Raw genomic sequence first — 57,671 nt, 5'->3', positions numbered from 1 at the left:
TCACCTACAATTCAAGCCAGCTGGCTAACTTACTGGGTACCATGGGCGGTCTGAATTTTGCGATTCCGCTTTATCTGCAGACCCTGACCGGCCAGAATGTCGCTGCCGGAACCTATACCGTCACGCTTAATGTGATGGTTGACTATTCTATTTGCACTGGCCTGGGTATTGCTGGCCTGTGTCTGTCGGGATCACAGCAAACCGGCTCGGCGATTGAGCCGATGACCGTTACTCTTAATGTGACCAACGACTGCATTGCCATAGTGGCACCTAATATCAGTTTTGGCAGTGCCCCGCTGGTCACCCTGTTCGCGCCGGTTAGCCAAAGCATAGTTATCAATTGTACTAAAGACAGTACTTACAGTGTCGGTTTGAGCAATGGCAATCATGCTGTGAATAATACACGTAATATGGCTAATGGCTCAGCCATGCTGAGTTACGAGTTATATAAATCTACGTCCATTAACCGTTGGGGCAGCGTGGGCAGCGAACGCTGGTCCAGCGTATTATCGAGCGCTATCAGCAGTGACGGCACATTTAGAACCTATCAATACGTGGCGAAAATACTGCCTGATCAGGCTACGCCGCCTGTTGGAAATTACAGTGATAATATTGTGGTGGATCTGACATATTAATTATCATGGAATGCCTTGGTGACACTGGGTGACATATGATTTAGTAAGCTTGTTTTTCAGCCATGTAGGAAAATATTTCAGGAGTGTAATGATAATTTAGCCTCAATTCCTGGCCTTCAGCAATATCGGTTAAAGAGAAAAGCCCGAAAATATCTATTTTTTTATTTTTTACCGTTTTTCCAGAGAAAGTTGCTACCTCTACATTGTAACCCTCTGGCTGCTGAGCTCGAGGAACGCCATTATCATCAAATAAAAATAGTGAATTTATTTTGGATGTTATTCCATCGCCTTCAAGAAAAAAAGACGATTTATCATTATTAACGGTCATGGCGATTCTGAAATCGCCATCATGATGGATATGGTTATCATAATCTTTACGATTGATTAGCATACCGGAATGAATACCAATGCAGCTACCTTCAGGTATTCTGCTAGCCGCGAAAACGCCCCACTGGCCAATCAGCACCGCTTCAGATGTTGGCACATCGGCTGACTTTATTCTCCGGCAGTCAAGTTGTTGATACAGTGTTTTTCTCGCCGCAGGGGTGGTGTGCTTATTGAGAAAAGTCTCGATTACGTGGCTAGCGTAACACCGGTCGGAATCAGATTTCGTTGATATTGGGGACTTTAATGAAATGTGAATCGGGTTGTTGTCCATTTTCCTTAGTTGGGTAAATTACATCATTTTCAGGGAAATAGTTCCTATTCCTTTCTTTCCATAATGTCGATATTCTGCTGCGATACTGACCATTAACCGGGCCGTTAATCAGCCAGGTACTGTAAAGATGGCGGGCAGCGCGGTTCAGCTGTATATCGGCTTCGGGGGAAGGTTCGAGTAACTTTATGACGCTTAATGACGTCGCATTCTTGTCGGGAGGCAGGCGTCGTACATCAGTGGTTATCTTTAGATATTGCTTAAGCCGCTGCTGGTCACTGACCGTTACCAGAGTATTTAAGGTGGTGTCTTTTGCTGCGAGAAATTTTCGATGTAGCATCCACGGCGAATTGCTAGCGGCGGTAATACTGTCTAGCGTCTGTTTATAGTTCGCCAAATAACTACCCCATTTAGGCTGACACTCGGGACAACATTGGTTCATTTGCTGAACCCGTTGTCTCAGGTCGGCAGGATACTCGCTCGTTAGGTCATGTAGGCTCTCGGTAATTATTGATAGCGGACTACTGCCGGTTAAAGGCTGGATGTTCACTTTTATGCTCCTGTCAAATAGAGGTGTGAGTAAGCATAATCAGCGGCATTAAAATCGCTGTTCAACAGTCATCATTCAAACCCCATACAGTGTATCGGGTCAAGAAACATCTTGGCGAGTAATTCGTGACAGGTGTCACATAAGTTGAGATATGATTATCCTGTTAACTACAAGTCTGAAAATTATTGCGTACATTTGATCTCTTGAGCCGCCTGGTTGGTGGCGTTATCAGGGCAGAGGTAGCGATAATGGTAAGGATTGATGCTGCAATACAACATGACCAGGAATCAGCAACAGATACCCGTCAACGTATTAAGGCCATTGTTGGGGCATCTTCGGGTAACCTGGTCGAATGGTTTGATTTCTACATCTATTCGTTTTGTTCCATCTATTTCGCGCATATTTTCTTTCCGGCAGGCAATACCACCACGCAGTTGCTGCAAACCGCCGGCGTGTTTGCAGCGGGTTTTTTAATGCGTCCTATCGGCGGTTGGCTTTTCGGCAGGATCGCCGACAAACACGGCCGCAAAACATCGATGTTGATTTCTGTGGTGATGATGTGTTGTGGTTCGCTGGTCATCGCCTGCCTGCCCGGCTATGACAGTATCGGTAATTTGGCGCCTTTGCTGCTGCTGGTTGCCCGACTGTTCCAGGGGCTGTCCGTCGGCGGCGAATATGGAACCAGCGCCACCTATATGAGTGAGGTGGCAGTAAAGCATCGGCGCGGGTTTTACGCCTCTTTTCAGTATGTAACGCTTATTGGCGGTCAACTGCTGGCGCTGTTGGTGGTGGTCATTCTGCAGCAAATCATGACTGAAGGTGATTTGCGTGCCTGGGGCTGGCGAATCCCGTTTTTCCTCGGCGCAGTGTTGGCCATTGTAGCCCTGTGGCTTAGAAAATCGCTTAATGAAACCACTGATGCCAAGACACGCAGCCACAAAGATGCCGGCTCACTTAAAGGTCTCTGGAAGAATCGACGGGCTTTTGTCATGGTGCTGGGGTTTACCGCCGGCGGATCGTTATGCTTTTACACCTTTACCACTTATATGCAGAAGTACCTGGTCAATACGGCCGGCATGCATGCCAAAACCGCCAGTCTGGTCATGACCGCCGCGTTGTTCCTGTTTATGCTGATGCAGCCGATTATCGGCGGTCTTTCGGATCGTATCGGCCGTCGTAATTCGATGATTATTTTCGGCGCATTGACGACCTTTCTGACGATCCCCATCCTGCTGACGCTGAAAAGTGTGACAAACCCCTATGTAGCCTTCGCTTTGGTATTTGCCGCTTTGCTGATGGTCAGTTTCTATACTTCTATCAGCGGTTTGCTCAAGGCTGAAATGTTCCCGGTACAGGTTCGCGCTCTGGGGGTAGGTCTGTCTTATGCGGTGGCTAATGCGGTGTTTGGCGGCAGCGCCGAATACGTGGCGCTGTCGCTCAAGTCCATCGATCTGGAAAATGTGTTTTTCTGGTATGTCACGATTATGGGGCTGCTGGCGCTTATCGTATCGCTTAGCCTGCACCGTAAAGGAAAGGAGATACAGCTTTAATGATGAAGTGCCGGGCCTATAACTGGCCGGCACTGGTCGGACACTCATTCCTGCAACCTGCCATCCGAGCAGTCCTGCTCTGGAATACTACAGAATGCGACTGATAAGTCTGTCTATACGTATCCGTCGCAACCGGCGGATGAGTTTGCGTACCTTTACCGGATAGTCGGCAATGCTTTCCAACTGAGTGAAATGAGTCACCACAGTGGTATGGGTGCGAATAAGCGACAATTCCTTTGCACGCTGTGAGGACATGACTCTGTTGGGATCATGGATCAGCAGCGCATTTTCCAAATCGAGTCGCCAGGCGCGCGGATTCAGGTTATTGCCGGTCAGCAATTGCCATTTTTCATCCACCCACATCCCTTTGAGATGATAGCTGTTTTCTCCATCTTTCCAGAGTCTGACCACCAGCTGGCCATTGTCCACATAGCGCTGTAGCCGGCTGAGGAAGCGGCGCAGGTTGATTTCATAAAGATAGGGCAGAGCGCCGATGATTTTGAACGGCTCGGTAGGGGGGATAAAAAAATCATTGGCGGTCTTGTCGCCAACGATGATTTCTACCTGCTTACCCTGTCGCAGGAGGGAAATGATATTCCGCACCAGCAGGGCCGGCATATTAAAATAGGGTGTACACAGTGTTAATCTGGCATCGGTACAGCACATCAGGTGATGAATGGTCTTGTTTAACGGACTCTGCTTGCCCAGTCCGACCAATGGCGTAATCGCCAGTTCATTTTCTGAGGCGTTATCACTGCAGGCATAGTTCGCATCACGTAACGACTGGCGAAACAGCCGGGTATCGTTCTTTATTTCCAGGCTTTTCGGCCGGTCCGGGTTATCGAGGCGATTTACCGCCGGCGCGGTCAATATCTGCCGGCGGATATAATCCAGCATACAGTCCGCCAACGGGGAATTGTGCACCAGTTGGTAGCGATCGTAGCGGTATCTGTCTGACTGATGCAGGTAAACGTCATTCAGGCTGGCCCCGCTGTAAATGACGGTGTCATCGATGATAAAGCCTTTCAGATGCAGCACGCCAAGGGCTTCCCGGGTGTTAACCGGAACGCCGTAAATCGGCACCGACACCCCGGGGTGTGACTGGGCCATGCGGCAATACCAGTCGGCATTGGTATTGGTGGCAGCACTGCCGATACGGCCGCGCTGGGCTCGGTGCCAGTCGACCAGAATGCAGACTTCGAGTTCAGGATGCTTTTGCCGGGCTGCAAAGACCGCCGAGAGGACCGCTTTTCCGCCATCGTCCTGCTCCAGATAAAGCGCCACCAGATAGATTCGGCGTTTGGCCTTGCTGATAGCATCAAGCAGCGCTGTGCGGAAATCATCAGGGCTGTAGAGCGTTTGAAAATCTTCTACCGTCTGAGGGATTTTGGGCAGTTGTGCAAGGTGTTGTTGGTGTTTGGTACGTCTAAAATTTGACAACATCACAGTGCGTATCTTCTCTTGTCATTGTAGGGTGGAATGACCCTCTGCAATACCAATGCGCGGGATTTTCATAATAACATTACTTTTATCGGATACCGCAACCTTTAGACGCCGTTTTACACAGACTTAATAATAGCGGCAGCCATCACCCATTTACCGGGGTATCCAGTAATAGCGATAACGCCACGATACCATCCTCAAGCCTGACATCCACTTCAAACCCCAGTTTTTGCGCCAGCACGATCATGCCGCGGTTATGAGGCATGGTGATGGCGGTTAACTGCTTCAGGCCATGTTCACGTGCATAAGCGATTATTTTTTCCAGCAGCATGCGACCAAGACCGAGATTCTTCAGATCAGACCTGACAAGAACCGCAAATTCGGCATCGGTATTGTCAGGATCTGCGATAGCGCGGGTCACGCCAATGATTTCCTGATTGGCGGCTCCATTGCGCCTGACGGCAACAAAGGCCATTTCCCGATCGTAGTCGATTTGGGTCATGTAAGCCAAATCTTCATGGGTAAATTCATTAATCTCACTAAAATAACGGTAATAGAGATCTTCCCGGGTGACCTGGTTGATAAACTGTCGCAACAGCGGTTCGTCTTCAGGGAGGATCGGGCGAAACAGGCAGCTATCGCCATTTTTCAATAACACCGTGGACTCAAGCTGGTGGGGATAAGGGCGTATGGCCAGTCGGCCTTCACCATCACCCTGACAGGGTGCCAACTGCAGGCTCACATCCAGCACTGTCATATCACTGCCCGAGGCCAGCAGCGGATTAATATCCAGCTCGGTAATCTGGGGGCAGTCCAGCAGCAGGTCGGAAATCTGCACCAGCAGGCGGCTCAAGGCCGTAACGTCCAGAGGATAGAGCGGACGATGGTCGCGGATTGCGCCTTTGCCAAGCCCCTGACGCACCATATTCTGAGCCAGCGCCATATTTAGCGGCGGTAGCGCAACCGCCATCGCGCCCACCTGTCGCCAGTCGCCATCACCTTCGCCCAGCAGGATAAGGGGACCGAATACCGGGTCCTGCTCAACCCTTACCCGCAGTTCCTGCGTGCCGGTACGATGGGCCATCTGCTGCACCAGAATACCCTGGACTCGCGCCTGCGGATAAGTCTGGGACACCCTTTCGATGATGGCTTTGGCCGCCTGCTCCACTTCCCGGGCGCTTCGCAGTGACAACATTACCCCCTGGACATCTGATTTATGAGCAATATCAGGGGAACGTAATTTTAACGCCACCGGATAGCCGATCCGCTCAGCGATTTCCACCGCTTCAGATGCGTCAGCCGCTATCCATGTGGGCATGATATGCAGTCCATAGGCCTCCAGGATCGGCTGGACTTCATGGGTTTCCAGACGTGTTAGCTGCTGTTCAAGCGCCTGGCTTATCAGGTGGTGGGCCGGCGCGCTGTCTAGCGTCAGTCCGGGCGGCAGCGCCGGGGTCTCCATCAACTGCTGCTGGTTGCGACGGTATTCGGCCATGTGCATAAAAGCGGTCACCGCCCCTTCCGGGGTGCGGTAGGTTGGGATCCCGGCTTCGGTGAAATGACGGCGGGCTTCCTGGGAAGAAAATTCACCGCTCCAGTTGGTCAGCAGGGTCAAATGGCGACCGCGGGGATGGGCGTTTATGACCTCAATCACCTGCTGGGCGGTCTGGCTGGCCGGCGCAGCTGCGCTGGGAGCATGAATAATCAGCATAACGTCGATGTCGTTGCTATCCAGCAGCGCCGATAAAGCGGCCCGGTAGCGGGCCGGGGTGGCATCGTCGGCCAGATCCAGAGGATTAGCGACCAACAGGCTATCTGGAAGCTGAGCCGCAAGCGCCTTACGGCTTTCGCTGCCGAGTTCAGCCAGCTTGCCGTGCCGGCTCAGTAGTTCATCCAGCGCCAGCGCGGCAGGTGCAATGCCGTTGCTGATGATCATCAGACGCTCCCCGAGCAGTGGCCGCATATGGCTCAGGGTTTCGACCGCCGAGAACAGCTCATGGGTATCCCTGACGCGCAACAGCCCGGCCCGCTGAATAGCGGCGTCATAAGCGGCATCCCTCCCCTGGGGGTAGTTAAGCAAACGTTGAGCCTGCAGACTGCGGCCGCTCTTGATGACCAGAATCGGCTTGTTGCGCGCAGCCCCTCTGGCGGCGGAAAGAAATCGCCGGGCATCGCTCAGGTGTTCCAGATGCAGCAGGATGGCGCTGGTCTTGCCGTCGCGCGCCAGGAAATCAAGCATATCGTCGACATCGATATCAATGCTGTCGCCCAAGGCGATAAACCAGGAAAAACCGATTTTCCGCTGCTGCGCCCAGTCAAGGATGGTATTGGATACAGCGGCGGACTGAGATATAAACGCCAGTTTGCCTTTATAGATAGGCACCGGCGAGAAGCTGGCATTCAGTCCTTGCCACGGCGCTAGCAGCCCAAGGCTGTTAGGGCCCAGCAGCCGCATGCCAAAGCGTGACGCCAGTGCTTTAAGCTCATTAAACTGCGATGCCGGCGAAGAAAGAACAATCACCGCCCGGCACCCCCGTTCTCCCAGGTCCTGCATTAACTGCAGGTTGCGATCGGCATGGGTGCAGATAATCGCCAGGCAGGGTATCAGCGGCAGGGAAGCGACATCCGGATAACAAAGTACGCCACAGACGGCCGGGTATTTCGGCGTCACCGGCAGTACCGGCCCTCGGTATCCACCATCAAGCAGATTACGCATCATCAGATACCCGGCCCGGCCGGCCCGGTCTGACGCGCCCAATACAGCAATGGATTTGGGTTTAAGCAGTGCTTCCAATCCCCGCAGACTCATGGTTATTCCCTTTGCTTGTCGCACACCTGTTAAGTGTATGCCTATATTGACTGCACTGTTGTGATAAGACTGGGGAATTACGGCTGCTGATGATGAGGTTTACCGGCCAGATAGCGATGGCGGAACAGCGTGAAATGGGAAGCCAGGCCATGGGCTGCAGCATGATCTCCCGCTTGGGCCAGTAGGGCGGTAGCCACTTCGGCGGTACAGTGATGGCCTTCACCATGCGATTCCCGCAATCGATAATCGGACAGGGTAGACAAATTAAGCGACAGAACCGGGAAACGGTCGAGATAGGGGCTTTTACGAAACATTTTACCCGCCTCAGGCCAGGTGCCGTCCAGCATGATAAACAGGGGCGGTAGGCCATCGGGGATCACCTGGTTTAGCACTGGGCGTCCTTCGGGCACCGCATGAGCGGGAAACACCACGTAGGGTTGACGACAAGGGCTGGTAATAGCGGTAAGCAGTTCCGGATTTGGTTCGGTACGCGACCACAGAAAAGCCTGCGTTTCCGGCAGGATATCGGCGATTAAACGACCGGTGTTACTGGGCTTGAGGGGCTCGGCATCGAACATGACCAGGCAGAATCGACTTGCGGCCCGCTGGGGTATGATGGTCGAGCACAGGCAGCGCAGGGCCGGCAGCAGGCAGCGTTCGCAGCGCACCACGCGACAACCGCGGGCGCGAAAAGGTCGCGTTGCGCGGGCGAGGCGCAATTCGCGCAAGGCAAGAACAGCATTATGCGTCATGAAAAACCCGGCACAAAAAGCTGAGTTTACTGGAGTGCGGCGGGGCAGGGTAACGATTTTTTTACCTGCTGCCCTTGCTGCGCAAAAACGTTGACGCCAGCGCAGAGCGTGAGGCCGCCTGCAGGGTTGACTTTAGCCCCTGAGACCTTCGTCAAGCCACTCCTCAAACGGAGCTTTAGGCATAGCGCCACTCAGTTGGTCGACACTCTGACCGTTTTTGAACAGCATAATGGTAGGGATACTACGGATGTGAAACCTGGCGCTTAGCTGCGGCTCGGCTTCAGTATTGATTTTGATGAAACGAACCTGGCCGGCCCGTTCTGCAGCCACTGCATCAAATACCGGCGCAAATCCCACGCAGGGGCCGCACCAGGGTGCCCAAAAATCGATAACCACCGGTAAGTCATCGGCTAACAGTTTATCCAACGAGCCTGCATCGGCATGCACTACTTTGCCTGCCAGCAGAGGTTGGCCACACCGACCACAGCGGGCGGCTTCATTTACTCGCTCGTCAGGAAGGCGATTTTTCGTCAGGCAAGAGGCGCACACCGTGTTCATATTCAGTTCTCCACAACCCGCTATTAAGTTGGCCGATAGTATATGGATGTCCATCAGCGCTGTTAAGCCTAGCAAAAGTGAAGTATGGTTAAACTTCCACCGACTGACAAAATGATTTGTCCGATGGTTTCAATAGTTGCTGGCTTTTACCGTAGCCCGGTAGCTAAACGTAGGGATATCAGGTAATCTTCGCGCCCAGCACAAGGGTGGAGAGAAAAATGAGCGATTCTTTAAAAGGTAAAGGCGGCAAGGTCCGCGTCATGTATGTGCGTAAGGATGAGGAGGAAGCGCCGCGCCGTTCTTCCCGTTCAGACGCGCAGCCTGGGCGTGACAGCGGCGGCAGAAGAGGTGAAAATCCGCGTCGTGGCGAAGGACGTCCTGCGCGTAATGAACGCCCTGGCATTGATGACAGGAAGCATTCAGCTCCTCGCCGGGATAAGCCGGCCGAACTGTCAGACTCACCCTGGAAAACGTCCTGGCAGAGCCCTGATAAGCCCGCTGTGCCAGATCATGGCGGTATCAGCGGCCAAAGTCAGATCGATCCCGAGCAGTTGCGCCGCCAGCGCGCCGAAGAAACGCGCGTATACGGTGAAAATGCCTGTAAAGCCCTTTTCAAGAACCGTCCCGACTCGATTGTCCGTGCCTGGTTTGTTCAGTCCGTGACCCCGCGCTTCCGTGATGCTTTGCGTTTTATGGCTGCCAATCGCAAAGCCTATCATGTGGTGGATGACGAGGAACTGGCTAAGGCTTCCGGTACTGATCACCATGGCGGCGTATGCTTTTTAATTAAAAAACGCCTAGGCCTGGATGCCATCGGTTATCTGGATAAATCCCTTGATAAAGATTGCGTGTTGGCGCTGGAAGATGTCTCCAATCCGCACAATCTGGGGGCCATTCTCCGGTCAAGCGCTCATTTTGGCGTCAATGGCGTGATGGTCAATGACGCAGCGGTGCTTGAATCCGGCGCGGCAGTGCGTACCGCAGAAGGCGGCGCTGAACACATCACTGCGATTCAGAGCGACGATTTTCTCAATGATTTGAGCCGATTCAGCGATGCAGGTTACACCATCGTTACCACCTCAAGCCACAAAGGCACGCCGCTGGCATCAGTAATCATGCCGCGCAAAATGGTGCTGGTGCTGGGGCAGGAGCGAGAAGGGTTATCGGATGAAATTCAGCGCCGCGCCGATGTGGCCATTTCGATTGGCGGTACCGGTAAAGTTGAAAGTCTGAATGTTTCCGTCGCCGCAGGCATACTGCTGGCTGAATGGTGGCGCCAGAATCAATAACGCCGCTTGCCGTGGCCACTCATTACGGGGGGTCTTCATTATGGCACCCGGCCAGGGTTCACAGCGATATGGCGCCAGGGCCAGGAGATTAACCCTTTGGCTCTTCTTCAACAATCAAATCGTCCAGTTTGGTCAGCAGCTTGCGGGTCAGGGTCTCAAGCTGCTGCTTTTCGGCAACATCGAGGGTCGACCACAGCGACTGCAGGCATTGATGCTGAGGCGGTAACAGATTGTTCAAGAACGCCAGGCCCGTCTCGGTCAGATGAAGATACAGGCAGCGACGGTCGCTTTCACTTTCTTTGCGTTCAATCCAGCCGCGTCTTTCCAGTTCATCCGCGATCCTCGTGGCGTTGGTTCTGGATGAACCCAGCGCCGAACTCAGTTCTGAAGGCTGAATACTGTGACTGGCCTGCGATTCCAGCGTGACCAAGGCCATAAACAGCGTTTCATTGATGCCCTGGGCCTTAAGCATCCGGTTCCTGTTTTCCAGCAATTTTCCCTGCATATGCATGCAAAGACGAGTTAACAGAATTTCCTGATAGGGGAAATCGGGTCTTTGCGCAGCACGCAGTGCAAGCATCTGCTCAATCGGTGTGAACGAACTTTCCATTTTTACTTAATACCTCATAGTTACAGTGGGTATAATAACCCATGTAATTACTCAAGTAAATATTGTCTGTATGAAAAGTTTAGCCTGCTATTGAAGTTGCGGCAGAAGAAATTTGGCTTTTTCAATGCGTTCTCATCAGGTCAGCATTAATTTGACTATCAGACCGTAGACCAGCGCGCCGGCCAAGGTAGAGATAACGATGCTGCGGGTGCGCCAAAAGGACAGTATCAGTGACAGCAGTCCGGCCAAGGTTGGCCAGAATTTATGTGGATGCTGCATGATTTCAGGCACGCTCGACACCACCAGCAGCGCACAGATTGACGCGACGCCGATACAGTCTAGTACTTGGGCAAGCGGGCCATTGCCACGGCTCTGGCTTACCGTGGTTTTCACCCTATGCAGCGGAAAGTAGCGGAAGAAATAATTGGCTAAGCCAACCACCAGACAGCTGATCAATACCGTCGAGCTCATGAATTATTCCTTGTGTCGTTGGCCGGCGCCCAAGCCTGCTGCCAAACAGCCACAGCCAATTCCGCTGATAATCGCCATTGGAATAGAAACCAGTATCAGGCCGCCAAGGGCGCCCAGTAACGAAGCGGTCAGCACGGGGATCTGCTGGCGCTGAAAGGCAGCCAGCAGCAGGCTGAGGAACAGCGCCGGCAGCATAAACGAGAGTGCTGCTTCGACAGCCGGGTAATCATCCAGCAATCCATTACCGGATATAGCGCCGACAATTGTGCCGATTACCCATGACAACCAGGAGACAGCCGCTACGCCTATCATCCAGTTTTCCGACCATTGCCGATTATCGGCAATCAATCTGGCGATAGCGGTTGAAAAAACTTCATCGGTCAGCCCGAACGCCCACACCGCGGTTTTACGGCGCGTCAGCCCAACCGGAATACGGTGGCGAAGAGCCGGGCCATACAGCAGGTGCCGGACATCCATCGCCATGACGGTCAGTGCCGCCACCCATAGCGACAGGCCGGCGCTTAATAAAGTGGTAATGACGAACTGGCTGGCGCCGGCATAGATAATGGCCGAGATGAAGATCGCTTCCAGTGGGCTGAAGCCAAGTTTTACGGCATTCAGGCCGAAGGCAAAGGCCACCGGCAGATAACTTATGACAATTGGCAGACCATCATAAAGACCTTGGGCAAAGGTGGCCTGCCTTTGCTCTGACGCCTTAGGCGCGGGTAACGGCTGATTATCCATATTCGCTGCCTCACTCCCTTACTGACAAACACCGGCTGCAGGCGGGTTTTCCGCCAGAGGAAACCTATTGCTTGGTTGATATTTCTTCTGATCCGGTCCGGCTTTCCCACTTCTGACCATACAGCCAGTGGCAGAGGTTAGCCAATGAGAGTATACCTCCGGCCAGACAGACTCCATTCCAGCCTGCGGCCTGGAAAGCAGACGCTGAAATCAGTGAACCCAGCGCACCACCGAGAAAATAGCTGGTCATATATCCGGCAGTGAGCCTATTTCGGGCTTCCGGCATTCGGCGGTAAATGACGCTCTGATTAGTAATATGCAGCCCCTGAACCGCCAAATCGAGGGCGATAATGCCCGCGACCAAGGCGATGACCTGATATTGGCCATACCATATGGCTATCCAGGACAGCAGCAGCAACACCAGACCGTAGCGGGTAGTTATCATTGCCTTTCCGCGATCGGCCAGTTGGCCGGCCCGCGATGCCGCCAGCGCGCCGGCAGCGCCTACCAGCCCGAACAGTCCGATATGCGCTTCAGAATAATGATAGGGCGGTGCCGCCAGCAGGAAAGCCATTGACGTCCAGAGATTGCTGAAAACGGCAAAAGACAGACAGCCCTGGACCGCTCGGGTGCGCAGTACTGGCTGAGAAAGGTAAATACTGAAAATGGATCTGAGCAACTGGCCGTAGTTCAAATCAGAATATTGCTTGTAGCGCGGCAGCGCTCGCCAGAGAATCAGCGCCATCAGGATCATCGCCCCACTGGCAAACCAGTATACCGTGCGCCACCCGCCAATCGACGCCAGGGCGCCCGCCACGGTGCGGGCCAGCAATATGCCCAGCAACAGGCCACTCATGATCATTCCAACCACTTTGCCCCTTTTGGCCGGATCTGCAAGGGTCGCCGCCAGTGGGACGAGAATTTGCGCCACTACTGAAAAAAGGCCGGTCAGCGCGGTGCCGAGGATCATCAGCCACAAGTTGGGCGCTGCGGCGGTAACCAGCATGCCCAGCGCCGCCAGCAGCGTCATTATGACTATCATGCTGCGGCGTTCAAACTTGTCACCGAGCGGGACGAGAAACATCAGCCCGCATGCGTAGCCTAATTGAGCGGCGGTAACGATAAATCCCGCCTGGTTTACCGACAACTGATAGTTGCGCGCGATGGCATCGAGCAGGGGTTGGGCATAGTAGTTGCTGGCAACGGACAGGCCGGTCGCGATAGCCATGATGATGATAAGCGCCGGGCTGAGGCTTGGATGATCAGTGTTTTTTTTCATAATGACATCATAAAGGCATTGAGTTGGTATTATTCCCTATTCTCATAAAAAAAACGAGGGGCTCAGCCCCTCGCATGATTACCGGTACGGTAGTATAACCCGGCTACCGTTGTTATTTTGCCGCTGCAGCAGCCGTGCTGACCCAGCCGTCGAACAGCGCCTGGTGAGCTTTTATCCAGCCGTTGGCGTGGCGTTCGATATCCGCTTCAGAACCTTCGCCGTCATGCATACGCTTGTTCTGCGCATTGATGTCGCTTATCGGCAGCTTCATGACAGAGAACAGCTTGGCCGCCGCCGGATTTTCTTCAGCCCACTTTTTGTTGGCGGCAATGTGCATATTGTTGACTGGGAAACCGTAGTCAGCTCCATTAGGCAGCTTGGTGCTGATGCCTTTCTGTTCACCTGGCAGAGATGAGAAAGGAACCTGCAGCCAGACCACATCTCGCCCCGGGACCATAACATCGCTGACCCAATAAGGCGTCCAGGTGTAATACAGGATCGGTTTGCCTTCTTTGAAGCGGGTAATGGTATCGGCAATGATCGCTGCGTAATTGCCCTGGTTGTGTTCAACAGTTTTACTTAATCCATAGGCTTCAACCTGATGGTTAATCACGGCTTCACAGCCCCAGCCCGGTGTACAGCCGGTCAGGTCAGCCTTGCCGTCGCCGTTGGCGTCAAAAAGTTTGGCAATCTTGGGATCTTTAAGCTGATCGATGGTTTTGATGTGGTATTGCTCAGCGGTTTTCTTGTCGATCAGATAGCCCTGGGCAGCACCCTCGACGTAATTACCCTGGCGATAAAACTTTGCATCACCGCCGGCGGCTTTGTACTGGTCCGCATGCAGCGGGCTCCAGTTAACCGCAAGGAAAGTGGCATCGCCAGAGGCAATTGAGGTGTAGGCGACGTTATAGTCTACTTCACGGATAGGCTGTACATCGTAGCCCAGTTTTTCCAGTGCCTTGCTCACCAGCAGCGTCTGGAAGGTTTCTTCTGCGATGGTGCTCTGCAGCGGCTGGACTGAGATACCTTTACCGGGTAAATCGGCGGCCCATGAAGCATTGACGGCAAGAGTTGCAGTGAGCGCTAACGCTCCTAGTCCGGTCTTTCGCATAGGTTTTCCTTATTAATGTGAATAATTTTGATCTGATGAGTCAGCCTGCGGGCTTAATAAATAACAGGCGGCATAGCGCCGCCTGCAGTCAGGCTTTTTTGCAAAAAGGTCGAGTAAACAGGCCAATCGGTCCGGTGGCGTACCAGCGACGGACTCCTCGCGTACGGCTGTCTCGTCCCAGCGATTGAGTTAAACGATCGAGGATGATGGCCAGAATGACAATTCCTACACCGCCTACCGTCGCCAATCCCATGTCCAGTCGTCCGATCCCGCGCAGTACCATCTGGCCCAAGCCACCTACGGCAATCATGGAGGCGATGACCACCATCGAAAGCGCCAGCATCAGTGTTTGGTTAATCCCGGCCATAATGGTCGGCATCGCCAGGGGAAGCTGTACCTTGAACAGTAATTGGCTGGGGCTTGAGCCAAAGGACTCGGCCGCCTCAATCAGATCTTCCGGGACTTGCTTAATACCTAAAATCGTCAGACGTACCACGGGTGGCAGTGCAAAGATAATGGTGACCACCACGCCAGGCACATTACCAATACCGAACAGCATGACAATAGGAACCAGGTAGACAAACGCCGGCGTGGTCTGCATGGCATCGAGCATCGGGCGTATTATTTTGGCTGCACGCTCACTGCGCGCCAGCCAGATGCCCAAAGGCAGGCCGATAAGCACACAGAACAGCAGGGCGGTAAGCACCAGCGCCAGCGTCACCATCGCCTGGGACCAGGCGCCGATGGCACCGATAATCACCAGCGAGATAAGTGTTGCGATGCCCATGCCCAGCCCGGCCATTTGCCAGGCCAGCAGAGCAAACACCAGGATAGCCACAGGTGCCGGCATACCCAGCAGCAAATGCTGAAAGCCACTGAGGATAAAGTCTACCGGCACCCTGATCCCTTGGAACAGTGGACGGAAATGCTCCACAACCCAGTCAATGCCGTGAGTGACCCAGGTATCTAGAGGGATCCAGGTTTTATGGAAAGGGTCCAGCAGGTTAAAATGTTCCGGTGCTGCAGCCGGCGCACCGCTGAGCCAGTCAGCGCTTTGCTGGGCAGCATGATTGCCCGCCGCATCTGCCCCTGATGAGGCTGCGTTGCCCCACGCATCAGTGCTCTGACTTGCTCCGCCGTCGGCGGGCGCAGCGGCAGCGCTGCTGCCCCAAGGATCGGTTGCCGGGACGCTCTGGCCGGCGGCATTATCTGTAGCTTGCGGTGCGGCCGCATTTGCCCATGGATCAGTCGCTGTTTTACTCATTGTTCGCCCCTTCTTTATCTAATGCCTGAAGCAACATGCCTTTGGAAATAATGCCGATATATTGATTATCTTCACCGACCACCGGTACGGCACAGGGTGCCTGGGCTACGGTTGAGATAAGTTCACTCAAAGGAGTATCGGCAGGCACCGGAGACGGACTTTCAAGCAGGGCGCTTTCCAGTGTCTGGTTAGCCACCAGGGCAGCTTTCAGGGAATCGGTCGAAACGACGCCGATAAATTTTTGTCCGCGTTCGAGGACGTAAGCAAAATCGCGGTCTTCATCCTGCAGCAGCTTGAGCGCTGAGCGGGGACCGAAACCGGGCGTTTTACGGATAAGTGTTACCGGCCGACGACGGGCAATATCCTTGGCGCTGAACACGTGGCTGATATCTACGCCGCGAAAGAAGGTTCGAACATAGTCATTTGCCGGGTTGTTGAGGATTTCTTCCGGGGTACCGACCTGTACCACGACGCCGCCCTGCATAATGGCAATGCGATCGCCGATACGCATCGCTTCATCCAGATCATGGGAAATAAAGACAATGGTCCGCTGGTGGCGAGACTGCAGCTTTACCAGTTCATCCTGCATTTCGGTACGAATCAGGGGATCGAGGGCTGAAAAAGCTTCATCCATCAGCAGGATGTCGGGGTCATTGGCCAGGGCTCGCGCCAGGCCTACTCGCTGGCGCATACCGCCGGAAAGCTCATCCGGCCAGGACAGGGCAAATTTGTCCAGGCCTACCTGGGCCAGCGCTTCCATTGCCTTGGCATTACGCTCCTCCTGATCTGCGCCGGCCAGCATCATGCCAAAGGCGGTGTTGTCTAATACATTAAGATGAGGCATCAGTGCAAATGATTGAAATACCATACTGATTTTTTTGCGACGGACATCGCGCAGGGCGCTGTCGGATATTTTTGCGATATCTTCGCCATCAATCAGCACTTCGCCGCGGGTGGGTTCTATCAGACGATTGAGAAGGCGTACCATGGTGGATTTACCGGAACCCGATAATCCCATGATGACAAATATCTCGCCTTCTTCAATGGCCAGACTGGCGTCTTTGACTCCGACCGTCAGACCGGTTTTTTCAAATATTTTTTCTTTACTTTGACCTGACTCAAGGAGTTTAAAGGCGCGCTCGGGATGCTCGCCGAATATCTTATACAGATTTTTGACTTCTAGTTTAACTGCCATGAAATTATCGTTTTCCTGTGTGGTTTTTACTATATAAAAAGGTCCTGACCAAAATTAAAACGCGTTATACCCTACCATACTGAGCATTTGAGACAACCCCTGAAGGGCCAGATGGGGGAATTATCAACGGCGCCCAGTAGCAGTGTTTGAAGGCATTCTTCCCATGAGGACAACGATTTGGCGGAATATTGACTTAACCAAATTTTTCCTGAATTTTTGCTTATGCATCATGAAAAGAGACAAAATTTAACCACGGTAAAGCAGGTTACAGGCCACATTTCTGACGCTGACACTGCTTTGATGCAGGTAAATGCTATGGTCGTTTTACAGATTTGTTTCAGCATTAATTCAGTAGAAAAGGAAATAATGAATGTTCATTTTTTATTTTCATTGGAAAATCACAACCGCCAATAAAAGATATGTTATGCATCTATTTTAATCAGCTTGAACACTTATTTTATTTTAAGGCGTTGCTAACATATTCCGGCCTCGAAATATATCCACAACGCGTTTAACTATATCAAAATGCCCAATCCTCGTCTTCGGTATTGACCGCCCGCCCCATAACATATGAGGAGCCGGAACCAGAGAAGAAGTCATGATTTTCATCTGCGTTGGGCGATAGTGCCGACAGTATAGCGGGGTTGACCTCGGTCATCGAAGCCGGGAACAATGCCTCAAAACCAAGATTCATCAGCGCCTTATTGGCATTGTAATGCAAGAATGCCTGGACATCCGCAGTCCAGCCAACACCATCATAAAGCTCAGCGCTGTATTGCAATTCGTTTTCATAAAGGTCCTGCAACAGATCATAGGTAAAGAGCTTGAGCTGCTCTCGACGCTCGGGAGACGCTCTTTCCATGGCTCGCTGGAATTTATAGCCAATATAGTAACCATGCACCGCTTCATCACGAATAATCAAACGGATAAGGTCTGCTGTATTGGTGAGTTTTCCGCGGCTTGAATAATACATAGGCAGATAGAAACCCGAGTAAAACAGGAATGATTCTAGAAATACACTGGCGACTTTTTTCGTTAGCGGACAATCGTCCCGATAATGGCTGAGGATGATATTGGCTTTATTTTGCAATGGGCTGTTTTGCTCACTCCAGCGATAAGCCGCGTCTACTTCAGCCATAGGGCAGAGGGTAGAGAATATCGAGCTGTATGAGCGAGCGTGAACCGCTTCCATAAAGCTGATATTAGAAAAAACGGCTTCTTCATGGGGCGTCACAGCATCGGCCATTAAGGCGGGGGCACCGACGGTATTTTGTACCGTATCCAATAATGTCAGGCCGGTAAATACCCTTATCGTCAACTGCTGTTCTTCCGCGGATAATGTTGTCCAGGATGGCACATCGTTGGAAAGCGGCAATTTCTCCGGTAGCCAAAAATTGGAGGTCAATCGGTTCCAGACCTCCAGATCTTTTTCGTCTTCGATACGGTTCCAGTTTATCGCCTGCACGGCGGCGGGCGTCAGTCGTTGTGAGGTCATAAATTCTCCGGATCTCAAAGTGCGCAGGACACGCAACCAGCCACTTCAGTACCTTCCAGTGCCAACTGGCGAATACGGATGTAATAAAGGGTCTTGATACCTTTTTTCCAGGCATAAATCTGGGCTTTATTAATATCCCGCGTAGTCGCTGTATCGCGGAAAAACAGCGTCAATGACAGCCCCTGATCAACATGGCGAGTCGCGGCAGCATAGGTATCGATGATTTTTTCCGGCCCGATATCGTAGGCATCCTGGTAGTACTGCATATTTTCATTGTTCATATATGGGGCCGGATAATAGACCCGGCCGGTCTTACCTTCTTTGCGGATCTCAATTCGCGAAACAATCGGATGTATGCTTGAGGTCGAATGATTGATATAGGATATTGACCCGGTCGGCGGGACCGCCTGCAAATTCTGGTTATAAAGGCCATGACGCATCACTGATTGCCGCAGAGCAACCCAGTCTTCCTGGCTGGGCAGAGTGATGCCGGCATTGGCGAACAATTCTGTTGCACGGGCGGTTTCGGGTTCCCATCGCTGTTCGATATAGGGAAGGAAGTATTCACCCGAGGCATAGCGGGAGTCAGCGAAGCCCTTGAAACTCACGCCTCGTTCGATCGATAGGCGGTTTGATGCGCGAACCGCATGATAGGCGACCGCATAAAAATAGAGATTCGTGAAATCCAGCGCTTCTCTGGAACCATAATAGATATGTTCCCGTGCCAGATAGCCATGCAGATTCATCTGACCCAGGCCGATGGCGTGGGATTCGTTATTGCCTCGTGCAATCGAGGGCACTGAAGCTATGTGGCTCATATCAGCGACGGCAGTGAGCGCCCGGATTGCGGTTTCGACCGTGGCGCCGAAATCCGGTGAGTCCATGGTCCGGGCAATATTGAGCGACCCAAGATTGCAGGAAATGTCCTTGCCGACGTGGCGATAGCTGAGATCCTCTTCATACTCGGTGGCGCTGTTGACCTGTAATATTTCGGAGCACAGATTGCTCATATTGATACGGCCGGCAATAGGATTCGCGCGGTTGACGGTATCTTCAAACACCATATAAGGATAACCAGACTCGAACTGGATTTCTGCCAGGGTTTGGAAAAATGCACGGGCATTGATGGTCGTTTTGCGGATACGGTTGTCTGCAACCATGTCATGGTACTTTTCGGTGATGCTTATTTGCGAGAAAGGCTGACGATAAATCCGTTCCACATCATACGGCGAGAACAGATACATCGGCTTATTGTCTCGCGCCAGTTCAAAGGTAATGTCCGGGATAACTACCCCTAAAGACAGGGTCTTGATACGGATTTTTTCGTCGGCGTTTTCTCGTTTGGTATCAAGAAAACGGAGGATGTCCGGATGATGAGCATGCAGATAGACTGCGCCGGCGCCCTGGCGCGCGCCTAACTGATTGGCATAAGAGAAGGCATCTTCCAGCATTTTCATTACCGGGATAACGCCGGAAGACTGGTTTTGAATACGTTTTATCGGCGCTCCGGCTTCCCTCAGGTTAGTCAACATGAAAGCTACGCCGCCGCCACGCTTGGAAAGCTGCAGCGCGGCATTAACTGACCGGCCTATGGATTCCATGTTGTCTTCAATACGCAGCAAAAAGCAGGAGACATATTCACCCCGTTGCTGTTTGCCACAGTTGAGGAAGGTAGGCGTTGCCGGCTGAAAACGGCCTGATAGCATTTCGTCGGTCAGGCGTACCGCCAGCTCGGTGTCGCCCGCGGCAAGCGTCAGCGCCACCATACAGACACGGTCCTCAAAGTGTTCAAGGTACTGCTTTTGGTCAAATGACTTCAGGGTGTAGCTGGTATAAAACTTCAACGCGCCCATGAAAGTCTGGAATCGGAATTGTGCCTGTTCGGCCCGCTGAAACAGTGAGGCGATAAAATTCTGATCATAGGCGGCAAGTACTCGTTGCTCATAATATCCTTCGTCAACCAGGTAACGCAGTTTGGCATCCAGTGAAGGAAAGTGACGACTATTGGGCTCAACATGCAGGGCAAAATAGCTGTCAACCGCCTGATGGTCCTTGTCAAATTGCACATTGCCTTCGCTGTCATACAGATTCAGCATGGCGTTAAGGGCGTGGAAATCCATCGCTTTGGTGCCTGGGTCGAGAATGCTCAGTTCTGTTGCTGCCAAAATGTGGTCACTCCCTTACGTACCTGGATAACGTCTTCGGCTGTACCCAGTAACTCGAATCGGTACAGATACGGTACCTGGCATTTGTTGGCGATAATTTCGCCGGCCAGACAGAAGGCGGTTCCAAAATTCCGATTGCCGGCACCGATGACGCCACGCAACAAGGAACGGTTAACTGGATTATTAAGAAAAAGGATTACCTGCCTAGGTACGCTACCGCGTACGTTTCCTCCGCCGTAACTTGGCGTTATCAGAATAAAGGGGCAATCCATTTCCAATGATTTTGTTGTTTCAATGGGAATACGCCGTGCATCCTGATCCAGCTTGCTGACGAAGCGGTGCGTATTCTCCGAGGAACTGGAAAAGTAAGCCAGTGCGGGCATGATGCATCCCCTATCAGGCGGTCAAAGACTGGCTTGCCAGCATGCCTATTTTGTCCGGCCTGAAACCGCTCCAGTGCTCATTGGCAGTCTGTACCACCGGTACCTGCTGGTAGCCGAGAGACCGAACATAAGCCAGTGCCTGCAAATCTTCCATCAGATCAACCAGCCGGTAATTGATCCCTTTTTTATCCATAGCACGGCAGGTAGCGTGACATTGCACACAATCAGGTTTAGTGTAAATAGTAATGATCATGATTCGTATTCACCTATAGGGTCGATAGTATCCCACTGATGCAGGTCAGGCGGGAGTAGGGTTTGGTAGCGAAACTGTTAACTCAATACTATATGTAGATTGAAAGGTTATCAACCACACAACATATAGTATTATCATTTTGCGTGAGAGGTAAAGGCAGGCTCGGCGAAAAATAAAAGCCCGCGCCTTGATGGGCGCGGGCCTGGCGGGGAATCATTTTTTGCCTGCGACCGCTGCGCTAAACAAAAAATTTACAGATGTAGCTGTTTACTCTGGGGAAGGCTAAACATGCAAATAGGTAGCGGCACTAGCGACGGCTAAGCAAAACGCCCAGCACAATGCCTACAGCAGTGGTAATTCCCAGACTCTGCCAAGGTTTTTCTACCACGTAATTCTTGGTTTGAATGGCGGTATCACGGGCATACTGTCCAAGTGAATTTCCGCTTTTAGCCCGCGAGCGTGCATCCTTAAGCACACTTTTGGCTTTGATGCGCAACGCGTCAAGCTCGTCCTTGGTGCCTTTTTCGCTGCTCTTAAGCAGTTCATCCAGTGTATCCGCCAGCAGGGAAACATCGTCTTTTACATCTCTCTGCAGGTCTTCTTTTTCCGATTTAGTAAACATGTTTTTCTCCCGTTCGGCTGTATGTCGTTTAATTGTAGACTATTATTTTCAAGCTGCCGGTAAAGGCACAAACTCATCGCATCGCTCGGCGGCTAAGATCAGACAATTGGGCGCAAATAATCAGTGTTTGCCAGCGGAATATAACCTTGCTCAGCACGGCAGGCAGCCGTATTCACACGGTGTGCCGCATGTTAGCCAGCTGCTGCTGCAACAGATTTAAAAAATGCAGTCACTGCGCCATCAGGATTTTTGGATTATTCTGAAAGCTGGCCTTGCGACTTATTTCCTGCCACGTAACTGATTACATTAGCTGTGATCACTTCGATGTCGCTGGAGAGAGGACAAATAATGTATTTAAAACCCGATGAAGTGGCCAGAGAGCTGGAAAATTCCGGATTTGAGCGGGACGTAATGACACGTCAAAGCTATGGCTACCGCAAAGGCCATCATTATGTCTATGTTAATCGGGAAGCTAAGCTGGGCAGGACCGCACTGGTAGTGCATCCCGAATTGCGTGACAAAAGCAGTTTGTTTGCCGAGCCGACCTCACCGGTGCGAACCAGTGAAAGCTATCAAGCTTTTCCTGTTCATCCCGAGGGGACCGCAGGCATCCACTATGGCATCCCGCACGGTTTCAGTTCGCGAGCCTCACTGACTCGCTACCTGCAAAAAATGTTTAATTAGCGGCGGCTTAAAGCACAACTGACCTCTTAGGATTCAGCACCGGCGAATGACATCGCCGGTGGTGCGGCCAGGATTTGGGTCAATACGTCAGTATCTCCCTATTACGGTTAACGGCCGTGTTTCAGTGTCAGGCCGCTTGGCGAGCAAAGGCCGCCGCCTGTTCAATCAGCGTCTCATCGGGGCGAACGCCGGTATATAACACAAATTGCTCCAGAGCCTGGATGGCTATCACTTCCGCGCCGGTAATGACCGGCTTGTTCAATCTTCTGGCTGCTTGTATCAGTGGCGTTTCCGAAGGCAAGGCAACCACATCAAATATCCATTTTGCCTGGCTTAGGTGCTCTAGGGTGAACGCCTGAGTTTGTTCATCCGCTCCGCCGGCCATCCCAAGCGGGGTAACGTTAATCAACAAACCCGCCTGGATACTACGGTCATCCGCCTGCCAGCGATAGCCATACTGTTCTGCCAGACGCTGTCCTGCCTGCACGTTACGCGCGATAATCACCCCGTTTTTAAAACCGGCGGTATGCAGGGCACCCACCACCGCTTTAGCCATGCCGCCGCTGCCGCGCAGTGCAAAGGAGGTGTCGCTGGCGACGCCATGTGTTGCGATAAGGCGTTCTATCGCAATAAAATCAGTATTGAAGGCTTTAAGGTGTCCATCGGTATTTACGATGGTATTTACCGATGCAATAGCCTTGGCAGAGTGATCCAATTCGTCAAGGTAAGGGATGCAGGTTTCCTTGAATGGCATTGATACCGCACAACCCCGAATGCCCAGCGCTCTGACGCCTCCGACGGCTGCAGCGATATCCGCGGTGGTGAATGCTTTATAGATATAGTTAAGACCAAGGCGCTGGTACAGATAGTTGTGAAAGCGAGTACCAAAGTTGCCCGGACGGCCTGCCAGAGACATACACAGTTGCGTGTCTTTATTGATATTCATGGTGATATTCCTTGGTTGAAACAAAAGATGAATTAGTGTCGGGGCGAGACAACCCGGTCTTCCACTTGAATGCCGGGCAGCATCTGGAACCCCGGGGGGGCGTAATAACAGCCTTGGTGCAGGTTAATGCCTGCATCCAGCAGCCATTGCGCTTCATCGCGGGTTTCCACTCCCTCTGCAATAACCGCTATTTTCATTTCTTCTGCTAATTTGAGCATGGCGCGGATAATGCGTTGTCTGGGGCGGCTAAAAGGAATGTCGGCTATCAGACCGATATCCAGCTTCACTATATCGGGCTGCATCTGGGCCAGCAGATTCAGGCCGGCGTAGCCGGCACCGAAATCATCCAGGGCGACTTGAAAGCCAAAATCGCGGTAGCTGGAGACTATGCCGCTGAGGTGACGGGTATCGACCTTTTCGGTTCCGGTAATTTCAAAGGTAAGCTGCTCTGGTGGAAATTGGCAGGCCAGCGCTGCGGCAAGCGTAGATCGCAAACCATGTTCAGGATGATAACTCGCTCCCGGCATAAAATTGATATGCAACCTCTCTTTGAGCTGCAGACGGGCGGCATCCTGGATTGCCTGAGTGCGGCATTGCTGGTCAAATGCAGGGTAGTGTTCGGCATTGACCTGGTCAAGCACGCTTTGGGCTGAAGAGCCGTCTGCCCCTCTGACCAGCGCTTCCTGAGCGTAGATTTCCCCTGATAACAGGTCGTAGACCGGCTGAAATGCCATCGTTATTGCCAAGCCAGGAACGTGGGTTTGTTCACATGTGCATCGTTCAGGGGAAGTGCTGTTCATCACGGTGCCTTTACCTGAGGTAGGGATGTATAAAAAGCATATCACATTCTCAACGGGGCAAAAGGAAGTCGGGGGGATGGATAAGTGTATTAAATAGTTGACCGTATAAACCCAGTGTTGCTCTATGGCATTACTTTAAACCGGTACTACACTCCATAATGGTGGTCAAAAGGCCGCCAGATACTGCTTTTTAGGCAAGGGGCCACGGAATTTCCGCTACGGCTTTTATGAGATCGCGTCCCCATTAGATAACTGCATTGTTAAATTGGTGCCCAGGAGATAACTCAGATGGCCAAGGGATCGTCAAAAAAAACTGAAGTGGTCATGCCCACCACGACCACCACAATGGCGAGTAAAGTCGATAATCAGGTAAAAGTCACGGTAGATGAGCACGGGGTTCGCATCGGCCATCCGAATACAGACAATGAGATTGTTAAAAGCCTGGACGCCAATCGAAAAACCCGGGTCCGAGAAGGGATGCCGGTACCGCTGGGGTCTACCTGGGATGGTCTGGGCGTCAATTTTGCCATCTTTTCGGCTCATGCCACTAAAGTTGAGCTTTGCCTGTTCAACGAAGAGGGCGAAGAGTATGACCGTATCGAGTTGCCCGAGTATACCGATGAGGTATGGCACGGCTATCTTCCGGATGCCCGACCTGGGCTGCTGTATGGATACCGGGTGCATGGGCCTCATGATCCCGAACAGGGACATCGGTTTAACCCATCCAAACTGCTGTTGGACCCCTATGCCAAGCAAATCTGGGGTGAATTGACCTGGGATGATTCACTGTTTGCCTATGACTTCAATGCAGAAGATAAAGATCTCAGTATGGACCAGCGCGACAGTGCGCCGTTTATGCCCAAATGTCGGGTTATAGACCCCGCCTTTTCATGGCCGGTGAACGGTAAGCCATCTATTCCCTGGGAAAAAACACTGATATATGAAACTCATGTTCGTGGCTATACCATGCGTCACCCTGCGGTACCCGAGCATATGCGTGGTACTTTCTCGGGGATGAGCGTTCCGCAGATTGTCGATTATATCAAATCCCTGGGCGTGACTGCGATCGAGCTTATGCCGGTCCATGTCTTCGCCGATGATCGTCATTTGCAGGAGAAGGGTCTGCATAATTTCTGGGGCTACAACACGCTGGGTTTTTTTGCTCCCCATCCTCAGTATATGGCCACCTCGACGGTTAATGAATTCAAGCAGATGATTGCCACTCTGCATGCAGCCGGCATTGAAGTGATTCTTGATGTCGTCTATAACCACACTGCCGAAGGCAACGAGCTTGGCCCGACCCTGTCGCTTAAGGGTATCGATAATGCCAGCTATTATCGGCTGTTTCCTGAAGAAAAACGTTATTATATCAATGACACCGGCACGGGTAATACACTGAATCTCAGCCACCCCCGGGTGCTGCAGATGGTCACCGATTCGTTGCGCTACTGGGCGATAGAGATGCAGGTGGACGGGTTCCGCTTCGACCTGGCGACCATTCTGGGGCGCGAAAGCTACGGTTTCGATGAGGGTTGCGGATTTCTCGATACCTGTCGCCAGGATCCGATACTCAGCCAGTGCAAGCTTATCGCCGAGCCTTGGGATTGCGGGCCGGGAGGCTATCAGGTCGGTGGTTTCCCGCCGGGATGGGCGGAATGGAACGACAAATATCGAGATTCAGTACGTAAATTCTGGCGCGGCGATGAAGGTCAACTGGCGGAATTTACTACTCGCCTGGCCGGTTCGGCGGACATATTCAATCATCGGGGACGCAAGCCTCATGCGTCGGTTAACTTTATTACTGCCCATGACGGTTTTACGCTTAACGACATTGTTTCTTATGAGCATAAGCACAATGAAGCCAATGGCGAAGATAATCGAGATGGGCATAGCGATAACATTTCGGCCAATTATGGTGTTGAAGGGCCGACGGACGAGCCTGCTATCAACGAGTTGCGGCTGCGCCAGATGCGTAACATGCTGGCAACGCTGATGTTTTCCCAGGGTACGCCGATGCTGCTGGCCGGCGATGAATTTGCGCGCAGCCAGCAGGGTAATAACAATGGCTATTGCCAAGACAGTGAAATCAGTTGGGTGGACTGGCATATAGGCGAAAACGGAGAGGCGCTTATTCTGTTCACCTATCGGCTGATTGCCCTGCGTAAACGTTTTCCCATCCTTCATCGGGGCCGCTTTCTCAGCGGTCGGCTTAATGAAAAACTCAACATCAAAGATGTCACCTGGGTTCAGCCTAATGGCGAGGAAATGAATGAAGAGGCCTGGGGCGACAATGATTTGAAAAGTATCGGCATGCTGCTGGATGGGCGTTCACAGCCGACCGGATTATTGCGGGTCGGTTCATTAAGCACAGTGCTGCTGCTGTTCAGTTCCTCTCATGAAGATGTGCTATTTACGCTGCCTGACGTTGCTCATGGATTTGGCTGGCGCCATATCTTTGATACCTACCAGCCCGATGATATCAATGAACAAAGCTTTGAATTTGGCCATGAATATAGCTGTCCATCCAGGACGGTAGTGCTGTTTGAACTGGTCAATGCCAAATCAAACAAGCAGTAAATTGGCGAATAGCAGGTTTGGGTATACTAGCCTGGGAAATGCCCAGGCGCCCCTTGCTCCGCCGTTACGGGCTGAGCAATGTTTTAACGGGGCCGGTAAAGTGGGGTAAATGGGGGCAGAGTAAACCAGGCTTTTGGTTCACTCTGCCGCCAACTTAGCCAGTTATGCTCTGATCTTAGCCAGCAATTCTCTGACTGAAGCTGTCCTGATTATCCAGGAATTCTTGCTGGAAGATACACATCCGCATGGTATTGCGATATTTACCATTAATAAAGAATTCTTGCAGCAGCACCCCTTCGGTCTTGAATCCAAGCTTGCTATAGATATGAATTGCTTTTTCATTCTCTTCATCGACAATGAGATAAAGCTTATGCAGGTTAAGGACCATAAAGCCATATTTCATTGCCAGCAGCGCAGCATGGGTAGCATAGCCAAAACCCTGATGTTCAGGCGCGATGATTATGCCGAACTCGGCACGCAGGTGCAGAGGCATGATTTCCACTAGCTCGACCATACCGACGCTGACACCTTCCTTGTCGATAATAAATCGACGCTCGGTAAGATCATGAATATGCTTATCATAAAGATCTGCCAGCTCGACAAAGGCCTCATAAGGCTCCTCGAACCAATAGCGCATCATTGTTTCATTATTATTTAATTGATGGACGAAACGCAGATCTTCCCTTTCTAACGGGCGTAAACGAATATTCATGCTATTTGAGTCAGTAATTTCGGAGGGCATAATATGTGCTTAATGTGATTGGGATAATGGTTAAAAATAGAATTTGCGGATTAATGTCCGGCAGTGCGTGAAAGCAGGTTCATTATCAGTACGCCGGCGACAATAAGAATCATACCAAGAATGGCGTAGTAATCTAATTTCTGGCCAAAGAAGAATAAGCCAGACAGGGCAACGAACACTATGCCTAGTCCCGCCCAAGAGGCATAAGCAACGCCTAAAGGAATGCTCTTAAGTACCAGAGATAGCAGGAAAAAAGAAACCAAGTAACCGACGACAACCATTAAGGAAGGAACCAGTTTGGTAAAGCCTTCAGATGCTTTTAAGGAGGAGGTGGCTATCACTTCTGAAATGATCGCGATCAGTAAAAAAAAGTACGGCATAAAGCCTCATAGGCAATGAATTGGGTTAGATGATAGCACAGTCAATGGCAGAATAAAGCGTGTTGTGATGGATATTTGTTCTATTTATCTTAAAGGCTTATTTACACAACAATGACGTATCTGGTTTTAATATACCCTCAGTTATTATGTAATTTTAATTACATACGCTTTTATGTCGAGACCAGCCTTACAGATAAATATCGGAATAGGGCGCTTGCTTTGGGGGCCAAGTGTCCCGACAGGTTGAAACAGCCAGTCCCTGCTGCCGCGAGATAAGCCGGTACGGCAGCAGTGCCGTGGTCAAGACGCAAAACATCGGTTTAACAGCGGGCTGTCGGGCCGGCTTCCTGTATTAGGTAACGTGCGATGTAGAGTACAGGGAGTTAAAACTCTCTTACCTGCTATTTAACCTGCCAGATCAAAAAAACATCGCAATAATGCTGCTAATTTATCAGTCTTTACGACTGCCGCTTATCTGGCGGCCGAATTATTGGCAGGCCTGCCGGTTATCCGCGGGTCGATTGCAAAGGGAACTGTGTTGATGTATATGCGATTTTCCTCCCCCGATGAAAACGCCTTATCTACCCGGGTAGCGTTGATGGCATTATTGCTGTGTTGCTCGCCACTGGCGCTGGCGGCTGACGATGTTTCAGCCCAGGCTGCCGGCAATCCAGATAACGCTGCCAGTCGGTATACCCTGTCCAGCCAGCCTTTTTACCTGGACGCAACCGGTCCCGGTGTGGGCGGAACATTACTCCCCTCAACCCGTCTGCAGGTGTTAAGTCCCCAGGATAGCCGGCTGCAGGCTAGCTTACAGGGCTGGCAGCAGGAAGGCGCCGAAGGCGTGATGTATGCCGCCGCCGGTAAACGCATTATTAGCGCTACGCTTGGGGACGCGGCCAAACGGCAGCTTCGCCATAGCGATACCGATGCAGTGATCACTGCCGGTCAGAAATGGCATGAAGTGACTTTAACCATCTGGCTTGATAAAACGGCACTGACCGATCGGTTGCCGGCGCTTTGGCAGCAGGCCGGCAAGTTGTACGAGGCCAACTGTGGCGGGTGCCATAGCCTGCCTGCGCCGAAGAACTTCAGTGCTAATCAGTGGCCAGCGGTAATGCGCAGCATGACGCCTCGCACCTCGCTGGATAAAGAACAGATTCGATTGCTGACCCAGTATGTGCAAAAACACGCCGGCGATATGTCGGCCGCGGCTAAACCATAACGTCATCAAAATGCAGGGGTATAACAGGCCGATGGACAATAGTACCTTATCGGGAAAGCTGAGCCGGCGGCGCTTTCTTAGCGCCAGTGGTGCCATTGCTGCAGCATTCTTTACCGCCGGTTTGTGGCCGAAAAGTGCTCTGGCTGAGGCGATAGCCAAAGCGCTGCCTGAATTCACCGCTCTGCGGGCGGCCAGGGAGGGGGTACTCAGTGCCGCTCATTGGGGGGCTTTTGAGGCGACGATCACTGATGGCCGCCTGATACGAGTAAAACCCATACAGGACGATCCCGCCGCTAACGAGCTGGTACAAATGGTGCCAGAGCAGGTCCATGCCGCAAACCGGATTCGTTGTCCAATGGCCCGTAAAAGCTGGCTTGAGGGCGGTCCAGGCAGTCATACTGAACTGCGTGGCCAAGACCAGTGGGTCAGGTTGAGCTGGGATAAGGCCATCAGCCTGGTGGGTGATGAAATCCTTCGCATCCAGCGTCAGCACGGCCCGCAAGCGATCTATGCCGGGTCTTACGGCTGGAAAAGCGTCGGTTTGTTGCATAATTGTCAGGCCCTGCTTAAACGCCTGATGAACCTGGCCGGTGGGTTTCTGGGTTACACCGGCGACTATTCCACCGGCGCGGCGCAGATCATCATGCCCCATGTGGTCGGCTCGATTGAAGTTTATGAGCAGCAGACCACCTGGCCCAATGTGATCGAACACAGCCAGTTGGTCGTGCTTTGGGGTTGCAACCCGCTGGTGACACTGCGTAACAGCTGGAATGTGCCTGACCATGTCGGCGCCGGCGGTTTTATGGCGCTGAAAAAGAAGGGTACCCGGATCATCTGTATTGATCCGGTCAAGAATGAGAGCGCTCGTCAACTGGATGCGGAATGGATCGCCCCCAGACCTTATACTGACTGCGCGCTGATGATGGGGCTGGCCCACACTCTGTTGGTTGAGAAACGCCATGACATTGATTTTATCCGCGATTACACCGTCGGTTTTGAGCCATTTAGCGCTTATCTGGTCGGCGAACAGGATGGCCAAGCCAAAGATGCCGATTGGGCGGCCGATCTCTGCGGTATCAGCGCGGCCGCCATCCGCCAACTGGCCCGAGATATGGCCTCGCAGCGCACCATGATCATGGCCGGCTGGGGTATTCAGCGCCAGCATCATGGTGAGCAGCAGCACTGGATGCTGGTCACCCTGGCGGCGATGCTTGGGCAGATAGGCTTGCCCGGCGGCGGATTCGGATTCAGCTATCATTATTCATCTGGGGGGAGCCCACGCGCTACAGGCGGCGTGCTGTCCGGGATGACGGCCGGCAAGGCTCCCAAGGGGGCCCCTACGCCGATACCGGTGGCGCGCATTGCCGATTGCCTGGCCAATCCGGGCAAAACCATAGCCCATAACGGCCGGACACTGACTTATCCAGATGTCAAAATGGTCTATGTGGCCGGCGGCAATACCTTGCAGCAACATCAGGATATCAATAACCTTATCAAGGCCTGGCAACGGCCGGAAACCATCGTCGTTAATGAACCCTACTGGACCGCCACTGCCCGCTATGCCGATATCGTACTGCCTGCTACCACGTCTTATGAGCGCAACGATCTTGAGATGGGCGGCGACTACTCTGGGCGTTATATCTTTCCGATGCACCAGTGTGTGGCCCCTCAGCATGAGGCGCGCGATGACTTTGCCATTTTTAGCGCGCTGGCGGCCCATATCGGTCATGAGCAGGCGTTTACCGAGGGTAAAACCGAGCTGGAATGGCTTGAGGCCATGTACGAGGCTATGCGGCGTCAGGCTGCCATTGCCGACGTTGCATTGCCGCCGTTTCCACTGTTCTGGTCGTCAAATAATTACGTCCGTTTTCCGCTGGCTGAGACCGACCAGCAGTGGGTACGCTTTGCCGACTATCGGGAGGATCCCTTAATGAATCCGCTGGGCACGCCCTCTGGCAAAATAGAAATCACCTCCGAGACGATAGCGGCGATGGGGTATGATGATAGTCCGGCCCACCCGACCTGGATGACGCCACACGAATGGTATCGGGGACCTGAAGCCGAACGTTTCCCGCTTTCCCTGTCTAGTGGCCATCCGGTCAATCGTTTGCATTCTCAGTTGGACAATACTTCACTGCGGGATAACTATGCGGTCGCCGGGCGAGAAGCGGTACTGATAAACCGACAGGATGCCGCTCTGCGTGGCATCCGTCCGGGGGATCTGGTTCGGGTGTGGAACGATCGCGGGCAAGTGCTGGTCGGGGCAGTGGTCGGCGACGACATCCGGCCAGGTGTTATCCGTATTAACGAGGGGGCCTGGTATGGTGCCCTTGATGCGGCGGTCCCCGGTTCGCTCTGCATTAACGGTAGCGTCAACTGCCTGACATTTGATATCGGCTCTTCCCAACTGGCCCAGGGCAGCTGTGGGCAGATGGCGCAGGTGCAGATGGAAAAATACCGTGGCGAAACGCCGGAGAATACCGCACATCGCTCGCCGGTGGATGATCAGCGGCTATAACGCCTTCAGCCTTCAGGGCGAATTGCTTTTTCGGTTAACGCCGTTTGGCAGTTGGACCTGCCGATAGGCCTCACGGGGTATAATCTCAAGTTATCCCCCTCGGCTAAACAAGCATTCGCCAGGGCCGGGGTTTAGTGAAATAGTCATCGTCAGGCTTAACCTGATATGAGACCACCCCTGATGATGATTCCTCAACCTTATCTGTTGTTTCTTGGCGATGTCACTGATCCGCTGGCGGCCAAAACGGCTCGTGGTATCCACGCCTGGCGTCCGGCATTCTGTGTCGGTCAGCTTCGGCTGCCGGGCTGCACCGTTTCACTTGGCCTTGAGGATCTTACTATCGCTGCCGCCCGCGGCAGAGGCGTCAATACTTTGGTATTGGGCACGGCCAACGCAGGGGGATTGCTTCCCAGCCACTGGCTCGATACGGTACGCGAGGCTATTGGGGCCGGGATGAATATCGCCAACGGTCTGCATCAGCGTCTGGTGGATATACCCGGTCTGGTGGAACTGGCCGAGACACATCAAGTCCAGTTATTCGATGTGCGGCATAGGCGTCCGGCACTTGAGGTGGGAAGCGGCAAAGCGCGCAGCGGCAAGCGTGTACTGACGGTCGGCACCGACTGTTCTGTAGGAAAAATGTATACGTCGCTAGCGCTGGAAGCGGCTTTGCGCCAGCGAGGCCTCAAGGCCGATTTTCGCGCCACCGGACAAACCGGCGTGCTGGTGGCGGGCAAAGGCATCGCTATTGATGCGGTGATTGCTGATTTCATTGCCGGTGCGGCTGAAGCCATTTCTCCGGCCAATGATGCCGATCACTGGGATATTATCGAAGGCCAGGGATCTTTATTTCACCCTTCCTATGCCGGTGTCAGCATGGGTTTGATTCATGGGGCGCAGCCGCACTGGCTGGTGATGTGTCATGAAATCGGCCGTGCCCACATGCGTCACCTTCCTCATCAACCGATGGTATCGCTGCAAGACTGCGTAGAGGCGAATTTGCGCGCCGCTGCGGTGACCAGTCCCGATGTAAGGCTTGCTGGGTTTGCCATCAACACCTCGAGCGTCAGTGAACAGGAGGCAGTAGACTATTGTCAGGAGATTGCGGCGCAATTTGGCGTGCCGGCCACCGATCCGGTCCGGTTCGGCATTGATGATATCGCCGCCTTATTGCAGGAAAGGGGCTAGTCATGAGACGGTTACAGATTGAGATTGTTGAATTGCCGCTGGCTCGCCCGTTTGTGATTTCTCGGGGGGCCCGCCTTGCCGTGACAGTGGTTAGGGTCGCTATTGAGCAGGATGGCCTCTGCGGATGGGGTGAATGCACGCCGACCGCCCGCTATCAGGAATATCCGGACAGTGTTTGTGAACAACTGGAAGCCATGCGTAGCGAGATAGAAGCGGGCATCGACAGCCAGGGGCTGCGCCTGAAAATGCCGCCCGGTTCGGCCAGAAATGCGCTGGATTGCGCGTTGCTGCGCCTGGACGCGGCCAGGACAGGCCGGAGCCTGTGGCAGGTAGCCGGATGTCGGCCACCCGTCGCAGGAGGCATAGTCACGGCTGAAACCCTCAGTCTGGGATCGGTTGCCATGATGTCTGCCGCCGCTGCTGATGCCGTATCACGCGGCGCTACGCTGTTGAAGATAAAGCTAGACCGGGATCTGATTCTGGAAAAAGTGTCGGCGATCCGCGCTTGCGCGCCCCAGGCGACGCTGATCATTGATGCCAATGAAGCTTGGGGCGGCGTCGATCTCCACAGCCTGTTTACCGCGCTGCAACCCTATAATATCGCCATGATAGAGCAGCCGCTACCGGCCGACGATGACAGCGACCTGATGCGCTGCGCCCATCCAATTCCTGTCTGCGCTGATGAAAGCTGTCATCATGCAGGCGAGATTGCCGATCTGCGCGGGCGCTACGAAATGATTAACATCAAACTTGATAAATGCGGCGGCCTTACCGAGGCGCTGGTAATGGCAGAAGAGGCCAGCAGGCAAGGACTGAGGGTGATGGTTGGCTGTATGCTGGGCTCTTCTCTGGCGATGGAAGCCGCTTTGCCGGTGGCTGTCGCTGCCGAAATTGTTGATCTGGACGGGCCCCTCTGGCTGGCCGAGGATGTCGCCCCACGCCTTGAGTACAGCGCTGGCCGGGTGTGGTTTGCATCGGCGCCCTCACCGGTCCTGTCTGGTGAAAATGCCCCCCAGCAACCCATGGTATTGAGCGATGAATGAGGATTATCAGCAGGCCCGGTTACGTTTATTGCTGCAACGTTGGCAGCAGCAGGGAACGCTGGCTATGCCACGTTATGCCACCGGGCCTGGCAACCGTTTGAGCGATGTAGCCGGTGTCAAAGTAGGTCATTCGACCCTGGCCGATGGCGATATCCAAACCGGGGTGACCGCTATCCTGCCGTCTGGGGGCAATCTGTTTACTCATCCACTGCCCTGCGGCGTGGCAGTGCTGAACGGTTTTGCCAAACCCGCCGGGCTGGTGCAGATCGCTGAGCTAGGCAGACTGCAGACGCCGATACTGCTGGGTAATACATTATCGGTTGGTACGCTGTTTACTACCCTGGCGCGTCACGCTATAGAACATAATCCTGAGCTGGGGCGCACATTGCCTACCGTCAACCCACTGGTGCTGGAGTGCAATGACGGTTGGCTCAATAATATTCAGGCCATGGCCGTCACCGAGGCCCTGGCCAGACAGGCGCTGGACCATGCCGGTCAGGATTTTGCCCGCGGCAGCGTCGGTGCCGGCAGAGGAATGAGCTGTTTCGGCCTGAAGGGGGGAATAGGCACGGCTTCCCGTTTTTGTCCGCAACTGCAGGCCACCCTCGGAGTGCTGGTGCTGGCGAATTTCGGTACGCTTTCCTCTCTGACGCTGGATGGAGTACAGGTTGGGCCGGCCATAGAGCCTCTGTTACCGGGGCTCGCGCCGCAGGTAGATGCCGGATCGGTGATTATTGTCATGGCGACGGATGCGCCGCTCGACAGCCGTCAATTGGTGCGCATCGCTAAGCGGGCCGGCGCTGGCCTTGGACGATTGGGCAGCTATTGGGGACACGGTTCAGGTGATATTGCGGCCGCGTTTTCAACCTGTCAACAGCCTGATCCGCCAGAAGATTCCCTGCTGGAATCCCTACTGGCGGCTGCGGCAGATGCTACCGAGCATGCGGTGCTGGATGCGCTGCTGACCGCCGAACCGGTCAGCGGGTTCAGGGGACACTATCGCCCCAGCCTGCGTCAGGTGCTGGATCGGCTAGCAGCGAACGTTAACCTTTGAAGCGGTAATGCCGGATCAGGCAAGCATACGCCTGTAGGCCACTACCCGGCTGCGGTTAACCGATAGCTGCAGTTGCCCGTCAGCCAAGGCCAGTGAGAAGCGCTTTTTCCACAGCCCATCCTGGGCGGTTGCCAGCCAGCGATGTCCGCCGAGGGAGGACAGTGGGGCGGTTATTTGTGCAGGACCGCATCCCATTATCAGCATGTCTTTTTTAATCGTCAGCAGACTGCGATATTCCGGCTGCAACCAGTCTCCCACAATATCGGCAATATCATTGCAGCCCGCCGCCGGCACAAAGCGACGGTGGGCATGGCCGATTTCCCCGTCAATCTTATCGCCTGCCTGGTGAAGCCGCATCGGCAGGTGAGCAGACAGGCTAATGGCATCCCCTGAGGCGGGGTCGGTATACAGCGCGGTTTCTCCACTGTCCAGCCAGTCAGCGCCGTTAGCGGTGATTTCCAGCCAGTCATTGCCCTGTTCCGAGACATACAGGCCGGGACGCAGTTCATGACCGGCCTCGGGAACCGGTTCGCCGCGCAAGGCGCACATGACAGCCAGTGCGGGGGGGAAGCTGCTGGCATCTTCGCGGTTAGCCACCAGGACCACGCCCGCCTTGCGCTCCCTGTCCAGCATGAAATAGGTTTTGTAGCCCGCATGAGACCCGCCATGGCCAACCAACGCCCGATTGCCGGGCAGGCTTTGTGCTATGCCAAGGCCGTAACCGCTGATGCGGCCATCAGCCATGCTGCGCGGCGCGCAAAGCCGGTCCAGCACCCCCGCGCCCGGGCCATTGTCGGCCAGCAATGACTGAAGCCAACGAGTAAGATGCCTGGCGCTGCCGGCGATGCTGCCGGATGCAGACAGATGCAGACCGGCGCTGGCAGTGATCCAGCGCTGCCCATCATGCCAGTAGCCGGGGACTAGCCCCGGCACGATATCGAACCAGGTTTCCGGGGCGGTCAATGACAACCCTAACGGTTGGCATATATGCTGTGAAAGCAAATCGCTAAATCGAATACCTTTGGCTTTCAATGCCTCCTCCACCAGCCGATAACCGGTATTGGAGTAGGATATTTCGCTGCCTGCCGGATAGTTCAGTCGCTCAAGCGAGGCGATAAAATCCAGGTTAGCGGCGGCACTGGTGGCGGTATAGACCGAAATGCCCAACAGCGACAGGGTTTCACGTGCGTCGGGCAGGCCGGCGGTCATATCCAATGCCTGGCCAACCGTTACCTGGCCCGGCACCCCCTTGAGGATGGGTAAATGCTGCGACAGCGGATCATCGAGGCCGATAAACCCTGCAGCCGGACCGGTTACCATGGCGGCAAACATATGTTTGGTCACCGAGGCGAAACGGACCACGCTATCGGCACTGAAAGGCTCCTGGCGTGCCAGATCGCCAAGCCCTCCAGCGGCTATTGAGCGGATCTGCTGACTGTCGAACAGCACAATGGCTCCGCCAGGTTGGCCGGGGCGATCCCAGCGGGCGGTATACGCGGCGGCCATATCGCTGGCCCGCTGCCAATCGGTTGCTGACACAGTGGCACTCATCTTGGCTCCTCCAGATTCATCGTTAACGCGTAAAGTTCCGCGGTATGAGGATGGTTGATGAGGCCGGCGCGCAGATCGGCTGAACTCAATTGCTCGACCATTTCGCCATGCTGCATCACACCAATATGCTGGCAAAGGTGGGTCACCACCGCCAGATTATGGCTGACCATGATATAGGTCAGATGGCGGCGTTGGCGTAAATCGGTCAACAGATTGAGGATTTCCGCCTGCACCGATACATCGAGCGCCGAGGTGGGCTCATCCAACAGCAGCACTTCCGGCTCGGCTATCAGCGCCCGGGCGATGGCGACACGCTGACGCTGGCCGCCTGAAAGCTGGTGGGGGAAGCGAAAGCGTACTGAACCCGGTAGCCCGACTTCCGATAATGCCTGAGCAATTCGCTGCTCGGCGCGATCAAATCCCTGCACGATAAGAGGTTCAGCCAGAATCCGGTCAATAGTCTGACGCGGATGCAGCGAACCATAGGGATCCTGGAACACCATCTGCACCTGGCGGAAAAACTGCCGATCTCGCCGTGGGCTTAACTGAGCTCCACCGAAGGTCATATCGCCTGACCAGTGCCGGTTCAACCCGGCCAGCGCGCGCAGAATAGTCGATTTGCCGGAGCCGCTCTCGCCGACAATACCAAAGCTGGCACCGCTGGCTACGCTGAAGGAGACCCCTTTTACGACCTCGGTCTGGCCAAAGGCAATACGTAAATTGTCCAAAGTTATCATGAGACTTTCCAGGCTTCATCACGCGTCATGATCGGTAAGCGATCGCGCGGATGGCGTAGCGAAGGCAGACATTCCAGCAAACCCCGGGTATAGGGATGCACCGCGTTGGCAAGGTTGCCCGCATCAAGGGTTTCGACTATCCGGCCGGCATACATCACCGCGACCCGATCGCTGAAGTGAGAAACCAACGGCAAATCATGGCTTATCAAAATCAGGCCCATGCCGCGCTGGGTCACCAGATCATTTATCAGTCGCAAGATTTCGGCCTGCACGGTGGCATCCAGGGCGCTGGTAGGCTCATCGGCAATCAGCAGCTCCGGATCAGGGGCCAACATCATGGCGATCATCACCCGCTGTCCCATGCCACCGGAAATCTCATGGGGATAGCGTCGGGCGGCCTGTTCTGGATCACGGATACGTACCTGGTTCAGCAATTCGACCGCCGCCGCCATGGCTGCTCGCTGACTGCCGCCCTTATGGGTGCGCCAGGATTCAGCGACCTGCTGACCCACCGTCATCACCGGGTTAAGCGAATATTTAGGATCCTGCAGGATAAAACCGACACGTTTCCCCCTGATACCACGCAAGGTCTTTTCACCGGCATTGCGCAGGTCGATGCCATCGAAACTCAGTTTATCCGCTTGGCAGCGCGCATTGCCTGGCAACAATTGCATCAGACTGCGTGCGGTAAGTGATTTACCTGATCCGCTTTCCCCGACGATAGCGAATTTCTCGCGGCCAACCTGAAGGGAGACACCGCGTACCGCTTCAACCGCTTCTCCCTGCTGTTGAAAGGCGATGCGCAGGTTTTCAATTTCAACCAGCATGATTACCGCTCCTTGGGGTCGAGCACGTCTCGTAGACCGTCACCGAGAAAGTTGAACGCCAGCGATGTGACAAAAATAGCGATGCAGGGCATCAGCGGCACCCACCATTCACTGAACAGGAAACGGCGGGCTGTGGCGATCATCGTCCCCCATTCTGGGGACGGCGGCTGTGCGCCCATGCCCAGGAAGCCCAGACTGGCGGCGGTGATGATAATGGCGCTCATATCAAGCGTAATGCGCACAATAAGACTGGGTACGCATAACGGCATCACGTGGCGCAGGATGATGCGCGCCGGTCCGGCGCCGGAAAGCCGGCAGGCTGCGATAAAATCGCTGTGACGAAATTGCAGGGTTTCAGCGCGGGCAAGGCGTGCATAAGGCGGCCAGGTCGTCAGGGCAATCGCCAGCACCGCACTTTCCACACCGGGTTTTAGGGCGGCGACAAACGCCAGCGCCAGCACCAGGCGGGGAAACGCCAAGAAGATATCGGTTACGCGCATCAATATCTTATCCATCCAGCCGCCGGCATAGCCGGCCAGACAACCTACCAGCAGCCCGATAGGGGCTACCAGCACCACCACCGAGATAACCATGCCAAGCGTAGTGCGCCCGCCGAACAGTATTCGGGTGAAAATATCCCGTCCTAGTTCGTCAGTACCTAGCCAATGCCGTGAAGAAGGCGTTGCCAAGCGGTTGGTTAAATCCTGCACCCCCGGATCGTAAGGGGCTATGAGCGGGGCAGCCAGGGACAGAATAAGCACTGCCAGTATAATCAGCAGGCCGCCCATGGCCATCGGATTGGTCTTCAGACCGAGCCACAAACGGTAGCGGCGGCCCCAGACTGCCTGACGGCGAGTCGCAGGCGTTTCGTCGAGCAACCAGGCTCGTGAGACAAAAAAAGTCATTTTACGCGCGGATCCCAAAGTCGATAGAGAAGGTCGGCACACATATTAAGCACCACATAGACGCAGCCCACTACCAACGTAGCGCCGATCACCGGGTTCATGTCGGCATTCATCAGCGAGGTGGTCAGGTATTGTCCGAGCCCTGGCCAGGCGAACACGTTTTCGGTTATTACCGCGCCTTCAAGCAAGCCGGCATAGGTCAGAGCGAGCACAGTAACCAACTGGACCGCAACGGTCGGGAAGGCATGGCGCCAGATAACCCTGGCGGGCGACAGCCCCTTGGCCCGGGCGGTAATAACAAATTCGCCGCTGAGCGCGTTAAGCATGAAAGTGCGCGTCATCCTGGTGATATAAGCCATGCTGAAATAAGCCAGAATCAGCACCGGCTGGACCATATGAGCCAGCGCGTCGCGCAAGGCGTCATAGTCGCCGGCCAGCAGGCAATCCACCGTCAGCAATCCCGTCACTTGGGGGATCATATCCTGATAGATCATATCCTGACGCCCGGGGCCGGGAGCGATGCCCAGCACGGCGTAGAAAATCAGCAGGCTCAGCAGTGCCAGTACAAATACCGGCAGAGAATGTCCCGCCAGGCAAATCACCCGGATAACCTGATCGGTCCATTTGCCCTGTCGGACCGCCGCCCATACCCCGAGCGGAATACCTACCAGAGCGGCGATAATGATTGCCGCTGTTGCCAGTTCCAGCGTCGCCGGGAAAAAACGGGCAATATCGGTACTGACGGCATTGGACGTCAGCACCGAGCGGCCGAGATCGCCGTGCAACAACTGGTTGAGATAGTGACCGAACTGTACCCACAAGGGCTGATCCAGCCCCATTTCCGCGCGTATCCTTTCTATCACCGCCTGTGGCGCATTATCGCCTGCAGCCGCCAGCACCGGGTCGGTAGGCATGACCCTACCGATGAAAAACGTCAGCACCGACAGGCCGAACAGCGTGAGGATCATGCTGCCTAAGGTATTCAGAAAACCTGTTAGCCGCTGCATTACGCTTTAGTGACCTTTTCATAGGGACTGTCGAGCAGTACGCTTATCGACACACCGTCGATATTTTTACGGCAGGCGGCGGTAATCGATTCCTGCATCATTTCGATGAATGGGCTGCTTTCACGGTGCTCCCGCTGGATCTGTTCATAGAGGGCGATACGCTTGGCCGCATCCGTTTCGTGCAGCGCCTGTTCGGTCAGTTGGTTGAATTTGGGGTTTGACCAAGAGCAGCGCCAGGCCAGCGTGCGGCTGCGCGCCTTTTCACTGTTATCGGTATTGACGCAGAATGCTTCGGTATTGGAATTGGGATCAAAGTAGTCCGCTCCCCATACCGTGAGCGCCAACTGCTGCTGACGAGCACGCATTTTGGTCAGTACCTGGCGGTTTTCGGCGGCGATAAGCTGCACCTTGATACCGATAGCGCCGAGTTGGGTCTGTAACGCCTGAGCAATATCGGCGAAGGGTTGCGGCGAGTAATGATCGAGGGTTATCTCAAAGCCATCCGGATAACCGGCTTCGGCCATCAATGCCTTGGCTTTGACAATGTCCTGCTGGAATGGCGTGTCGTTCAGCGCCGCCGGGAACCCTTTAGGCAGGAAGCTCTGATGTACTTCATGCGTCAGGGGAATGATGTTTTTCTGAATGCTGTCATAGTCCACTGCCCATTTGATCGCCTGCCAGACCTGAGGTTTGGACAACGGACCGATAGCGGTATTACAGGACAAATGCATGATGCGTGATACCGGTTCGCGTACCAAATGGAAATGGGTGTCTTTCTGCAGCGGACGTAATTGTTCCGTAGTCAGGTTGCGGGCGATATCCACATCTCCTTTTTGCAGCATCAGTAATTGAGAAGAAGGATCGACGATATGGCGCAGGATGATACGCTTGATTTTGCCTGCCTGGGGGTGTTGGGGATTGCTTTCGAGGATGACACTTTCACTGGCCTTCCAGGCGCGAAGGGTGAAGGGGCCCGAACCTGCACTGTGCTGCTTCAACCAGCCGTTGCCATAATCATCACCCTGCTGGTTTGCCATCACCTGCGATTTCTGCACTACGCTGCCGACCCGTGCTGACAGGCAGTAAAGCAGGAAAGTCTCGGCGGCCGGTTGGTCTGTGGTGATCACCAGGGTTTGAGCATCTTTGGCAACAATGTGCTGGGCGACATTGTCTTTAGTAAAACCAAATTGATTGATGATAAAGGCCGGACTTTTATCCAAGGCAACGACGCGCTGCAGTGAAAAAGCAGCGTCTTCAGCGGTGACCGGGCTGCCGTCAGCAAATTTGGCCGCAGGATCCAGATGGAAGGTGAAGGTTTTACTGTCGCTGCCGACGTCCCAACTGGTCGCTAATTCTCCAATGATTTCATCCGCTTTTGCCGGATTGGGGCCTACCAGCCGTTGATAGAGATTGCCGCAAATTTCATTGCCGGTGCCTTCAAAACTTTCGTGGGGATCGAGGCTGGTCATATTATCCAATTGCATCGCCATCACCAGGATGGTGGCGGGCGTAGCGGCGTAGGCTGAATTGAGGCTGAGCCACGACAGGAAAGGCACCGCGCTTACGCCGGCAATGAAATGTCTTCTGGAAACCATGACTTCTCCTATCTATATGATTTATAAGTAAATTAATCAGGTGTTGTAATGTTTATAGCTTGACATCCCCGATGGCTGGTGGTTTTAATGCTCTGCTCCATTGATGATGGAAGGCTAAAATACACGCTCCATGACAGTGCATCATCAGCACCTTTATGGGGCATGCATTGATCATGTCGATAATATTGCACCAGGATGAAACGTCATGCCCACAACCCGCTCTCTTACCCCCGATGTCATACCTGTTTTTGATGGCCATAATGATGTACTGCTGCGCTTGTGGCGCTCACATCGGGATAATCCGACCCTGGCATTCCTGGAAGGCCCCGCTGCCGGACAGATGGATTTACCGCGTATCCGGCAAGGGGGCATGGTCGGCGGTTTATTTGCGGCGTATGTTCCGTCACATTTTGATACAGCAAGAAGCGCGCCAGATTTGCTGGACTTCAACACTGTTCCGTCAACGCCCTCTCTGGAACAAGCGCGTGAGGTGACTTTTGCCATGCTGGCGATGCTGCTGCGTATAGAGCAAGCATCGGGCGGGCAGGTTAAAATCTGCCGCAGCGCGTCGGACATTCGCGATTGCATAGGCAAAGGTGTGTTGGCGGTAGTGATGCACATTGAAGGTGCAGAGGCGCTGGACCCGAATCTGGATTTACTGGAGGTGCTTTATGCCGCTGGTCTGAGGACTCTGGGGCCTTTATGGAGTCGGCCGAACATTTTTGGCCACGGTGTGCCTTTTCGCTATCCATCATCGCCGGATATCGGACCGGGGCTCACGCCTGCCGGCCTGAGACTGGTGCAAGCCTGCAATGCCAGACGCATTATGGTTGACCTGTCTCATATGGACGAAAAGGGTTTCTGGCAGACGGCTCGGATTTCAAACGCTCCGCTGGTGGCCAGTCACTCCAATGCCCATGCTCTGTGTGCTCAGTCGCGCAACCTGACCGATGATCAATTGGCGGCAATTCGGGAGCGTAATGGCTTTGTCGGCGTCAATTTCGGTACCCTGTTCCTGCGAGAGGATGGCAAAAAGGCGCCTGAAGCGACCGTCAGTGAAATGGTCAGGCATGTTGAGTACTTGTTGGAAAAGCTGGGTGAGGACGGGGTGGGTTTTGGCTCAGACTTTGACGGGACTTCCATACCGCAGGATATGAAAGATGTCGCCGGCCTGCAGTTATTGGTGGATGCCCTGCGTGGACGGGGTTACAGCCAGTCGCTGCTGGAAAAAATCTGCCATGGCAACTGGCTGCGGGTGCTTCAGGAAACCTGGGGTAGCTAATAGTCTCAGTTAACGCCCGGCCGGGTTTTGCGCGATACCTGCTCGCCGGCGTTTGCCGGCAGGCGGAGTAAATCGAGCAGCCCTATCAGTGACATCAGGGTGATAAGCACAAACGCCAGCCGATAACTGATACCCGGCAGGTGTTCCAGACCGAGTAAAGGCGTTAAATGCTCGCCCAGCCTGACGCCAATAGCGCCGATAGTGATTCCCAGCCCGATAGACAACTGGATAGCCGTGCTGAACAGGGTGTTGGCATTGGCCATTTCATCCTGGGGAATATCGGCAAAGGCCAGCGTGCTGATGCCGGTAAATTGCATGGATCGGCACAGTCCGCCGAAAAATAACACGGCCATGGTCAGCCAGTCCGGCGTAGAAGGCGTCAGGAATGCACAGGCCAGTAATGCCATTGCGCTTAGCGTGCCGTTCACCAGCAGCAGTCTCTTAAAACCGAGCAACCGGATAAGCGGTGTGGTTGCCGGCTTCATGGCGAGATTGCCGGCAAACACCGCCAGCACCAGTACCCCGGCATGCAGTGCATCCATGCCGAAACCGACCTGAAACATCAGCGGCAACAAAAACGGCACCGCGCCGATGGACATCCTGAACAGCGATCCGCCGGCCATAGTGACGTTAAAGGTCAGGATGCGCAGCGAATCCAGTCTTATCATCGGTTGACTGGCGTTCTTCAGATGACGAAGGGTGAGCAGCATCGCGACTATGCCGGGAACCAGCCAGGCGATGATCAGCAGCAGTTCTGCATGACGGCTGCCGGTCAACTCCAGCCCGTAGACCAGGCAAAGCATGGCTATGGCGCTGGCGATAAAACCATAGGCATCAAACGGCGGCCGACAGTTCAGCGGCGGATTGGGAATCAGTTTGACGGCGGCGACCATGGCGAACAGACCGAGCGGCAGATTGATAAAAAAAATCCATCGCCAGTTGGCATAGTCAGTAATGAAGCCGCCGAGCGGCGGCCCGAGTATCGGCGCCACCAGTGCCGGCCAGGTGAGGGTGGCAATGGCTTTGATCAACTGGGATTTTGGTGTGCTGCGCAATACAGCCAGGCGGCCGACCGGCACCATCATGGCACCGCCGGCGCCTTGCAAGATCCGCATCATCACAAACTGCGGCACGGTTTGAGTCAGGCCGCACAGCACCGAGGCGAGAGTGAAGATAGCCAGGGCCGCGACAAATACCTGACGTGCGCCAAAGCGTTCGGCTACCCATCCGCTAGCGGGGATCAATACCGCCAATGTGAGCAGATACGCGCTCATGCCGATATTCAGGTCAATTGCCGCTACGCCAAACGACACTGCCATCTGTGGCAAGGCGGTGGCGATTACCGTCCCGTCCAGATACTCCATAAAGAAGGCACCGGCAACCAGGAGTGCCATGCCGGACAGTCCCCGCGACGCGGGAGGCGTCGGATCCGGTACGGAGCCGGCCTCGGATGCCGCCTGGGAGTCCCGATGCTGGCTCTCGTCATCAATAGAATGCGACGCTGCTGATACCTTTGTCATCTACTGCTCTGCCGCCACGGGTAAGCCAGGAGCGGCATCACCCGAAAGATAAGTTGTTAGAAAGCATACTATACTCCCGGTTATATAGATGTCATTCTGAAATCACGGCGAGCAAGACCGGTTTAAACCGACGCGGTTTTTACCCGGCGCAAAGATTGAGTCAGCATCACCATCACCACCGCGAATATAATAATCCCTAATGCCAGCCACTCGACCAGTGTCAGACGTTCACCGGCGAACGCCATACCCAGCATGACCGCCACCACAGGATTGACATAGGCATAGCTGGTCGCCAGTGCAGGTCTGGCATATTTAAGCAGGTAGGTATAGGCGCTGAAAGCGAAAATGGATCCGAACAATACCAAATATATCAGCGCCAGCAGGCTGGCCTTATCAGGTATCCGGCTAAGCTTTTCGCCGTTCATCAGGCTGGTCATGAGCAACAAAACGCCTGCTGCTATCATTTCAACTGCTGCGGCCATCAAACCCACCGGCAGGGTCAGATAGCGGCTGAGCACAGAGCCGAACGCCCAGCTTAATGAAGCGATAATCACCAGCAGGGCACCCGTTGGATTGCCGGTCAGGTTGCCGCCGGTATTGAGCAGGATAATGCCTATCAGCCCGACCACCACTCCCAGCCACTCTATCGGTGAAGCCTGGTGGCCGAACATCCGGGCAAAGATCAGCGTGAACAGCGGGACGGTGGCCACCATCACGGCAGCTATCCCTGACGGCACCTGCATAAATTCCGCCTGAGTCACCAGTCCGTTGCCGACCGCTAGCAGTAAGGTGCCAATTAACGCGGCTGACAGAGCCTGGCGCAGCGTCGGTAGCTTATGTCCTTTTAGCAGCAGAACCGTGATCATCAGACAGCCTGCAATAGTAAATCGTACGCCGGCCATCATCAGCGGCGGCCAACTGGCTACGCCAATTTTGATGGCAAAATAAGTTGATCCCCAAATGACATATAAAGCAAACAGTGCCAGAGCAAGCCTCAGTGCTGGCGACGCAGATATTTTCATTTCACTGCCTTTTTATTCAAGTACTGTTACAGGATAATCAGAATAACCGGTTTTTATGACCATAGTCGGCGGTAATAACTGAATTTTTTCCTCAAAATGGGGGGGATTATCCATCATTACCTTTGATTCAACGGCAAGTTTTTAAAGGGCAGGCAATGGATAAATACGACAAGCAGTTGCTGGCGGCGCTCACCGAAGAGGGGCGGCTGAGCTATGCGGAACTGGCGCGGCGAGTCAACCTGTCGCCGCCGGCGGTGGCCGAGAGAGTGGCCAGGCTTGAAGGCAGGAAAATTATTACCGGCTATCATGCCCACGTTAATCTGGAGCGGCTGGGATTGCCGGTCGCGTTTATTATGGAGATGCGCCTCAACCACAACCATTGGCATAATACCCTGCGTCTGCTCAATGCGATGCCAGAAATCCTGACCTGCCACAGAGTAACCGGTGAAGCCTGCATTATGTTGCGGGGAGCAGTACCTGATATGGCCTCACTGGAAGGGTTTATCGAGCGGGTAAGCCAGCATGGAGCCACCAAGACCTCGGTGGTGCTGTCAACGCCGATTGAGCGCACCGCGCCACCGATCGATAGGGATACGTTGTTGACATGATTGACAGCCCTGCCAGAAAATGAACTGATGGTTTAACAAATTTGTGATGAGTATCACAAATAATTGACATGGCAATTCGATTTCCCTACAATGTAAAAACTGTGATGAACATCACAACTTTGATAAAGTCTTGCAAGGGGAAAAACCATGAAACTGATGAAGAAAATCAATAAGCTGATGAAAGAACTGGGTGACATCTACCTGGAAGCGGCCAAAGTCACCAAGTACTGATCGCGTCTGCTCAGTTGATTCTAGTCAGGCCTGCGCCCTGACTAGAATCAACTTATACTCTTCACCCTCGCTCATTAACCAGCCAAAAGCCCCCCATCAAGTTTTATTTCCGCTCTGTTTCGCTGCCAACCGGTAGCCTGCGGGCAATCAATGCTGACAATCTCCATCCCGTTTAGCGCCATTCAGCTCAATTCGATGATCGCGTGCTTGCCGCTGAGTATCGGCCGGCTGAGTATCTTGTAGCCATCGCTGTCAAAGCTGTGTGATACCCTGCTCAGGCCTGACGCCTGTTCCAGCGTCTCAACAGATCCCAGGTAATACCAGTTATCAACTACATGTATTTGACGCTGCTGCTCGCGCTCCTCGACCAGTCCAATCGGGCCGGAATAGGGCCAGCAGAATACCCGCATCTGCTGCAGGGCATCCATCAGACGCAACTGATGGTCCTCCGGGCTCTCCTTACCGCAGCAGGCGCCCGAACAGCGGCCCAGATGAAAACGGAAACAGGGGCGGCCATGGCTCAGGCGCTCCAGGCCCAGCAGGCTGTAGCACAGAGATTCACTGTCGCCGATGTTCAGCAATGACTGCTGGGCGGCGCGGCGACTGGAGAACAGGCCGAACAAATCCGGCGTACGGGCGAAGTCGATTTCCTTGGCCGAGACCACCGCAGGCATGCCGCCTACCACCTGGATTGAGCATAGCTGCCGATTACGCCGCAGCCGTTTGTTATGCAGCGGCTGCAGTTGCTTTATCATCTGGGCTTCCAGCAGCAGGGCGCCGATCTCGCCAGCGGTTTCATGCCAGGTAATGCGCCTGGCTTGGCGCAGCATCCTTGCCTCTTCGACAGTGCGCAGGTGGGACATCACACGACTGCGAATATTGACACTTTTGCCCACATACAGCGGCATCACCTCACTGTCGCTGTGAAAAACGTACACGCCGGGCAGGGCAGGCAAACTGGCAATATAACAACGAAGGTGTTCGGGATATTGATAAGCCTCGGCAGGGTCAAATTCCCTGCGGCTGGCTGATAAACGCTTATGCACGTATTACACTCAATGTTAACTGTTGTTTTATACAGTGTAGCAGGTTGCATTTAGCCGTTAAAGGATCAATTGAGCGATTATTGCACCGTATCTCTGACCGGCAGCGACACAAAGTCATCCATTTACCCCCCCCGCATTCTTCAAATCAATTTTGGCGTCGCGCTGAACTCACTAGCGCCGGGCCTTATCAGCTACTGATCGGCGGGTTGGCGGCAGCATCCTTGACCTGTCTAACCGCTTAATGGTCTGATTGTTTTTGCGGTCGGCGTCTTGATGTTCAGGATGTCCTCTGCAACCATAAGACTGATCTTGTGTGGATCAACATGCATCCATTAATAAATGAAGAATATATCAATCAACGGCACTGCCGGAAATAATCGCAATATTATCATTTCATGAGTTATCCTCATTAACCGGCATGCTCACCAGGATCAGCGATCCGCTTGATTCTATTACTCTATCGTCAATAGTGTTAACTTTTTCTACTATTCCGAAAAATAGGGAATAGCGTCGTTATTTTGAATATTTGTATTTGATGCTATTAGTTCAGAGAGAAAACCTCTTTTATTATAAGCAAAAGGAATGTGACTTATGCCCGTAAATTCAAAGCGTTGCCATTCAAAAGGTCATATATATTATCCTTCTCTAAGGGCTGATTGCTGGGAACACGCGCAGCCTATGCGACCAAGCAGCTCGTCCTCATTGAAGGATAATGTCTGTTATATAGCCAATTCCTCGACAAGATGTATGCTTAAATCAGATCTGAAACAGGCAGAATTAAGCAATAATAACCTTTTTACCCCATTGATAAATAAAATTTCAACATTAATGCCATCTTTATCGGAGTCTAAAGAACCAGAACTTGAAGAGATGATAATCAAGGGTTCAGATTTACTCACTAAAGCTGATAATTTAATCCAGGAACGCCGGACAATTGATAATGTCCGACGCCCCTCTGGCGCTTGCTTAAGCAGAAAACAGGCTGTAGGACTGGGTTTAGTGGCTCTGAGTATGGGGTCTATTGCATTCTTCTATAACAGGAGGCAACAGAATGATAATACATTTGGCTCCATTAGGGGCGACGTTGAGGAAAAAGTGCGGTTTTCCAGCCCCTCACGGGGATGTCAAAAAAAGATCGATATGTATATGCCTTGTACTGCCAGGGATGGTGATGACGCAATGGAGCTTGCATCTTCACCGAACGCACAGTCATTTGTGCTTCCCAAGGCCATTCCCAGCACCGAAAAAAATGTACCTGATGCTGTTAAGATCGAAAAAATAGATTTTTCTTGTATAGAAGAGCGGCACAGCCTGACTCTTGCACAGGTCTTCAGGCGGATAGGATTAACGTTGAAAAATCCGATATCAGAACTCGCAAGAGAATCTCAAGTAATTAATTACTACCATAAATTTGGTAGGTGTCCTAGCGAATCAGATATTAATAAACTTAGCCTTATCACTTCTAGAATAGATGCTGTAATTTTAATGGTTACATCATTTATACCCAATCTTAATTATACTGTAGTTTTACAGACTATGGGCGGCACCTTATTCCAGATAATTTCAGATGACATGGAGGGAAATGAGGTTAATTTAGAAATGCTGAACGATTTTAACGTTCAAATTATGTTTATGGCAAAAGCCATGACTGACTTTTCATCTAACTCTAACTGGGGGAAATCGAATGGAAGGACCCGTAATGTTTTTCAGGCAACCACCCTTGAAAAGGGTCATTTTTTTTCAGTCATTGATAACTCCCGGATTGAGTTAACATATAGCGATGGATATTTTTGGGCATTGAAGGAGGGTGGGAGATATAAAATAATATACGATGAAAATAAAATTACATGGTTGTTCTTGAAAGAAGTTCGGCCATCAAAAAAAATTAATAATATTAAATTTAATGTTGAAAATGGAATGACGGAAATACCCTCGATATCAAAAATAAAATTGCGAATAGATGAAAGTGCTTTGACGGCATTAGGCAAGATAATTCCTTTAAAATATGATGATTATCTGATCGGTTTGCCTGATGAATTTGGCATGTCAGTGCTAAAAAATGTAATTACGGATATTAAGATTCTAGCGATTAAGATAAAAGGATTTTACTATAGGGTAACTCCGGGTAGAATACCCAGGAGTTGGTTTTTGGGAAAAGAAACAGAAATTGCTCTTTATGATTATGTCTTTTATAAAAGAACAACACCTCATGCCAGGGTAAAATATCTTACCTGCCGTGACAGAAGAGCACCCGGTACTCCATGCATACATTTATCGGCTAATTTGGATGCTATACTCAAAAGCAATGAAAAGTATGCCAGGTCAATAACTGGCATAACGTCCATGAGGAAATATGGGATTCACCCTTTATACTATATTGATATTCTCAGTAATAAAGGCTACATAAAATATAATGAAGTCTACTTTGAGGCTGTGATTAATAAAGATAGCAATGGATTTCATGTTTATGGAAAAGATTCATATTGCTGTTCTGCACTACAAAAGAAACAGAAAATTGCCGAGATTCATTATAGCCCCAGTAGAGGTCTCTATTATCTCAATACGCCAGAGGAAGAACTTATTGAAACATTAGGTCTTTCGAGAGAAATTGCAGAATTACATTTTTTTTCATTAAAGAATAAGCCTTCTGGCGAGGCAGCGCTGACCTCTGATGAAATAGATACATTATATCAATATGGCAGGCTACAATATGATCTTGTTAATGAGTTTATGCGTGATGATATGCCTGAGTTATTTATAGACCCCGTTACCAGAGATGAATTGGCTTACCACGTGGATAACATCAGAAGCGCGATGTCAAAATTGACTGCTTTCAAGGGGACCGTTTATCGAGGGGCGGTGATGAAGAAAACGCGTCTAGATGGGCTTAACGTTGGGGATTATGTAAAAGATAAGGCTTTGCTTTCGACCTCAGTTGATGAAGTCCTGGCCAGAAATTACATTGGCGAAGAGGACCTGATTAATCAGGGTGTTTTTTATAAAATCCATATCAGTCGATCAGGTTTCCCAATTGGAATCTATACTTTAAAGAATTATGAAGGTGAAGTATTGATTAAAGATAACATTTCATTCAAGGTGTTAAGTATAAATGGTAATGAAATTGAACTTGAAGAATTCATTGATGTTGAGCCGCATGGTGTAAAAAGTAAAAACAGTATTTAGGGGTAAATATCAGTGATGGTCAGCCTGTATAAGAACTCATCATCTAGGCTTCGGCCGGTGTGATGAATAATGAATGACTCAAAAAGCGCATCGGGCTTTCATTTACGGCCAATGTATTAATGCGGTCATTATTCACTTATCACTTACTAATGCTGAAATTATTGTGTCAACTGCCAACCCTCCCCCCAACGGCATCAGACACTTATCCGCTGTTCGATTGGAGATCTCTGAGGTGGCCAGCCTATTTCAAGTGGCATCCGGACTGCGCCGGTGGTATTAAATATGTTTTTAAAGCGCTGGTCATCGGCTTGCTTGCCACGGCCTGCAGAGAAAGGATGACGTTTGAAGGCACTCTTTATTATGCAGAAGGCGCCGATATTGCTAACTATAAAGTATTTTAAAACATTAATTAATATGATGATTATACGCCGAGGTGCTCAGCAAAACAGTTTAGTTTTGTGTCGCTAGCCCGCCGTGATCTGACTGGGGCGGTCAATTTATAGCAAATTTTATAAGGTATATTTTACCGTAACAGTGGAAATAAGCGTAAACACGGCTACTCTTATTACCGAGTATGTAATAAAAATACGTAAATCAATCTTATCTATCCTACCCCTATACAGAGGATAATTTTTATGGCCGACTTACACGAAAACTACCTCGACTGGCTGCGCGATGCGCATGCAATGGAAGAGCAGGCTGAAACCATGCTCAAGGGCATGGCCAAACGGTTAGAACATTATCCTGTTCTCGAAGCGCGTATCAAACAGCATATTAATGAAACAATTGAGCAGCAGCGCTTGGTTGAGAGCGTGATCAAACGTTATGATTCGTCATCTTCGACCTTTAAAGATGTCGCCGGCAAAGTCGCCGCTATGGGTCAGGCGATGGGCGGTATGTTTGCCAGCGATGAAGTCGTTAAGGGCGCAATCAGCGGCTATGTTTTCGAGAATTTGGAAATCGCTTCCTATACGTCTTTGATTGCGACCGCCAAGGCGGTTGGCGATACTGAAGGCCAGCGTATTTTCGAACAGATCCTGGAACAGGAAAAGGCCATGGCAACCTGGCTTTTGGAAAACCTGCCGGATGTTACCCAGCAGTTCCTGGCGCGATCCAAAGCGCCGCACACTGATGCCAAGCGATAATGTGTTGCCTGCGTCGGTATATTAAACTTTAGCCGACTGTTTATTAATACAATCTGTTGTCCGTAATTGATTACGGGCAGCAGGCAATGCTATTTTTGTTAAAAATCCCTCTTTTCATGAATTGTTCCCATAAACGCATACCTTACTTTTACTGTAGGCAAAGGCAGGGGTGTCATGCATTATAAGTCTCGTAACTCGATATAAGTCCGGGTTTGAACACCTCTGGATAGAATATTTATACCATTATTATTAACCCAAATTCCCTATTAAAAATCACCGACATGTTGATTCCGATTCTGAGGGATTAACTGAGTGCGCTGGAGACTAAGTGTCAAATGTTCATCATGTTGATGGTAATTTCATTTATGGTCTAATAAAAAGGCCCGGACGATAGCCCGGACCTTTTTATGCACTTATGTTATTATTTTTTGCTCGCTTTGGTATTGACCTTAGCGGTAGCTAATTTTGACAATTTAATATCTGTTTCTTTTTCTTCCTGCAGAGTCGCTTCCAATAAGCTCTTGGCTTCGGTGTAGCCCAGCAGTCCTGCCAATGCACTTAGTGTACCGTAAGTAGCGATTTCATAATGCTCGACTTTCTGTGCAGCGCCAATGAGTCCTGCGTCGCATACAGGGCCTTTTTCTACAGAATCAATGATTTCCTGGCCTTCTTCTACCAAGCCTTCCATCGCCATACATTTCATTCTTTTAATTTTAACGCCTTCAGTTACTTCCACTAATTTATCCAAACGTTCAATCTGACCGTGGGTCTGTTCTAAATGTTCTTTAAATGATTCGGCCAGTTGCGGATCGGTAGCTGCCCGGGCCATTTTGGGCAGCGCTTTAGTGATTTGTTTTTCTGCGCTGTAGACATCGGATAAGGCATGGATAAAAAGATCTTCCAGAGTTTTGATATTCATCGAATTCACCATAATTATGAAAGGTATGAGTGGTATAATGTTGTGAATATTATTTACTCACAATGATAATTATAGTAGGCGATGCTATTTTCACCATGCGACCCGGCATTAATTATCTTTTTTTAGGAATAATGGTGATCTTGCCGTTCTGTTCAAGGATCGCATAGCGAATTTCATCCAGCGTTAATATTCCATCTGATTTACGGGCGCTGGTCAGCAAATCGTCGGCAGAGATCTTAGCTTTCTTCATGCGCATTGCCAGTAGTTTTCCATCATCTATCAATAATAACGGCGGACCATCAGCCGCCAGCCAGACAAAGTGAAATTTGTCTTTCAGAAACGACAGTATCAGATCCATTATGATCAGCGTCACTATGGAAATCGACGCGCCAATCAGCGAAAAATCCTCTCCTAGAATGGCCTGCTGGCACGCCTCGCTGATGATAAGCAGCAGTATGAAGTCGAAGCTGTTCATTTCGAGCAGAGTTCTTCGTCCGGAGATCCTGAATACTACAATTAGCAGCAGATAAATAAATACCGCACGCACTACCATATCCATAGTGTTAGCCCTAGGGATAAACCAGTTGGTTAAATGACAATGCCTGGTTATCCAGCGAAACCAGGGAGTTGGAAAAATAACCCATATGTTCGGGCTTGGCAGTGATGTAGAGACTGTAACGGCTGTCTTTCTGTACCACTGGCTGGGTGAGCGTTAGCACTCCATTTTGAATGGTGGCAGATTCAGGGGGGGGCTGCACTGAACTGAGGGTGTAGTTCTGCAGGAAGTCTCCACCCAAATCCACCCGGAGTACATTTTCTTTCGCCAGATTGAAATGGATAACAAAACGGGTATCGGTTGTGTTGCGTGCGAACGCTGCCGACCTGCTGACGGGGATAAAATAAGCACGGATATGTGTAGGTTAACCAACGATATGGCCATGTTTGCAATCAATATGGACGCGATAGCTGTATTAACCAGGTTACGGGCTTCATCACATAACGGATCTTCATCCGCAGCCAGGGCCGCGTTAGGATGGACGCTATTCCTACTCTGCATCGATACCGGATAAATCAGATGGTCAATATCAAAGAATTTGTTCGCCAATTCAGCCCCAAGCTAAGGCATAAAGCCTCATTGGAACCTAAAGATCCGGATTTGGCTTTATTGGTCAGCGCATTGGGCGAGCAGGAAAACATTACCCGTGTGGATGCCTGTATTACCCGCTTACGGGTCAGGGTACGCGACCTGGGTAAAGTAAATACCGGCGCCATCCAGCAGCTGGGTGCACTAGGAGTGGTGGTTATTGGCCAGGAAGTGCAGGCGATTTTCGGCAAGCAATCGGATAATCTACGCCGGGAATTGTCTGAGCGTTTTGGTTTTGAAGAGTAGCGGCCCTTTACAGGGCCATGCACAGTCATATTTTCCGCCGAGGTGCCGATTCTGATGCACCCCGGGCGTTAAACTCTGTTATCCGGCCAGCAAGGCCAGTTGTTCAAAAACTTTTTCCACTGCCAGTGCACCGGGATCTTTGTTGCCTGACAGACTATCGCTGTTCAGGTAGGACGAGCGTCCGGCATTGGCCTCGGACATACGGGCAGTCGACTCTGCGCCCTGGCGTGCCGCATCAGCCGCCGCCTTGAGGTTGCCGCCTTGATCCAACGCTTCCAGCGCCGGCTGCAGGGCGTCTATCAGCGTGCGGTCTCCCAGATCAGCACCGCCATAATGCTTCATTTGGGACAGTCCACCCAGCAGTGCCCGGGTCGTCGACTGGCCTTCACTGACCTGCTTACCAGCGGCGGTAAACAAAATCGACATCAATACGCCGCTGGAACCCCCCATGACTGTAGCGAGCTGTTCGCCAACCAGACTGAACAGATTGTCGAGCTGGTCGAGGGGCAATTGTCCCTCCTCTAGCTGTCGGGCGATTTCCTGCGCGCCGGCAGCAAAGGTGGTGCCGGTATCCCCATCGCCGACCAGTGCATCAAGTCGATTGAGCTCGGTCTCCAGATCGATAAGTGTGCGGGTAACGGTTCCCACCGCCTGCCCTACGGACTTGTTATCTGAAGGGCTAACCTGGAGGCGGTGCTTTAGCTTGTCTGCCGGCTGGGTCGGCATCGGCAGGAATGGCACCGCCGCTTGCCAACCGGCGGTTTCCACCGGCGACAGCAGCGCTGCCTGCAATTCTTCATCCAGCACCAGGGCAGAAAGAGAAAAACCTTTCATGTCTAATGCACTGATCAGCGGCGCAGGACCGATAAGATAAGCCAGCCGGGAACTCAGCGTGGAATGGGCCAGCTCTCGGGTCAACAGGCTCATTTCCAATGGCGAAACACCACCGAGATTGTTCACCAGTACCGCCAGTTCGCCCTGCTCCGGCAGGTGGGACAACAGTTTTTCCACCATGATGGCCATTATCTGGCGACTATTATCGGTATCCAGCACGGTCGAGCCGGGTTCCCCATGAATACCCAGGCCCAGCTCCACATGACCGGTTTCGATGGCGCGGCCTTCACCTTCATCCCCTGGCAGATGGCAGGCTTGCATTGCAACGCCAATGCTGGCGGTGTTGCTAATTGCCTGGCGTGCGATGTCGGTTACTTGGGACAGTGGATACCCTTGAGCCGCAGCCCAGCCGGCTATTTTATGGACGAACGCCGTGCCGGCAATACCTCGCGGCTGTTTATTGTCCGGCAAAGAAATATCATCCGATACCATCACCAACTCGACCGAATAGCCCATGGCTTTCGCTTTTTCCGCCGCCAGGCCGAAGTTCAGCCGGTCGCCGGTATAATTTTTTACAATCAGCAGGCAGCCGGGTTCTCCGGTCACCGCCACGATAGCATTCAGTACCGCATCAACGCTTGGAGACGCAAAGATATCGCCACATACCGCTGCGGTTAGCATCCCTTTACCGACAAACCCGACATGAGCGGGTTCATGCCCTGATCCGCCGCCTGAAATCACCGCTACCTGCTTTTTATCCCAGTCACTGCGCATCACTACGCGGATAAAGGCATCTACCTCAAGCCTGACCAGATTGCGAAACGGCGAACTGATGATAGTTCCTTCAATCGCATCACTGACGATACTGGCGCGGTCATTCATAAAAAATCGAGACATATCAGGCTACCTTTTTATTTAATGGAACATTTACCACAGTAAATCAGTGTAGCCCGATCTGCCATAACCTATAGTTTTACCTTCAAAGCCGCTACCTGGACCGGTAACTCGGTGCGAATCGATCGGTTGGCGGCAATACCGGTCAGAATCGACATCGCTCCATCTCGGTAATCTGCAGCACGATTGAGGGGATCCGGCGCCGGGCTACCAAACAGGTCATCAAGCATTACCTGGTCTCCGCCGCCATGACCGCCGGCCAGGAAATCCACTGCCACCCGGTAATCAGGAGCGAACAGCGGGAAGACCCGAATATCGCAGCTGTCGGTCGCACCCTCATCTTCCTTTTCGCCCCCGCCGTTCACATAAGAACGTTCAACCAGTTTCATTTCCAGGCGGCCTTTACTGCCATTAAACACCACGTTCAATCCTTCCCAGGGCTGATAAGCATTCAGGGAGTAGGTGAGAATCGCTTTGTTTCGATAGCGCACCATTACACCCATTACGTCTTCTATATTGATACCATCATCGAACACGCTTTTATCGCGATAATAGGCATCCTCATGCTCGGCCTCAAGATAAAGCGCCGTCAGGGACGGGCTTTGTTCCATATGAAGGGCAAAGGGATCGTCTTTTGCTGCAGGATGCTGCCAGGCACGGGGATAAAACTCGGTAACCCCGCGGTTTTCCGCATTGGCTCTGCCGTAAAAACGCAGATCGCCCTGAGCGTAAACTGTTACGGGTTCAGTGTTGAGCCAAAAATTCACCAGATCGAAGTGATGGGTGGATTTATGGACCAGCAATCCGCCGCTGTTACGTTTGTCTCGATGCCAGCGACGAAAATAGTCGGCCCCGTGCTGGGTATTGAGCAGCCACTCAAAATGGACGGAAAACACCTCTCCAATAGTGCCTGATGCCAGTAATTCCCGGATTTTGCTATGGTGCGGGGCATAACGGTAATTAAAGGCGATGCGCAGTTTTCTGCCGGTGCGCTTGACGGCATCAATGATCTCCTGGCACTTTTCTTCATCAATGGTCATGGGTTTTTCACTTATCACATCGCAACCCAGCTCCAGAGCTCGGATGATGTAAGCGTGGTGGGTGCGATCAATTGATGTCACGATGACCTGATCGGGCTGGGTATCGACAATCATCTTCTCGAATTCACCGGCAGGATACATCGGCACTTCCTGATGTCCTTCGGCAGCGATCAGTCGGTTGGCATACTGCATTCGAGTGTGGTTGGTATCACAAAGGGCGACGAAGCAGCACGTCTGTTTATAGTGGCTTGCCAGTGCGGTCAGGTATAACCCAGCCCGGCCTCCAGTGCCGACAATAGCGAACTTTTTCATTAAAAATTTCTCCATTTAACAAAATTGAAACAGCAATATTGACAGTCAATACAGGAGGCTTAATATCGCTGTCAGGCGTATTCCCCCTCACTTAACTACAGAGAAAATGCCGTGCCGCAACGAATGCTCGAAGTAAACACTCCGTTAATTTGGCACTGGTCGCATTTTCTCGACATCATGGCGCTGATAAAAAAGCACCGGTTCACTGGTCTTATTATTCATCAGCAAAATATCCTGGCCTTGCTGGCAAAGCCCTCTCGTTATTATCAGGGGGCGGATAAAACCAATCTCAACCATGAGCGCGAACAGGCGCTGCTTTATCTGCAGCGCGTAAGCCGTTACTGCCGCGAGCAACGATTGACCTTCTGGCTGCAGGGTGAGGCTTTTCCGGAAGACGGCACGCTGGAACATAAATTCCCGGAGTTCTCTTTTACCCAGGACGCCGCTGCCGGCGAAAATTTTCTACTCTACTTCTACCGGGATGTGGTGACTGAATCGCTGTCCCAGCTACCGCTGATAGATGGCATTATCCTCAGCCTGCAGACGCCGGTTTTTCATCAGGCGCAATGGACGGCGCCACTGAAGCTGTTTCACCGTTATCTGCGTGATCATCAGCAGAAGATGGTGCTGCGC

At 52.5% G+C, this 57,671-nt stretch carries 52 protein-coding genes (2 of these 52 cut by a window edge); 16 read left to right on the top strand and 36 right to left on the bottom strand.

The genetic code is table 11. The features are described from left to right. A protein-coding gene (locus tag EDC52_RS16915; RefSeq protein ID WP_131867015.1) for a Csu type fimbrial protein crosses the window boundary here: on the top strand, positions 1-635 show its 3' portion. The gene continues 352 nt to the left of window position 1, outside the view; 635 of the gene's 987 nt are visible here — the last part of the coding sequence; its start codon lies beyond the left edge, outside the window; the stop codon is at positions 633-635. Between the two features lie 40 nt (positions 636-675). Here the strand turns inward: EDC52_RS16915 and EDC52_RS16910 are convergent, their stop codons facing one another. Both EDC52_RS16910 and EDC52_RS16905 read right to left on the bottom strand, forming a co-directional pair. Then, entirely contained in the window at positions 676-1,119 is a 444-nt protein-coding gene (locus tag EDC52_RS16910) for an SET domain-containing protein (RefSeq protein ID WP_131867013.1), read from the bottom strand. A gap of 118 nt (positions 1,120-1,237) precedes the next feature. After that, positions 1,238-1,840, bottom strand: a complete 603-nt coding sequence (locus EDC52_RS16905; protein ID WP_131867012.1) for a hypothetical protein — start codon at positions 1,838-1,840, stop codon at positions 1,238-1,240. Positions 1,841-2,088: 248 nt separating this feature from the next. Here EDC52_RS16905 and EDC52_RS16900 point away from each other — a divergent pair, with 248 nt between their 5' ends. Beyond that, positions 2,089-3,390: an MFS family transporter gene (locus EDC52_RS16900; RefSeq protein ID WP_131867010.1), complete on the top strand. Its 1,302-nt coding sequence runs from the start codon at positions 2,089-2,091 to the stop codon at positions 3,388-3,390. Between the two features lie 87 nt (positions 3,391-3,477). Here EDC52_RS16900 and pssA read toward each other — a convergent pair whose 3' ends face one another. The 4 genes from pssA to trxC form a co-directional block, all read right to left on the bottom strand. After that, positions 3,478-4,833, bottom strand: coding sequence for a CDP-diacylglycerol--serine O-phosphatidyltransferase (gene pssA, locus EDC52_RS16895; protein ID WP_131867008.1), 1,356 nt, complete (start codon positions 4,831-4,833; stop codon positions 3,478-3,480). A gap of 145 nt (positions 4,834-4,978) precedes the next feature. Further along, positions 4,979-7,642, bottom strand: a complete 2,664-nt coding sequence (locus EDC52_RS16890; protein WP_131867006.1) for a bifunctional acetate--CoA ligase family protein/GNAT family N-acetyltransferase — start codon at positions 7,640-7,642, stop codon at positions 4,979-4,981. A 77-nt stretch (positions 7,643-7,719) separates the two neighbouring features. Next, complete coding sequence (locus EDC52_RS16885) at positions 7,720-8,394, bottom strand: tRNA-uridine aminocarboxypropyltransferase (protein WP_131867004.1); 675 nt, start codon at positions 8,392-8,394, stop codon at positions 7,720-7,722. Positions 8,395-8,526: 132 nt separating this feature from the next. Then, entirely contained in the window at positions 8,527-8,952 is a 426-nt protein-coding gene (trxC, locus tag EDC52_RS16880; protein WP_131867002.1) for a thioredoxin TrxC, read from the bottom strand. A gap of 218 nt (positions 8,953-9,170) precedes the next feature. Here trxC and EDC52_RS16875 point away from each other — a divergent pair, with 218 nt between their 5' ends. Beyond that, positions 9,171-10,241, top strand: a complete 1,071-nt coding sequence (locus tag EDC52_RS16875) for a tRNA/rRNA methyltransferase (protein ID WP_131867000.1) — start codon at positions 9,171-9,173, stop codon at positions 10,239-10,241. 88 nt (positions 10,242-10,329) lie between these two features. Here the strand turns inward: EDC52_RS16875 and mprA are convergent, their stop codons facing one another. From mprA to EDC52_RS16815, 12 genes are all read right to left on the bottom strand, one after another. Next, positions 10,330-10,851 (bottom strand): transcriptional repressor MprA, encoded by a 522-nt coding sequence (mprA, locus tag EDC52_RS16870; RefSeq protein WP_131866998.1) that lies wholly within the window; start codon positions 10,849-10,851, stop codon positions 10,330-10,332. 135 nt (positions 10,852-10,986) lie between these two features. Then, positions 10,987-11,322, bottom strand: coding sequence for an L-valine transporter subunit YgaH (ygaH, locus tag EDC52_RS16865; protein ID WP_131866996.1), 336 nt, complete (start codon positions 11,320-11,322; stop codon positions 10,987-10,989). 3 nt (positions 11,323-11,325) lie between these two features. After that, complete coding sequence (locus tag EDC52_RS16860) at positions 11,326-12,066, bottom strand: AzlC family ABC transporter permease (RefSeq protein WP_131866995.1); 741 nt, start codon at positions 12,064-12,066, stop codon at positions 11,326-11,328. Between the two features lie 64 nt (positions 12,067-12,130). Further along, entirely contained in the window at positions 12,131-13,345 is a 1,215-nt protein-coding gene (locus tag EDC52_RS16855; protein ID WP_131866993.1) for an MFS transporter, read from the bottom strand. A gap of 112 nt (positions 13,346-13,457) precedes the next feature. Further along, positions 13,458-14,456, bottom strand: a complete 999-nt coding sequence (proX, locus tag EDC52_RS16850; RefSeq protein WP_131866991.1) for a glycine betaine/L-proline ABC transporter substrate-binding protein ProX — start codon at positions 14,454-14,456, stop codon at positions 13,458-13,460. An 88-nt stretch (positions 14,457-14,544) separates the two neighbouring features. Further along, positions 14,545-15,720 carry a glycine betaine/L-proline ABC transporter permease ProW gene (proW, locus tag EDC52_RS16845; RefSeq protein ID WP_131866989.1) on the bottom strand — a complete coding sequence of 392 codons (1,176 nt, stop codon included), beginning with the start codon at positions 15,718-15,720 and terminating at the stop codon, positions 14,545-14,547. Beyond that, a complete protein-coding gene (proV, locus tag EDC52_RS16840) occupies positions 15,713-16,915 on the bottom strand; it encodes a glycine betaine/L-proline ABC transporter ATP-binding protein ProV (RefSeq protein ID WP_131866987.1) in 1,203 nt (400 codons plus the stop codon). Before proV ends, proW begins: the two co-directional genes overlap by 8 nt. A gap of 520 nt (positions 16,916-17,435) precedes the next feature. Next, positions 17,436-18,410, bottom strand: coding sequence for a class 1b ribonucleoside-diphosphate reductase subunit beta (gene nrdF, locus EDC52_RS16835; protein WP_131866985.1), 975 nt, complete (start codon positions 18,408-18,410; stop codon positions 17,436-17,438). 14 nt (positions 18,411-18,424) lie between these two features. Beyond that, entirely contained in the window at positions 18,425-20,575 is a 2,151-nt protein-coding gene (gene nrdE / locus EDC52_RS16830) for a class 1b ribonucleoside-diphosphate reductase subunit alpha (protein ID WP_131866983.1), read from the bottom strand. Then, on the bottom strand, positions 20,557-20,958 hold the full coding sequence (nrdI, locus tag EDC52_RS16825) for a class Ib ribonucleoside-diphosphate reductase assembly flavoprotein NrdI (protein WP_131866981.1): 402 nt from the start codon (positions 20,956-20,958) through the stop codon (positions 20,557-20,559). Before nrdI ends, nrdE begins: the two co-directional genes overlap by 19 nt. Positions 20,959-20,971: 13 nt before the next feature. Beyond that, positions 20,972-21,211 (bottom strand): glutaredoxin-like protein NrdH, encoded by a 240-nt coding sequence (nrdH, locus tag EDC52_RS16820; RefSeq protein WP_131866979.1) that lies wholly within the window; start codon positions 21,209-21,211, stop codon positions 20,972-20,974. 307 nt (positions 21,212-21,518) lie between these two features. Then, positions 21,519-21,833, bottom strand: a complete 315-nt coding sequence (locus tag EDC52_RS16815; protein WP_131866977.1) for a DUF883 family protein — start codon at positions 21,831-21,833, stop codon at positions 21,519-21,521. Positions 21,834-22,181: 348 nt separating this feature from the next. Between EDC52_RS16815 and EDC52_RS16810 the strand changes: the two genes are divergently transcribed. Continuing rightward, positions 22,182-22,517 carry a DUF2002 family protein gene (locus tag EDC52_RS16810; RefSeq protein WP_131866975.1) on the top strand — a complete coding sequence of 112 codons (336 nt, stop codon included), beginning with the start codon at positions 22,182-22,184 and terminating at the stop codon, positions 22,515-22,517. Between the two features lie 127 nt (positions 22,518-22,644). Here EDC52_RS16810 and EDC52_RS16805 read toward each other — a convergent pair whose 3' ends face one another. Then, entirely contained in the window at positions 22,645-23,469 is an 825-nt protein-coding gene (locus EDC52_RS16805; RefSeq protein ID WP_131867035.1) for a shikimate 5-dehydrogenase, read from the bottom strand. A 26-nt stretch (positions 23,470-23,495) separates the two neighbouring features. Further along, entirely contained in the window at positions 23,496-24,197 is a 702-nt protein-coding gene (locus EDC52_RS16800; RefSeq protein WP_131866973.1) for an EAL domain-containing protein, read from the bottom strand. Between the two features lie 507 nt (positions 24,198-24,704). Between EDC52_RS16800 and glgX the strand changes: the two genes are divergently transcribed. Then, positions 24,705-26,840 (top strand): glycogen debranching protein GlgX, encoded by a 2,136-nt coding sequence (glgX, locus tag EDC52_RS16795; protein ID WP_407924229.1) that lies wholly within the window; start codon positions 24,705-24,707, stop codon positions 26,838-26,840. Between the two features lie 175 nt (positions 26,841-27,015). Here the strand turns inward: glgX and speG are convergent, their stop codons facing one another. Both speG and EDC52_RS16785 read right to left on the bottom strand, forming a co-directional pair. Beyond that, complete coding sequence (gene speG, locus EDC52_RS16790) at positions 27,016-27,552, bottom strand: spermidine N1-acetyltransferase (protein ID WP_131866969.1); 537 nt, start codon at positions 27,550-27,552, stop codon at positions 27,016-27,018. 80 nt (positions 27,553-27,632) lie between these two features. Then, a complete protein-coding gene (locus EDC52_RS16785) occupies positions 27,633-27,962 on the bottom strand; it encodes a DMT family transporter (protein WP_131866967.1) in 330 nt (109 codons plus the stop codon). Between the two features lie 541 nt (positions 27,963-28,503). On the opposite strand from EDC52_RS16785, the gene EDC52_RS16780 reads away from it, so the two are divergent. From EDC52_RS16780 to EDC52_RS16760, 5 genes are all read left to right on the top strand, one after another. Beyond that, positions 28,504-29,187 carry a hypothetical protein gene (locus EDC52_RS16780; RefSeq protein WP_131866965.1) on the top strand — a complete coding sequence of 228 codons (684 nt, stop codon included), beginning with the start codon at positions 28,504-28,506 and terminating at the stop codon, positions 29,185-29,187. Between the two features lie 31 nt (positions 29,188-29,218). After that, positions 29,219-31,705, top strand: coding sequence for a trimethylamine-N-oxide reductase TorA (torA, locus tag EDC52_RS16775; RefSeq protein WP_131866963.1), 2,487 nt, complete (start codon positions 29,219-29,221; stop codon positions 31,703-31,705). 180 nt (positions 31,706-31,885) lie between these two features. Continuing rightward, positions 31,886-32,893, top strand: a complete 1,008-nt coding sequence (gene dgcN, locus EDC52_RS16770; RefSeq protein ID WP_131866961.1) for an N-acetyltransferase DgcN — start codon at positions 31,886-31,888, stop codon at positions 32,891-32,893. A 2-nt stretch (positions 32,894-32,895) separates the two neighbouring features. Continuing rightward, positions 32,896-33,936, top strand: a complete 1,041-nt coding sequence (gene dgcA, locus EDC52_RS16765; protein ID WP_131866959.1) for an N-acetyl-D-Glu racemase DgcA — start codon at positions 32,896-32,898, stop codon at positions 33,934-33,936. After that, positions 33,929-34,990 carry a DmpA family aminopeptidase gene (locus EDC52_RS16760; protein ID WP_131866957.1) on the top strand — a complete coding sequence of 354 codons (1,062 nt, stop codon included), beginning with the start codon at positions 33,929-33,931 and terminating at the stop codon, positions 34,988-34,990. Before dgcA ends, EDC52_RS16760 begins: the two co-directional genes overlap by 8 nt. Before the next feature lie 15 nt (positions 34,991-35,005). Here the strand turns inward: EDC52_RS16760 and EDC52_RS16755 are convergent, their stop codons facing one another. From EDC52_RS16755 to EDC52_RS16730, 6 genes are read right to left on the bottom strand one after another with little or no spacing between them, the layout of a single operon-like run. After that, complete coding sequence (locus EDC52_RS16755; RefSeq protein WP_131866955.1) at positions 35,006-36,541, bottom strand: serine hydrolase domain-containing protein; 1,536 nt, start codon at positions 36,539-36,541, stop codon at positions 35,006-35,008. Next, the gene (locus EDC52_RS16750) at positions 36,538-37,278 is read right to left on the bottom strand and encodes an ABC transporter ATP-binding protein (protein ID WP_131866953.1); all 741 of its coding nucleotides are present in this window, start codon (positions 37,276-37,278) and stop codon (positions 36,538-36,540) included. Before EDC52_RS16750 ends, EDC52_RS16755 begins: the two co-directional genes overlap by 4 nt. Beyond that, positions 37,275-38,105, bottom strand: a complete 831-nt coding sequence (locus EDC52_RS16745) for an ABC transporter ATP-binding protein (protein WP_131866951.1) — start codon at positions 38,103-38,105, stop codon at positions 37,275-37,277. The genes EDC52_RS16750 and EDC52_RS16745 overlap by 4 nt, the downstream gene beginning before the upstream one ends. A gap of 2 nt (positions 38,106-38,107) precedes the next feature. Continuing rightward, entirely contained in the window at positions 38,108-39,010 is a 903-nt protein-coding gene (locus tag EDC52_RS16740; protein ID WP_131866949.1) for an ABC transporter permease, read from the bottom strand. Beyond that, on the bottom strand, positions 39,007-40,017 hold the full coding sequence (locus EDC52_RS16735; protein WP_131866947.1) for an ABC transporter permease: 1,011 nt from the start codon (positions 40,015-40,017) through the stop codon (positions 39,007-39,009). Before EDC52_RS16735 ends, EDC52_RS16740 begins: the two co-directional genes overlap by 4 nt. Continuing rightward, a complete protein-coding gene (locus tag EDC52_RS16730; RefSeq protein ID WP_131866945.1) occupies positions 40,017-41,612 on the bottom strand; it encodes an ABC transporter substrate-binding protein in 1,596 nt (531 codons plus the stop codon). The genes EDC52_RS16735 and EDC52_RS16730 overlap by 1 nt, the downstream gene beginning before the upstream one ends. Before the next feature lie 205 nt (positions 41,613-41,817). Between EDC52_RS16730 and EDC52_RS16725 the strand changes: the two genes are divergently transcribed. Then, a complete protein-coding gene (locus EDC52_RS16725; protein ID WP_131866943.1) occupies positions 41,818-42,894 on the top strand; it encodes a dipeptidase in 1,077 nt (358 codons plus the stop codon). 5 nt (positions 42,895-42,899) lie between these two features. Here EDC52_RS16725 and EDC52_RS16720 read toward each other — a convergent pair whose 3' ends face one another. Then, positions 42,900-44,414 (bottom strand): MFS transporter, encoded by a 1,515-nt coding sequence (locus EDC52_RS16720; RefSeq protein WP_131866941.1) that lies wholly within the window; start codon positions 44,412-44,414, stop codon positions 42,900-42,902. Positions 44,415-44,536: 122 nt separating this feature from the next. Then, positions 44,537-45,436 carry a drug/metabolite exporter YedA gene (gene yedA / locus EDC52_RS16715; RefSeq protein ID WP_131866939.1) on the bottom strand — a complete coding sequence of 300 codons (900 nt, stop codon included), beginning with the start codon at positions 45,434-45,436 and terminating at the stop codon, positions 44,537-44,539. Between the two features lie 155 nt (positions 45,437-45,591). Here yedA and EDC52_RS16710 point away from each other — a divergent pair, with 155 nt between their 5' ends. After that, positions 45,592-46,044 (top strand): Lrp/AsnC family transcriptional regulator, encoded by a 453-nt coding sequence (locus EDC52_RS16710; RefSeq protein WP_131866937.1) that lies wholly within the window; start codon positions 45,592-45,594, stop codon positions 46,042-46,044. A gap of 413 nt (positions 46,045-46,457) precedes the next feature. Here the strand turns inward: EDC52_RS16710 and cho are convergent, their stop codons facing one another. Continuing rightward, entirely contained in the window at positions 46,458-47,321 is an 864-nt protein-coding gene (cho, locus tag EDC52_RS16705) for an excinuclease Cho (protein ID WP_131866935.1), read from the bottom strand. A 747-nt stretch (positions 47,322-48,068) separates the two neighbouring features. Between cho and EDC52_RS16700 the strand changes: the two genes are divergently transcribed. Further along, the gene (locus tag EDC52_RS16700; protein WP_165911744.1) at positions 48,069-50,504 is read left to right on the top strand and encodes an ADP-ribosyltransferase; all 2,436 of its coding nucleotides are present in this window, start codon (positions 48,069-48,071) and stop codon (positions 50,502-50,504) included. A 635-nt stretch (positions 50,505-51,139) separates the two neighbouring features. Continuing rightward, on the top strand, positions 51,140-51,649 hold the full coding sequence (locus EDC52_RS16695; RefSeq protein WP_131866931.1) for a ferritin-like domain-containing protein: 510 nt from the start codon (positions 51,140-51,142) through the stop codon (positions 51,647-51,649). Positions 51,650-52,070: 421 nt separating this feature from the next. Here EDC52_RS16695 and EDC52_RS16690 read toward each other — a convergent pair whose 3' ends face one another. The 3 genes from EDC52_RS16690 to EDC52_RS16680 all read right to left on the bottom strand — a co-directional run bounded on the left by EDC52_RS16690 (position 52,071) and on the right by EDC52_RS16680 (position 53,371). After that, a complete protein-coding gene (locus tag EDC52_RS16690; RefSeq protein WP_131866929.1) occupies positions 52,071-52,568 on the bottom strand; it encodes a YciE/YciF ferroxidase family protein in 498 nt (165 codons plus the stop codon). Between the two features lie 112 nt (positions 52,569-52,680). Then, on the bottom strand, positions 52,681-53,127 hold the full coding sequence (locus EDC52_RS16685; protein ID WP_131866927.1) for a DUF421 domain-containing protein: 447 nt from the start codon (positions 53,125-53,127) through the stop codon (positions 52,681-52,683). A 10-nt stretch (positions 53,128-53,137) separates the two neighbouring features. Then, entirely contained in the window at positions 53,138-53,371 is a 234-nt protein-coding gene (locus EDC52_RS16680) for a hypothetical protein (RefSeq protein WP_131866925.1), read from the bottom strand. Positions 53,372-53,643: 272 nt separating this feature from the next. Between EDC52_RS16680 and EDC52_RS16675 the strand changes: the two genes are divergently transcribed. Continuing rightward, a complete protein-coding gene (locus EDC52_RS16675) occupies positions 53,644-53,958 on the top strand; it encodes a glucose PTS transporter subunit EIIB (RefSeq protein WP_131867033.1) in 315 nt (104 codons plus the stop codon). 78 nt (positions 53,959-54,036) lie between these two features. On the opposite strand, the gene EDC52_RS16670 is transcribed toward EDC52_RS16675, so the two are convergent. Together EDC52_RS16670 and EDC52_RS16665 are read right to left on the bottom strand one after the other, a co-directional pair. Next, positions 54,037-55,689 (bottom strand): dihydroxyacetone kinase subunit DhaK, encoded by a 1,653-nt coding sequence (locus tag EDC52_RS16670; RefSeq protein ID WP_131866923.1) that lies wholly within the window; start codon positions 55,687-55,689, stop codon positions 54,037-54,039. A gap of 68 nt (positions 55,690-55,757) precedes the next feature. Beyond that, entirely contained in the window at positions 55,758-57,038 is a 1,281-nt protein-coding gene (locus tag EDC52_RS16665) for a Gfo/Idh/MocA family oxidoreductase (RefSeq protein ID WP_131866921.1), read from the bottom strand. Between the two features lie 111 nt (positions 57,039-57,149). Here EDC52_RS16665 and EDC52_RS16660 point away from each other — a divergent pair, with 111 nt between their 5' ends. Then, a protein-coding gene (locus EDC52_RS16660; RefSeq protein ID WP_165911743.1) for a hypothetical protein crosses the window boundary here: on the top strand, positions 57,150-57,671 show its 5' end (the start). The gene runs 1,059 nt beyond the window's last position; only the first 522 of its 1,581 coding nucleotides appear in the window; the start codon lies at positions 57,150-57,152; the stop codon falls past the right edge of the window.

The sequence above is a fragment of the Biostraticola tofi genome (genome assembly GCF_004343195.1).
Lineage (GTDB): Bacteria > Pseudomonadota > Gammaproteobacteria > Enterobacterales > Enterobacteriaceae > Biostraticola > Biostraticola tofi.
Note: the sequence above shows the minus strand (reverse complement) of the source record. Positions and strands in the feature narration are given on the sequence as shown.

What these genes read in the sequence shown, in the direction of transcription:
- EDC52_RS16745 (WP_131866951.1), bottom strand. Translation starts at nt 38,105, where the DNA reads ATGCTGGTTGAAATTGAAAACCTGCGCATCGCCTTTCAACAGCAGGGA.
- proV (WP_131866987.1), bottom strand. Translation starts at nt 16,915, where the DNA reads ATGGCAGTTAAACTAGAAGTCAAAAATCTGTATAAGATATTCGGCGAG.
- EDC52_RS16780 (WP_131866965.1), top strand. Translation starts at nt 28,504, where the DNA reads ATGTATATGCGATTTTCCTCCCCCGATGAAAACGCCTTATCTACCCGG.
- EDC52_RS16710 (WP_131866937.1), top strand. Translation starts at nt 45,592, where the DNA reads ATGGATAAATACGACAAGCAGTTGCTGGCGGCGCTCACCGAAGAGGGG.
- EDC52_RS16700 (WP_165911744.1), top strand. Translation starts at nt 48,069, where the DNA reads ATGCTTAAATCAGATCTGAAACAGGCAGAATTAAGCAATAATAACCTT.
- EDC52_RS16730 (WP_131866945.1), bottom strand. Translation starts at nt 41,612, where the DNA reads ATGGTTTCCAGAAGACATTTCATTGCCGGCGTAAGCGCGGTGCCTTTC.
- EDC52_RS16890 (WP_131867006.1), bottom strand. Translation starts at nt 7,642, where the DNA reads ATGAGTCTGCGGGGATTGGAAGCACTGCTTAAACCCAAATCCATTGCT.
- EDC52_RS16860 (WP_131866995.1), bottom strand. Translation starts at nt 12,066, where the DNA reads ATGGATAATCAGCCGTTACCCGCGCCTAAGGCGTCAGAGCAAAGGCAG.
- EDC52_RS16815 (WP_131866977.1), bottom strand. Translation starts at nt 21,833, where the DNA reads ATGTTTACTAAATCGGAAAAAGAAGACCTGCAGAGAGATGTAAAAGAC.
- nrdF (WP_131866985.1), bottom strand. Translation starts at nt 18,410, where the DNA reads ATGACCTCACAACGACTGACGCCCGCCGCCGTGCAGGCGATAAACTGG.
- EDC52_RS16760 (WP_131866957.1), top strand. Translation starts at nt 33,929, where the DNA reads ATGAATGAGGATTATCAGCAGGCCCGGTTACGTTTATTGCTGCAACGT.
- EDC52_RS16675 (WP_131867033.1), top strand. Translation starts at nt 53,644, where the DNA reads ATGGTCAATATCAAAGAATTTGTTCGCCAATTCAGCCCCAAGCTAAGG.
- EDC52_RS16685 (WP_131866927.1), bottom strand. Translation starts at nt 53,127, where the DNA reads ATGGATATGGTAGTGCGTGCGGTATTTATTTATCTGCTGCTAATTGTA.
- dgcN (WP_131866961.1), top strand. Translation starts at nt 31,886, where the DNA reads ATGATGATTCCTCAACCTTATCTGTTGTTTCTTGGCGATGTCACTGAT.
- dgcA (WP_131866959.1), top strand. Translation starts at nt 32,896, where the DNA reads ATGAGACGGTTACAGATTGAGATTGTTGAATTGCCGCTGGCTCGCCCG.
- ygaH (WP_131866996.1), bottom strand. Translation starts at nt 11,322, where the DNA reads ATGAGCTCGACGGTATTGATCAGCTGTCTGGTGGTTGGCTTAGCCAAT.
- speG (WP_131866969.1), bottom strand. Translation starts at nt 27,552, where the DNA reads ATGAATATTCGTTTACGCCCGTTAGAAAGGGAAGATCTGCGTTTCGTC.
- EDC52_RS16665 (WP_131866921.1), bottom strand. Translation starts at nt 57,038, where the DNA reads ATGAAAAAGTTCGCTATTGTCGGCACTGGAGGCCGGGCTGGGTTATAC.
- EDC52_RS16735 (WP_131866947.1), bottom strand. Translation starts at nt 40,017, where the DNA reads ATGCAGCGGCTAACAGGTTTTCTGAATACCTTAGGCAGCATGATCCTC.
- nrdH (WP_131866979.1), bottom strand. Translation starts at nt 21,211, where the DNA reads ATGATCATTACTATTTACACTAAACCTGATTGTGTGCAATGTCACGCT.
- nrdI (WP_131866981.1), bottom strand. Translation starts at nt 20,958, where the DNA reads ATGCCCGCACTGGCTTACTTTTCCAGTTCCTCGGAGAATACGCACCGC.
- trxC (WP_131867002.1), bottom strand. Translation starts at nt 8,952, where the DNA reads ATGAACACGGTGTGCGCCTCTTGCCTGACGAAAAATCGCCTTCCTGAC.
- EDC52_RS16725 (WP_131866943.1), top strand. Translation starts at nt 41,818, where the DNA reads ATGCCCACAACCCGCTCTCTTACCCCCGATGTCATACCTGTTTTTGAT.
- EDC52_RS16900 (WP_131867010.1), top strand. Translation starts at nt 2,089, where the DNA reads ATGGTAAGGATTGATGCTGCAATACAACATGACCAGGAATCAGCAACA.
- EDC52_RS16885 (WP_131867004.1), bottom strand. Translation starts at nt 8,394, where the DNA reads ATGACGCATAATGCTGTTCTTGCCTTGCGCGAATTGCGCCTCGCCCGC.
- EDC52_RS16690 (WP_131866929.1), bottom strand. Translation starts at nt 52,568, where the DNA reads ATGAATATCAAAACTCTGGAAGATCTTTTTATCCATGCCTTATCCGAT.
- EDC52_RS16810 (WP_131866975.1), top strand. Translation starts at nt 22,182, where the DNA reads ATGTATTTAAAACCCGATGAAGTGGCCAGAGAGCTGGAAAATTCCGGA.
- EDC52_RS16800 (WP_131866973.1), bottom strand. Translation starts at nt 24,197, where the DNA reads ATGGCATTTCAGCCGGTCTACGACCTGTTATCAGGGGAAATCTACGCT.
- EDC52_RS16785 (WP_131866967.1), bottom strand. Translation starts at nt 27,962, where the DNA reads ATGCCGTACTTTTTTTTACTGATCGCGATCATTTCAGAAGTGATAGCC.
- EDC52_RS16750 (WP_131866953.1), bottom strand. Translation starts at nt 37,278, where the DNA reads ATGATAACTTTGGACAATTTACGTATTGCCTTTGGCCAGACCGAGGTC.
- EDC52_RS16720 (WP_131866941.1), bottom strand. Translation starts at nt 44,414, where the DNA reads ATGACAAAGGTATCAGCAGCGTCGCATTCTATTGATGACGAGAGCCAG.
- EDC52_RS16755 (WP_131866955.1), bottom strand. Translation starts at nt 36,541, where the DNA reads ATGAGTGCCACTGTGTCAGCAACCGATTGGCAGCGGGCCAGCGATATG.
- EDC52_RS16670 (WP_131866923.1), bottom strand. Translation starts at nt 55,689, where the DNA reads ATGTCTCGATTTTTTATGAATGACCGCGCCAGTATCGTCAGTGATGCG.
- EDC52_RS16855 (WP_131866993.1), bottom strand. Translation starts at nt 13,345, where the DNA reads ATGAAAAAAAACACTGATCATCCAAGCCTCAGCCCGGCGCTTATCATC.
- yedA (WP_131866939.1), bottom strand. Translation starts at nt 45,436, where the DNA reads ATGAAAATATCTGCGTCGCCAGCACTGAGGCTTGCTCTGGCACTGTTT.
- EDC52_RS16875 (WP_131867000.1), top strand. Translation starts at nt 9,171, where the DNA reads ATGAGCGATTCTTTAAAAGGTAAAGGCGGCAAGGTCCGCGTCATGTAT.
- EDC52_RS16695 (WP_131866931.1), top strand. Translation starts at nt 51,140, where the DNA reads ATGGCCGACTTACACGAAAACTACCTCGACTGGCTGCGCGATGCGCAT.
- EDC52_RS16740 (WP_131866949.1), bottom strand. Translation starts at nt 39,010, where the DNA reads ATGACTTTTTTTGTCTCACGAGCCTGGTTGCTCGACGAAACGCCTGCG.
- mprA (WP_131866998.1), bottom strand. Translation starts at nt 10,851, where the DNA reads ATGGAAAGTTCGTTCACACCGATTGAGCAGATGCTTGCACTGCGTGCT.
- pssA (WP_131867008.1), bottom strand. Translation starts at nt 4,833, where the DNA reads ATGTTGTCAAATTTTAGACGTACCAAACACCAACAACACCTTGCACAA.
- proX (WP_131866991.1), bottom strand. Translation starts at nt 14,456, where the DNA reads ATGCGAAAGACCGGACTAGGAGCGTTAGCGCTCACTGCAACTCTTGCC.
- proW (WP_131866989.1), bottom strand. Translation starts at nt 15,720, where the DNA reads ATGAGTAAAACAGCGACTGATCCATGGGCAAATGCGGCCGCACCGCAA.
- torA (WP_131866963.1), top strand. Translation starts at nt 29,219, where the DNA reads ATGGACAATAGTACCTTATCGGGAAAGCTGAGCCGGCGGCGCTTTCTT.